General features: G+C 36.9%; 51 protein-coding genes and 1 tRNA gene (2 of these 52 only partly in view). 14 read left to right on the top strand and 38 right to left on the bottom strand.

Annotated features, from left to right (window positions below; genetic code table 11):
- Window positions 1-1,359 carry the 5' portion of an LTA synthase family protein gene (locus ACTJJF_RS09875; RefSeq protein ID WP_440699542.1) on the bottom strand. The gene continues 570 nt to the left of window position 1, outside the view, so only the first 1,359 of its 1,929 coding nucleotides appear in the window; its start codon is at window positions 1,357-1,359; its stop codon lies off the left edge, out of view.
- Window positions 1,360-1,447: 88 nt separating this feature from the next.
- Between ACTJJF_RS09875 and ACTJJF_RS09870 the strand changes: the two genes are divergently transcribed.
- The 6 genes from ACTJJF_RS09870 (at window position 1,448) to ACTJJF_RS09845 (ending at window position 5,093) form a co-directional block, all read left to right on the top strand.
- Window positions 1,448-2,161, top strand: coding sequence for a CDP-alcohol phosphatidyltransferase family protein (locus ACTJJF_RS09870; protein ID WP_312304507.1), 714 nt, complete (start codon window positions 1,448-1,450; stop codon window positions 2,159-2,161).
- A 71-nt stretch (window positions 2,162-2,232) separates the two neighbouring features.
- Window positions 2,233-2,997, top strand: a complete 765-nt coding sequence (locus ACTJJF_RS09865) for a 3'-5' exonuclease (protein ID WP_312304509.1) — start codon at window positions 2,233-2,235, stop codon at window positions 2,995-2,997.
- Window positions 2,998-2,999: 2 nt separating this feature from the next.
- Window positions 3,000-3,398, top strand: coding sequence for a putative signal transducing protein (locus ACTJJF_RS09860; protein ID WP_440699541.1), 399 nt, complete (start codon window positions 3,000-3,002; stop codon window positions 3,396-3,398).
- Between the two features lie 8 nt (window positions 3,399-3,406).
- On the top strand, window positions 3,407-3,979 hold the full coding sequence (locus tag ACTJJF_RS09855; protein WP_440699540.1) for a hypothetical protein: 573 nt from the start codon (window positions 3,407-3,409) through the stop codon (window positions 3,977-3,979).
- 11 nt (window positions 3,980-3,990) lie between these two features.
- Complete coding sequence (locus ACTJJF_RS09850; protein ID WP_440699539.1) at window positions 3,991-4,596, top strand: fumarylacetoacetate hydrolase family protein; 606 nt, start codon at window positions 3,991-3,993, stop codon at window positions 4,594-4,596.
- A gap of 59 nt (window positions 4,597-4,655) precedes the next feature.
- Window positions 4,656-5,093 carry a universal stress protein gene (locus ACTJJF_RS09845; protein WP_312304514.1) on the top strand — a complete coding sequence of 146 codons (438 nt, stop codon included), beginning with the start codon at window positions 4,656-4,658 and terminating at the stop codon, window positions 5,091-5,093.
- Window positions 5,094-5,175: 82 nt separating this feature from the next.
- On the opposite strand, the gene ACTJJF_RS09840 is transcribed toward ACTJJF_RS09845, so the two are convergent.
- Window positions 5,176-5,409 (bottom strand): DUF6341 family protein, encoded by a 234-nt coding sequence (locus tag ACTJJF_RS09840; RefSeq protein WP_002976854.1) that lies wholly within the window; start codon window positions 5,407-5,409, stop codon window positions 5,176-5,178.
- A gap of 42 nt (window positions 5,410-5,451) precedes the next feature.
- Between ACTJJF_RS09840 and ACTJJF_RS09835 the strand changes: the two genes are divergently transcribed.
- The 3 genes from ACTJJF_RS09835 (at window position 5,452) to ACTJJF_RS09825 (ending at window position 8,320) form a co-directional block, all read left to right on the top strand.
- The gene (locus tag ACTJJF_RS09835) at window positions 5,452-6,357 is read left to right on the top strand and encodes a DUF6427 family protein (protein ID WP_312304516.1); all 906 of its coding nucleotides are present in this window, start codon (window positions 5,452-5,454) and stop codon (window positions 6,355-6,357) included.
- Window positions 6,358-6,363: 6 nt separating this feature from the next.
- The gene (locus ACTJJF_RS09830) at window positions 6,364-6,948 is read left to right on the top strand and encodes a DUF3109 family protein (RefSeq protein WP_312304519.1); all 585 of its coding nucleotides are present in this window, start codon (window positions 6,364-6,366) and stop codon (window positions 6,946-6,948) included.
- 76 nt (window positions 6,949-7,024) lie between these two features.
- A complete protein-coding gene (locus ACTJJF_RS09825; RefSeq protein ID WP_440699538.1) occupies window positions 7,025-8,320 on the top strand; it encodes a hypothetical protein in 1,296 nt (431 codons plus the stop codon).
- A gap of 51 nt (window positions 8,321-8,371) precedes the next feature.
- Here ACTJJF_RS09825 and ACTJJF_RS09820 read toward each other — a convergent pair whose 3' ends face one another.
- The 14 genes from ACTJJF_RS09820 to ACTJJF_RS09755 all read right to left on the bottom strand — a co-directional run bounded on the left by ACTJJF_RS09820 (window position 8,372) and on the right by ACTJJF_RS09755 (window position 25,630).
- Window positions 8,372-11,230, bottom strand: coding sequence for a M16 family metallopeptidase (locus tag ACTJJF_RS09820; protein ID WP_440699537.1), 2,859 nt, complete (start codon window positions 11,228-11,230; stop codon window positions 8,372-8,374).
- A 153-nt stretch (window positions 11,231-11,383) separates the two neighbouring features.
- Window positions 11,384-12,070, bottom strand: coding sequence for a hypothetical protein (locus ACTJJF_RS09815; RefSeq protein WP_440699536.1), 687 nt, complete (start codon window positions 12,068-12,070; stop codon window positions 11,384-11,386).
- A 212-nt stretch (window positions 12,071-12,282) separates the two neighbouring features.
- On the bottom strand, window positions 12,283-13,617 hold the full coding sequence (locus tag ACTJJF_RS09810) for a trigger factor (RefSeq protein ID WP_312304530.1): 1,335 nt from the start codon (window positions 13,615-13,617) through the stop codon (window positions 12,283-12,285).
- 176 nt (window positions 13,618-13,793) lie between these two features.
- Window positions 13,794-14,348 carry a hypothetical protein gene (locus tag ACTJJF_RS09805; RefSeq protein ID WP_440699535.1) on the bottom strand — a complete coding sequence of 185 codons (555 nt, stop codon included), beginning with the start codon at window positions 14,346-14,348 and terminating at the stop codon, window positions 13,794-13,796.
- Between the two features lie 26 nt (window positions 14,349-14,374).
- Window positions 14,375-16,762, bottom strand: coding sequence for a TonB-dependent receptor (locus tag ACTJJF_RS09800; RefSeq protein ID WP_440699534.1), 2,388 nt, complete (start codon window positions 16,760-16,762; stop codon window positions 14,375-14,377).
- Window positions 16,763-17,040: 278 nt separating this feature from the next.
- On the bottom strand, window positions 17,041-17,397 hold the full coding sequence (locus ACTJJF_RS09795) for a hypothetical protein (protein ID WP_276163218.1): 357 nt from the start codon (window positions 17,395-17,397) through the stop codon (window positions 17,041-17,043).
- A gap of 163 nt (window positions 17,398-17,560) precedes the next feature.
- Window positions 17,561-19,489, bottom strand: coding sequence for an ABC-F family ATP-binding cassette domain-containing protein (locus ACTJJF_RS09790; protein ID WP_440699533.1), 1,929 nt, complete (start codon window positions 19,487-19,489; stop codon window positions 17,561-17,563).
- A gap of 136 nt (window positions 19,490-19,625) precedes the next feature.
- Window positions 19,626-20,357, bottom strand: coding sequence for a hypothetical protein (locus tag ACTJJF_RS09785; RefSeq protein ID WP_440699532.1), 732 nt, complete (start codon window positions 20,355-20,357; stop codon window positions 19,626-19,628).
- 240 nt (window positions 20,358-20,597) lie between these two features.
- Window positions 20,598-21,947 (bottom strand): phospholipase effector Tle1 domain-containing protein, encoded by a 1,350-nt coding sequence (locus ACTJJF_RS09780; RefSeq protein WP_440699531.1) that lies wholly within the window; start codon window positions 21,945-21,947, stop codon window positions 20,598-20,600.
- A 148-nt stretch (window positions 21,948-22,095) separates the two neighbouring features.
- On the bottom strand, window positions 22,096-22,773 hold the full coding sequence (locus tag ACTJJF_RS09775) for a response regulator transcription factor (protein ID WP_440699530.1): 678 nt from the start codon (window positions 22,771-22,773) through the stop codon (window positions 22,096-22,098).
- The gene (locus tag ACTJJF_RS09770; protein ID WP_440699529.1) at window positions 22,742-23,461 is read right to left on the bottom strand and encodes a sensor histidine kinase; all 720 of its coding nucleotides are present in this window, start codon (window positions 23,459-23,461) and stop codon (window positions 22,742-22,744) included. Before ACTJJF_RS09770 ends, ACTJJF_RS09775 begins: the two co-directional genes overlap by 32 nt.
- Window positions 23,462-23,523: 62 nt before the next feature.
- On the bottom strand, window positions 23,524-24,147 hold the full coding sequence (locus ACTJJF_RS09765) for a hypothetical protein (protein WP_440699528.1): 624 nt from the start codon (window positions 24,145-24,147) through the stop codon (window positions 23,524-23,526).
- A 17-nt stretch (window positions 24,148-24,164) separates the two neighbouring features.
- Window positions 24,165-24,944 (bottom strand): hypothetical protein, encoded by a 780-nt coding sequence (locus ACTJJF_RS09760; RefSeq protein ID WP_312298243.1) that lies wholly within the window; start codon window positions 24,942-24,944, stop codon window positions 24,165-24,167.
- A 65-nt stretch (window positions 24,945-25,009) separates the two neighbouring features.
- Window positions 25,010-25,630: a DUF5715 family protein gene (locus ACTJJF_RS09755; protein ID WP_312298245.1), complete on the bottom strand. Its 621-nt coding sequence runs from the start codon at window positions 25,628-25,630 to the stop codon at window positions 25,010-25,012.
- A 219-nt stretch (window positions 25,631-25,849) separates the two neighbouring features.
- On the opposite strand from ACTJJF_RS09755, the gene aqpZ reads away from it, so the two are divergent.
- The gene (gene aqpZ / locus ACTJJF_RS09750; protein WP_312298690.1) at window positions 25,850-26,566 is read left to right on the top strand and encodes an aquaporin Z; all 717 of its coding nucleotides are present in this window, start codon (window positions 25,850-25,852) and stop codon (window positions 26,564-26,566) included.
- Between the two features lie 183 nt (window positions 26,567-26,749).
- Here the strand turns inward: aqpZ and ACTJJF_RS09745 are convergent, their stop codons facing one another.
- From ACTJJF_RS09745 to aceB, 11 genes are all read right to left on the bottom strand, one after another.
- Window positions 26,750-27,295 (bottom strand): hypothetical protein, encoded by a 546-nt coding sequence (locus ACTJJF_RS09745; RefSeq protein WP_312298247.1) that lies wholly within the window; start codon window positions 27,293-27,295, stop codon window positions 26,750-26,752.
- A 73-nt stretch (window positions 27,296-27,368) separates the two neighbouring features.
- On the bottom strand, window positions 27,369-28,361 hold the full coding sequence (locus ACTJJF_RS09740; RefSeq protein ID WP_440699527.1) for a LuxE/PaaK family acyltransferase: 993 nt from the start codon (window positions 28,359-28,361) through the stop codon (window positions 27,369-27,371).
- A 194-nt stretch (window positions 28,362-28,555) separates the two neighbouring features.
- Window positions 28,556-29,326, bottom strand: a complete 771-nt coding sequence (locus ACTJJF_RS09735) for a UDP-2,3-diacylglucosamine diphosphatase (RefSeq protein WP_312298249.1) — start codon at window positions 29,324-29,326, stop codon at window positions 28,556-28,558.
- A 24-nt stretch (window positions 29,327-29,350) separates the two neighbouring features.
- Complete coding sequence (locus ACTJJF_RS09730) at window positions 29,351-29,794, bottom strand: 6-pyruvoyl trahydropterin synthase family protein (RefSeq protein WP_312298251.1); 444 nt, start codon at window positions 29,792-29,794, stop codon at window positions 29,351-29,353.
- A 220-nt stretch (window positions 29,795-30,014) separates the two neighbouring features.
- Complete coding sequence (locus tag ACTJJF_RS09725) at window positions 30,015-31,460, bottom strand: serine hydrolase (protein ID WP_440699526.1); 1,446 nt, start codon at window positions 31,458-31,460, stop codon at window positions 30,015-30,017.
- Between the two features lie 82 nt (window positions 31,461-31,542).
- Entirely contained in the window at window positions 31,543-32,211 is a 669-nt protein-coding gene (locus ACTJJF_RS09720) for a DUF6624 domain-containing protein (RefSeq protein WP_440699525.1), read from the bottom strand.
- Between the two features lie 202 nt (window positions 32,212-32,413).
- Window positions 32,414-33,580, bottom strand: a complete 1,167-nt coding sequence (locus tag ACTJJF_RS09715; RefSeq protein WP_440699524.1) for a hypothetical protein — start codon at window positions 33,578-33,580, stop codon at window positions 32,414-32,416.
- 203 nt (window positions 33,581-33,783) lie between these two features.
- Complete coding sequence (locus ACTJJF_RS09710; RefSeq protein ID WP_440699523.1) at window positions 33,784-34,041, bottom strand: acyl-CoA thioesterase; 258 nt, start codon at window positions 34,039-34,041, stop codon at window positions 33,784-33,786.
- 125 nt (window positions 34,042-34,166) lie between these two features.
- Entirely contained in the window at window positions 34,167-34,724 is a 558-nt protein-coding gene (locus ACTJJF_RS09705) for an OmpH family outer membrane protein (RefSeq protein WP_312298259.1), read from the bottom strand.
- A gap of 165 nt (window positions 34,725-34,889) precedes the next feature.
- Window positions 34,890-36,170, bottom strand: coding sequence for an isocitrate lyase (gene aceA, locus ACTJJF_RS09700; protein ID WP_440699522.1), 1,281 nt, complete (start codon window positions 36,168-36,170; stop codon window positions 34,890-34,892).
- Between the two features lie 97 nt (window positions 36,171-36,267).
- Window positions 36,268-37,842 carry a malate synthase A gene (gene aceB, locus ACTJJF_RS09695; protein WP_440699521.1) on the bottom strand — a complete coding sequence of 525 codons (1,575 nt, stop codon included), beginning with the start codon at window positions 37,840-37,842 and terminating at the stop codon, window positions 36,268-36,270.
- Between the two features lie 126 nt (window positions 37,843-37,968).
- Here aceB and ACTJJF_RS09690 point away from each other — a divergent pair, with 126 nt between their 5' ends.
- The 3 genes from ACTJJF_RS09690 (at window position 37,969) to ACTJJF_RS09680 (ending at window position 41,015) form a co-directional block, all read left to right on the top strand.
- Window positions 37,969-39,444, top strand: a complete 1,476-nt coding sequence (locus ACTJJF_RS09690) for a helix-turn-helix domain-containing protein (protein WP_440699520.1) — start codon at window positions 37,969-37,971, stop codon at window positions 39,442-39,444.
- 131 nt (window positions 39,445-39,575) lie between these two features.
- Entirely contained in the window at window positions 39,576-40,229 is a 654-nt protein-coding gene (locus tag ACTJJF_RS09685; protein WP_440699519.1) for a ComF family protein, read from the top strand.
- Window positions 40,230-40,328: 99 nt separating this feature from the next.
- Entirely contained in the window at window positions 40,329-41,015 is a 687-nt protein-coding gene (locus tag ACTJJF_RS09680; protein ID WP_440699518.1) for an alpha/beta fold hydrolase, read from the top strand.
- A gap of 1 nt (window position 41,016) precedes the next feature.
- Here the strand turns inward: ACTJJF_RS09680 and upp are convergent, their stop codons facing one another.
- Both upp and der read right to left on the bottom strand, forming a co-directional pair.
- On the bottom strand, window positions 41,017-41,667 hold the full coding sequence (gene upp / locus ACTJJF_RS09675) for a uracil phosphoribosyltransferase (protein WP_312298268.1): 651 nt from the start codon (window positions 41,665-41,667) through the stop codon (window positions 41,017-41,019).
- 156 nt (window positions 41,668-41,823) lie between these two features.
- Window positions 41,824-43,134, bottom strand: coding sequence for a ribosome biogenesis GTPase Der (gene der / locus ACTJJF_RS09670; RefSeq protein WP_065399114.1), 1,311 nt, complete (start codon window positions 43,132-43,134; stop codon window positions 41,824-41,826).
- Window positions 43,135-43,503: 369 nt separating this feature from the next.
- On the opposite strand from der, the gene ACTJJF_RS09665 reads away from it, so the two are divergent.
- A tRNA-Gln gene (locus ACTJJF_RS09665) sits at window positions 43,504-43,574 on the top strand.
- A 62-nt stretch (window positions 43,575-43,636) separates the two neighbouring features.
- Here ACTJJF_RS09665 and ACTJJF_RS09660 read toward each other — a convergent pair.
- The 9 genes from ACTJJF_RS09660 to ACTJJF_RS09620 form a co-directional block, all read right to left on the bottom strand.
- Complete coding sequence (locus ACTJJF_RS09660; protein WP_440699517.1) at window positions 43,637-45,391, bottom strand: hypothetical protein; 1,755 nt, start codon at window positions 45,389-45,391, stop codon at window positions 43,637-43,639.
- Window positions 45,392-45,401: 10 nt separating this feature from the next.
- The gene (locus ACTJJF_RS09655; RefSeq protein ID WP_440699516.1) at window positions 45,402-46,754 is read right to left on the bottom strand and encodes a PKD domain-containing protein; all 1,353 of its coding nucleotides are present in this window, start codon (window positions 46,752-46,754) and stop codon (window positions 45,402-45,404) included.
- A 28-nt stretch (window positions 46,755-46,782) separates the two neighbouring features.
- A complete protein-coding gene (locus tag ACTJJF_RS09650; RefSeq protein WP_440699515.1) occupies window positions 46,783-50,010 on the bottom strand; it encodes a SprB repeat-containing protein in 3,228 nt (1,075 codons plus the stop codon).
- An 11-nt stretch (window positions 50,011-50,021) separates the two neighbouring features.
- Window positions 50,022-52,121, bottom strand: coding sequence for a hypothetical protein (locus ACTJJF_RS09645; protein ID WP_440699514.1), 2,100 nt, complete (start codon window positions 52,119-52,121; stop codon window positions 50,022-50,024).
- 150 nt (window positions 52,122-52,271) lie between these two features.
- Entirely contained in the window at window positions 52,272-52,679 is a 408-nt protein-coding gene (locus ACTJJF_RS09640; RefSeq protein WP_312298275.1) for a hypothetical protein, read from the bottom strand.
- A gap of 241 nt (window positions 52,680-52,920) precedes the next feature.
- Window positions 52,921-53,400, bottom strand: a complete 480-nt coding sequence (locus ACTJJF_RS09635; RefSeq protein ID WP_312298276.1) for a pentapeptide repeat-containing protein — start codon at window positions 53,398-53,400, stop codon at window positions 52,921-52,923.
- 458 nt (window positions 53,401-53,858) lie between these two features.
- A complete protein-coding gene (locus tag ACTJJF_RS09630; RefSeq protein ID WP_312298278.1) occupies window positions 53,859-54,197 on the bottom strand; it encodes a hypothetical protein in 339 nt (112 codons plus the stop codon).
- Window positions 54,198-54,402: 205 nt separating this feature from the next.
- The gene (locus ACTJJF_RS09625) at window positions 54,403-54,921 is read right to left on the bottom strand and encodes a hypothetical protein (protein WP_312298279.1); all 519 of its coding nucleotides are present in this window, start codon (window positions 54,919-54,921) and stop codon (window positions 54,403-54,405) included.
- 1 nt (window position 54,922) lies between these two features.
- A protein-coding gene (locus tag ACTJJF_RS09620) for a hypothetical protein (RefSeq protein WP_440699513.1) crosses the window boundary here: on the bottom strand, window positions 54,923-57,671 show its 3' portion. 1,931 nt of this gene lie beyond the right edge of the window; the window shows 2,749 of its 4,680 coding nt (coding positions 1,932-4,680); its start codon lies off the right edge, out of view — the gene reads right to left on this strand; its stop codon occupies window positions 54,923-54,925.

The following is a 57,671-nucleotide window of genomic DNA, read 5'->3' as shown; positions in this document are numbered from 1 at the left end:
AAACTTCCCGTTATATTTTGCAGGAATTTTAAAGGGATGATGTGATGAAGCGGTAAACACCGTCGTCATAAAAGGCTGCTTCTTCCCTACATTTTTTGCGAAATACTGGAGAAACGGCTCATCCCAGATTGCCCACATTCCGTCAAAATCTTCGTCATGATTGTATTCTGTTTTCCCGAAATAATGTTTAAATCCAAGGATATTACCAAACCCAAGGAATCCCATAGAACCGTTGGGAGCCCCATGATAAAAAGAAGTATCATAACCAAGGTCGTTACAAACCGAAACAATAGACTGAATTTTCTGGTTGGAATACGGAGATCCGGTAAATGCATCCGTAAGGCTCGGAATTCCGGCCAGTACGCTGCTCATTCCATGAATTGACTGTCTTCCGTTGGCAAAAGTATTGGGAAAAATAAGACTCTGGCCTGCTAAACTGTCTATAAATGGTGTATAGGAAACATAATCTTTAATATTTTTATCCTTATTGAAAGCTCCGGAATATTCTCTTCCGAAAGATTCTACGATGAAAATAACAATATTCGGGCGGTTTTCCACTTTACGGTCATATACTTTATAAGGCTGTACATTTTCTGTGATATACTTTTCATCTACAAAATGAACTTCCTTAAAATTATTGGTATTTAAAGTACGGAAAAAGGAAAAAGTACTGTTCAGCACGATATTTCCCTGCAACGGATTGGTTACAAAACGGGTGGCATCTACCATATTGATAGGTCTTGTACTGTGTTTAAAATCGCCACGGATCCCACCTACAACCAATACCGTCGTAATGCATAAAGTAAGTACGGAGTATAGAAAATAAGGAAGCAGGTTCACAGGTTTTTCTTCTCTTATTTTAACTTTTTTGTACAGGAAAACCCATACTATCATCAACACCACATACCAGATCAGAACAAAAGGATGCTGTCCTATTGAGATCATCAGGGTCTGGGAAACATTGGATTCATGCTCTGCTACCTGAAATACAGCCGACGTAAGCCTGGCCTGGGAGAATTTATAATAGATAAAATCTCCGAAATTCATGGCATATGTCAATCCGTTGGTCATGAAATATACCCAGAAAAGAATCTTTTGATATCCTTTTTTTGTATTAATAACCAATGGGACAAGACTTAGCAGTATAAACAGTGAATTCACATACAGAATCGCCGTTGTATCGAAAGCCGTACCGTGATAAGCCAGCTTTACATATTCTGAAACAGAGTCAACTTTTATCAGGTCCTTATTGAAATACCAGAATAAAAGCCTTGCTATCTGATAAAAAACATATGCCAGAAAGATCCTGTACAGCAATGCCAGAACTTCCTGTTTTCTAAATCCTTTTAAAAATTTCATGCGGCAAATTTACATCAAAATCACTTTAATATATTTTTTAGTTGGATTATTTCGAGTTAGAATTTTTAAAAACTGTAATTTTGTGGTTATGGATTTTATAAAGAATAATCTGGCCAATGCCCTGACCCTGGCTAATTTATTTGCAGGCTGCGTGGGTGCCATACATCTTATTTCAGGAGACTATCAGACTACGGCAATCTGCCTTATTCTCTCTTCAATTTTTGATTTTTTTGACGGTTTTGTAGCCAGAGCTGTAAAATCAAATTCCAATCTTGGGCTCCAGTTGGATTCTCTTGCAGATATGGTGAGCTTTGGATTGATTCCGGGACTTACGATGTATAAAGCACTTGAACCATTCGGAACTGAGCTTCTGGGCCTTCACCTGCCATTTGAGATCAAATATTTCGGTTTGCTGGTAACGATATTTTCCTGCCTGAGGCTTGCTATTTTTAACCTGGATGAAGAGCAGCGTTATTATTTTAAAGGTCTGAATACCCCTACCAATACCGTTTTACTGTTCGGTTTATATTATGCTTTTAAAGAAACCGGAACCTTCAGCTTTTTGTTTAGCAACGAGCTTCTGCTGGTGATCCTTACCGCACTTACTTCATGGCTTCTGATCAGCCCTATTAAAATGATGGCAATGAAGTTTAAATCCAAACAATTAAAAGACAACTATCCAAAAGTAGTTCTATTAGTGGGAGGTATCGCTATTCTTGCCATATTCCAGATTGTAGGAATTCCGATGCTTGTTATTTATTATCTATTGGTATCGCTTATTTTCCAGGGGCAACTGAAATAAAGGTCCAACAATTTCAAAAAGCAAACAGCTTATTTTCAAATTAACACATTATCAAATTATTACCGATCAACATGAATTTAAAACTCCATAAACCACTTTGTATTTTTGACCTTGAAACAACAGGAACGAACATCGGAAAAGACAGAATCGTCGAAATCTGTATCTTAAAAGTAAATCCTGATGCTTCCAGAGAAAGCAAAACATGGCGTGTAAACCCGGAAATGCCGATCCCGAAAGAAAGCAGTGAAATTCACGGAATCTATGATGAGGATGTAAAGGATGCTCCTACTTTCAAAGAGATTGCTCCCAAAGTAATGGAAATGATCTCAGGTACTGATCTGGGAGGTTTTAATTCCAATAGATTCGATGTTCCTCTTTTAGCTGAAGAATTGCTAAGAGTAGGCATGGATTTTGACCTCAGCAAGTTTAAACTGGTAGATGCGCAGACGATTTTCCATAAAAAAGAACCCAGAAACTTAGGAGCTGCTTACCAGTTTTATTGTGGAAAAACATTGGAAAATGCACACTCTGCGGAAGCGGATGTGATGGCAACATTTGAAGTACTGGACGCACAGGTTGGAAAATATGACGATATCCCGAATGAAATTGCTCCGTTAAGTGAATTTACCTTTCATAATAAGCATGCAGATCTTGCAGGATTTATCGGATATAACGAAAAACTCGAAGAAGTTTTCAATTTCGGAAAGTATAAAGGACAGTGTGTAAAGGTAATATTTCAGAAAGATCTGGGGTATTTCGGATGGCTTCAGAATGCTGATTTCCCTTTGTATACTAAGAAAGTATTTACAAAAATTCAACTGTCAAGCAGGTTTTAAATATGTCTGAGCTGGTTCGTTTTAAATTTTACGAAACTGCCCTTGAAGCGAACAGGGACAAACAGATATTGGCGGAAAACGGTATCAACAGTTTTATTGCCAATGAGCAGTTGATTCAGTCGGACTGGCTGTTGTCACAGGCTGTAGGAGGAATTCAGCTTCAGGTCTTTGATGAAGATCTGGAAAAAGCCCAACAGGTTCTTCAGGCCTATAACGAGAATGAACAATATGCACTGGAAGTGGAACATACTATTGAAGATTCGGAGTTTGATTTTGTTTGTCCGAAGTGTGGTTCCAATCACATTTACAGAGATGACAGGGCAACCAGTTTCTTCGGTATCTCATTTCTGACGAGCCATAAGTTCATCTGCTATTATTGTGGGAATGAATTCATGCATTAAAAGTAAATATGGTCGGAAAATTAAAAAAGGCAGGAAGAATTGTGCTCATCGTTGTTTTAGGATTTCTTGTTTTCACGGCAGGTAAATTCTTTCTGGTATGGGACAGTGTGGAAGTTGATCCTAGTTTAAGTCAAAAGCCTCTTTTTAAAACATTTGATAAGCAAAAGCAGGCAACCTTATGGGGCGAAGACAGTGAAGAGGATATCAAAACCAATGATTTTAAAACCAAATCAGACACCATTACCCCTGAATATTACAGGTGTTATATCAATAAGGAACCGATACTGAAAGTCACATTTTCCGTTGGAGATGGCTTCAGTGGAGGCGGTTATCAAATAGATATTTTACAGAACAGATATAAGATTTCTCCTTATTCTTATACTGACAACATCAGACCGTTTGACTTTCTGGATACAGGAGAAAGCTATAAAATCCTGGAAAGTAAGCTTACTCTTGATAAAGAAACGTATAAAAAAGGAGACCGTATTTTTGGTTATTGTGAACTTAAGGTTCAGCGGGGATATGGCCCTCAAAAATATATAGACGAAGGAAAAGGATATTTTAAAGGTATAGTCAATTAATCAATAAAGTTATGAAGATCATTTGCATAGGAAGAAATTATAGTGAGCACGCAAAAGAATTAGGAAACGAAGTTCCTGAGAACCCTGTTATTTTTATGAAACCTGATACAGCGGTTTTAAAGGGAAATGATTTTTATATTCCTGAGTTTTCAAATGACATCCACTATGAACTTGAGGTGGTGCTGAAAATTTCAAAAGGAGGAAAATATATACAGAAGGAAACGGCACATAAGCATTATGAAGAAATTGGCCTGGGAATAGATTTTACAGCAAGAGACCTTCAGACAGCGCTGAAATCAAAAGGACTGCCATGGGAACTGGCCAAAGGTTTTGACGGATCTGCCGTGGTAAGCAGCTTCTTTAAGAAAGAAAATTTCAGACTTGATAATCTCTCATTTTCCTTGTTAAAAAATAAAGAACAGGTTCAGAATGGCAATACGAAAGATATGTTGTTTCATTTTGACGATATCATTGCTTTTGCTTCCCAGTATTTTACATTAAGGGTAGGTGATCTTATTTTTACGGGTACCCCAAAAGGAGTTGGAAAGGTAGACGAAAATGATATTCTTGAGGCTTACCTTGAAGAAGAAAAAATCCTTGACATCCGAATATTATAAGTATTTAACATAAAAGTCTCGCAGATTTTTCCTATCTTTAGGATACAAAATGAAAGGTTATGATAAATATTGTATTACCCGTAGATTTTGGGGACAAGACGGACCAATTGGTGGACGGTGCCATAAAATTTGCAAAACAGCTTAACGGAAGAATTTACCTGATCCATGTAGCCCCTTCAGATATTGGCTTTGCCATTGGTGATATGGGATTTCAGTATTTTCCGGAAGTGGAAGCCAATGAAATCAGGGAAGAACTGGTTCAGCTTAATAAAATTGAGCAGAGGATCATTGCCCATGATATTGATTGTGAGCACCTTTTAAAACAGGGAATTGCCAAAGATATCATTCTTGAGTATGCTGCAGCAAAAAATGCAGACTATATTGTGATGGGCTCACACGGCAGAAGCGGAATTTATGATGTATTTGTAGGAAGCCTTACCAAAGGAATTACAAAAAGTTCTAAAATTCCTGTGCTTGTACTTCCCATCCACGACTAAACAAAGAAAATTTTAATCGTTAGTAATAAAAAAACCGATCAAATAAATTATTTGATCGGTTTTTTACTATATAACCAATTAATTAACCTTCTTTTTTGTAGATATTCGGATCATAGTAAGGATGCTTACCTTCCGTTGGAGAATAATAGTCTTTATCTTTGTCACCACCAAGGGTTACAACCAGTACATAGCACCAATAAGTGAATAGTACACAGCAAACTATAAACAGAATCCAGTTTAAAACATTACCGAAAGCATCAAAGAAACCGAAAGACCATTTGAAAACTTTGCTTAAGAATAGAAAGAAAGACGTCATTATTTTCCTTTTTTAAATTAACTTTGTACAAATTTATAAAAAATGTTTAAATTACTTTCAAAAGAAAGCAATATTTTTTCAATTCCTGTTTATATTGGTTTTCTTCTTTTAGTAGTCATAATATTTAACATACTGAATTTCAACACTTACGAAGCTATTATTGCCGGAATTACTTTTCTGGGAATTGCTTTGGGATATTTTTGTTTTCACAGTATTGCTCTTAATTATCAGACCCACCTGCCTTTATTTTTATATACCTTTTTTATTTTCGGATTATACCCGGGAAGTTTGGATATAGGAATAGCGGTTTCACTGCTTACCAACTCATTTTTGATCCTTCTTCTGACGAGTGCAGACGAGGATATCAGAAAAAAGTCCTATGTATTGGTAGGAGCCATTGTAGCGTTGAATTTTATCTTCCTTCCTACAACATGGCCTATGGCCGTTTTTGTGATCATTCACGTGATTGCTACTTCGGCGAGAATAACGCTGAATCTCTTCAGGTTCCTGCTGGGAATTGTCCTGATTTCACTCAGTTATTTCTCTGTCATGTATTTTGTACAGTTCACTTCATGGAATATCGATTATTTTCCTTTTGGAAAGATGAAGCCGGTAACGGATTATACCGATCTGTTTCCTTTGATTCCTGTAGTACTGATGCTGGTATATGCCGTATATGACCATTTTCAAAATTATAATAAGAAAAGCCCTATCAGCAGATATAAATATACTTTCCTGCTGGTATTTTCCCTGGCACAGCTTATTACGATCATTCTGTATATGAATATGAGCTATGAATATCTTTTGCTGCTGGCATTTCCTTCAAGCATTATTCTAAGCAGAATGTTGAGATTTTTACCGAAATACTGGATGCAGGAAGCCAGTTTATGGTTGATTATTATTAGTTTACTGACCTTTAAGGCAGGTACAGTTTTTGATTTATTTTAAAAAATTATGATTCAGATAGACGATAAATTGATTTCTGAGGAAATTTTTTCCGAAGAATTTGTTTGCAACCTTACGAAATGTAAAGGTGCATGTTGTGTGGAAGGTGACGTAGGGGCTCCTCTGGATAAGAGCGAGCTGGAAATATTGGACGGTATTTTTGACAAAATAAAACCTTACCTTACCCCGGAAGGTGTAAAAGCCCTTGAAGAACAGGGAACATGGACGACCGATCCACACGACGGAATGTATGTTACTCCTATGGTGGAGAACCGTGAATGCGCTTATGTAACGTTTGATGAAAAAGGAATTACCAAATGCGGTATTGAAAAAGCCTATGAAGATGGTGCCGTAGACTGGCAGAAACCTATCTCATGCCACCTCTACCCCATCCGTGTTACAGAATACTCAGCATTTACTGCATTGAATTATCATGAGTGGAATGTATGCAGTGACGCCTGTACTCTTGGAAAAGAACTTCAGGTTCCTGTTTATAAGTTCTTAAAAACTCCACTGATAAGGAAGTATGGTGAAGATTTCTATAACGTTCTGAGCGAAGCTGCAGATGAATGGAAAAAAGAATATGGTTCTTAACCTATAGGATTTTGAACTTTCAAGACAATAAACCGCATATATACAATGCGGTTTTTATTTTGGGTATATTTACCACATGAAAGAAGTATTATATTCAACGATAGCAGGGATAGCATTCACACTCATTATTGTGTTTTCCATGATTGGGGCTAATCTTTTTGCTAAAATTCTTCTTTTCTTTAAAAGAAAAAAGGTTGTCTTATCCGGTCAAAAAAAATTCTCCGGACCTTTGCATATATTTGATGAATCCATACAGTCGGAAGAGATCAAAGCTATCCTTCCTTCAGAGGTACTGAAAAAGTATTCTATTGTCTATGAGCATTCTTATAAAAGGTTTGAGGATTCTATTATTTTCAAATCTTCTAATGAAAAATGGGGAGCCCTGCAGTTTGATCCTTCAACAAAAAAATACCGGCTGATTGCTGAAGCTATTTATGATTCTACAGTTTTTTATCCGCAAAATCTGCTGTTTGAAGCAGTCTTTTTCAACAAATCTTTTTCCGGAAACACAACCCGTGTTTTTATTAATAATGAAGGCAGGATCATAAAAAAAATTACGAACTACGAGTATACCCGGTTTGATGTATTTGGGAACCTGATCACTTTCAAAAATCATAAATACGGTTTGCTTAATCAGCATTTTGAAGAGCAAATTCCTTGTAAATACTGGAGATTAACCGGTATAAAAAAAGATCTCTTTATTGTAACGGATAATGTAAAACAACAGTATTTACTCATTAATGAAAAAGAAGAAATATTGTATACAACTTCATTTCCCGGAAAAATTTTTGAAAGTGTCTGTAAAGAAAAACTAATCGTTCAGGAGAAAAACCTGTATTATTTATTCGATATCATTACCTATGAGAAAACTCAACTAAAATATGATCTCATATACCCGATCAGCAGGTTGTATGATTTCACGAAATGGCCGGTTACCCGATACGTTACGGTTACTCACCTTATTGATACTTCAGAAGACTATGATGAGTATGCAATAGAGCCCGATACTCTCATGACAAGGCAGGGAAAGTATGGAATAATCTATGGTGACGGTGAAGTCTGCATTCCGAATGTCTATGATAAGATGATTCAGATTCATGATGATCATTTTAAAGTGGCTTTGGGAGAATTCTCTTTTGAGATTGATGATGAAAAAGAAGAAATCATCTCAACGGGAGGGAAATGGGGTGTTGTGAACATTAAAAATGAGATTATTGTTCCTATTCAATACACCAATATTTATTTTCACAAATATCCTTTAGGCTATACAGCATATGAAGGGGGTATTTCAATAGGTTATCATGATTTCAATGAAGGGATCTATTGGGGAGTAAAAGACAGTAAGGCTGTTGAATTTGATTTTAAAGAATAAAAAAACCGCAGACTGATCTGCGGTTCTTTGTTATTGTAAATAGTGAAAAGTTTATTGTTTCACAGCAGCAGCTCCTTTAACTTCTGCTTTAGAATCTGCTTTTTTAGCATTTTCCCAACCGTCTTCCGGCATCAGCATAGCAACAATACGTCCTTTCGTCAGATATTTTTTAGCTACGTCCTGCAGATCTTTTACCGTAAGGGCTTTTACTTTATCCTGATAGTTCAGAATATCATATTTATCGCTTCCGTCCAATTGGTTTCTGGCGATACCACTCATCCAGAACATATTATCTTTAAGGTCCGTTTTGTTGTCATTGTATTCTGCTTCTTTATACTTATCAAGATCTTTTTGCTCAGGACCATTATCAATCAGTTTCTGAAGCTCTGCGACAGCACTTTTTGTAAGCTTTTCTGCATTTTCAGGACCACAAGGGAAGCTGATGCTGAAATTATAAGAACTGTAAGGAATTTTGTTCATTCCTCCTCTTGCTCCACCACCGTAGATACCGCTTTCATCTTCTCTGAGTTTTTCAATCACTTTGATGGTAGCCACTTCTCCGAGAGCAGATAATGCAAGTGCTTCTTTTTCGTTATAAGGAGCTTCTCCGGCATAAGAAATAGTTACCATACTCTTAGGATCTTTACCTTTCTTATACACCTTGGTATAATCTCCCGTCATCTGTCTGTATCCTGTGTCTTTGAAAGTAGCTGTTTTTCCTGATGAAGGAAGACTTGCAATATATTGTAATACCTGATCTTTAAATTTCGCTTCATCAATATTTCCTACAAAATAGAAATGGAAGTTTCCTGCATTGGCAAATTTCTCTTTATAAATGTCATATGCTTTTTTATAATCCGTATTTGCCCAATCTTTTTCCATCGGGAATAAGCCGATAAATCTAGGGTTCTTCTGGTTCATGAATTTTGCATGCTCATTAGAAAAGTAAGCCTGTGGATTAGACAACAGGTTGTTCAGCATTGCCGATTGTTTTTCCTTGAAAGCATTGAATGACGCCGGATTGTAATTCAGGTCTGTAAAGTAGGCATACATAAGCTCCATAGCTGTGCCCAGATCTTTCTGATTGGTTTTTCCTGAAATTCCTTCAAAATATGGCCCCACAGAAGGGTTTACATTGACCTGCTTACCTGCAAGATAATTGGTAAGATCAGCTTTGGAAACCCCTGCAACACCGGCTTCCGTTAATGCACTGAAAGCAAACTGTGTTTTATTGAAATCGGCATCAGGAATAATAGAATTTCCTCCTAAGCTTCTCGCTGTAAATACAATTTCATCATCTTTGAAATCTGTTTTCTTGAATGTTACTTTAGCACCGTTGTTGAGCGTCCAGGTTGTTGTTCCCAGCTTTGCATCATTTTCTGTTTTAGCAATTTTCCCTTCGGATTTGAAAGGTTTCACTAAATTTTTGATGGCAGCTTTTTCTTCGTAAGGTTTAAGATCAGCCATTTTCACAGCGTCAAACGTATTCACAACCATCGCTTCCGTTGGCATAGAAACATTATCTTTCTTAGGTCCTGTGATAACAATCACCCTGCTGTCATCTTTTACCATTTTTTTGATCACCTCATTGGTTTGGGCAAGGGTAACGGTTGGTAAGAAAGATTTAGCATCTTCATATTCCCAGGTAATTCCCGGGATTGGCTCCTGTTCCAGGAAGTTTCTTACATATTCGTCTACCAGCATATCACTTTCCGTCTTATCTCTGTTGTTGTAAGATCTTTCAAGATTAGAAAGGGTCTGTGCTTTTGCTCTGTCAAGTTCAGATTGGGTAAAGCCGAATCTTTTTGCTCTTTCCACTTCTTCCAGTAAAACTTTCAGTGCACTCAGCTGGTTCCCCTCTTTTACCATGGCAAATCCCTGGAAAGCTTCTTTGCTTCTTGCATAAGTTCCTCCGTGGTATACAGATCCGAAAGTAAAAGGAGGATTTGTTGAATTGATCAGCTCTTTCAGCCTGTTATTTAACATTGCTGTTGAAAGACTTTCTATCATGCTCTGATTATATTGCTCTATCGTCACATCCGGCTTATAGGCTTCAGCATCTTTCATGATAAACTGTACCATAGAGCTTGTAGCGTCAGGATCCGTTTCAATTGCTACCAGAGTTTCCTTATGGTTCGGAAGATCGAAGGATTTTCTTTCTCTTGGTTTGGATGGATTTTTATATTTGCTGAAGTTGTCTTTAATTTTCTTCTCAACTTCATCCACATTGATATCTCCTACTACTACAATCGCCATAAGATCCGGTCTGTACCAGTCCTGATGGAATTTTCTGATCACATCCGGCTTGAAGTTTTCCAGAACTTCTTTTTTACCGATCGGAAGTCTGTCTGCGTATTGGGATTTGTATAATAGTTTCGGAAGGTATTTATCCATCATTCTCTTATCCGGGCCAAGACCTAACCGCAGCTCTTCCAGAACTACTCCTCTTTCTTTATTGATCTGCTCGTCAGAAAGGGTAGCATTGAAGGCCCAGTCTTCCATTACTTTAAGCCCGGCATCCAGATTTCCCGGTTTATCCAAAGGAACAGGAAGCATGTAAACAGTTTCGTCAAAGCTTGTGTAGGCATTTAGGTGTTGCCCGAACTTGACACCGATAGACTGCAGAAAGTCTACTAATTTATTATCTGGAAAATTTTTGGTTCCGTTGAAATTCATGTGCTCCATAAAGTGAGCCAATCCTCTTTGGTTATCATCTTCGAGAATAGACCCGGCATTGATGGCCAGACGGAAATCGACTTTCTTCTCAGGTAATGTGTTTTTTTTGATATAGTACTTCATTCCGTTGGAAAGAGTACCTATTCTTACAGAAGCATCCACCGGGATATTCTGCCCAAAGGCATTTGAAGACATCAGAAAGATGACCGCAAATGAAGACAAGACTTTTTTCATGTTATTATATTTTTTTTACCCGCTAAAAGTATCAATTATTCACAAGCTGAAGAAATCATAAAATACATATTATAGTTAAATTTGAGTTAAAATTATTTATATACTAAAAAAACCGGGACAACCCCGGTTTTAATATCATTAAATAAACATTTTTTATTTAAAATCTGCATCCGTTACTCCGGAATTGATCACAACTTTAGTGGTTTTGATGTTCATTTTCTGGCCGCCTCCTTCTGCATCTACATCTGAAGCAAACTGCAATCCGTCTACCGTCATATAGCTTTTAATGGTTGCGCTTCCTTCTCCTGCTATGGTTTTATAAAGAAGTCCGGTTTTTGTATCAAAATAGAATTTTCCTTTATCAGAAGTCAGGACATTGTAATTTTTTCCGTCAAGTTTTTCAACGGTTGCAGCCTGAAAACTAGAAGGATCAAATGCCAGTGCATCTACAGGTTTTCCTTTTTTAAGTTCAGCAATTTTGTCTGCAGGAATTTCCTGTTTAGTTCCCATCTGATCAAAGTATCCTTTCTCACCGTCAAATAGCTGGATCATTTCTTTACCCATCAGTGACTGTACAGATTTAAATTTATTTCCTAATTTCTTAGTGGTTGATTTAATTTCCATTCCCTGTACAGTGATCGTGTTATCCATGACAACAGATTTTACAGCATCCAGTTTATCTTTTCCCCCTGAAGCCTTGAAATAATTATCAATAACTTCTTTAGGAGTAATCTTTGCAGTTGCAGCTTCTGTTTTAGCAGCTGCAGTTCCTTTTTTCTGGGCAGCAGCCGGTACTGAGAACAATACAGCGCAGAAAAACGGTATGATGATCTTTTTCATATATATAATAAGTTTAAAGGGTAAATATAGGAATATAATTATATATGATGAATGAGAAATAATAACAGATGAATGACAGGTCTATTTACAGGAAAAATCAGGTTGTATTTATTAACACTTTTTTAGATAATGAGCTGTTTCTAAAGGATGAGCTGAACATAAAAAAACCGCCAAAAAATTGACGGTTTTCAAATATTTATATCGGTGTATAATTATTTTTTAAGCTCTTCTAAAAATTCGTCGTGAGAAATTTTAGTTTCTTTTTTGCTTGCTTTTTCAAGAATTACATCTTTCAATTTAGCCATAGCAACTTCAGAAGAGATTTGTCTTACCTGCTCCTGATCTTTCAACATTTCAACAGCATATTTCTGGATCTCCTCATCTCCTAAGTGGTGGATTCCGTAGATTGCCAATTGATTTTTCACCAACTGCTCAGCCTGTGCTAAAACGTCAGCATAGTCAAGGTTGATTTCGTTATCAGTCATCAATTTACCTTCGATGATCTGGTATCTCAACTGGTTTTTCTCAGCTTCAAGGATTTCTTTAGCCTGCTCTTCAGACTGGATGTTCTGGTTAGAGAACATTAACCATTTTACTAAGAAAGTTTCAGGAAGTGCTACTTCTTCTTTTTCAGTAACCTGCTCCAATACTTTATTCACAAAGTGAACGTCAGCATTCTGCTGGAAATACTCGTCTAATTCAGTTTTTACTTTTTCTTTAAGCTCTTCTTCAGACTTGATGTTTCCTTCTCCGTATACTTTGTCGAATAACTCCTGGTTAAGCTCAGCTAAGTTTAATGAATAGAAGTCTTTTACTTTTACTTCAATTTCATTGTGGTGCAGGTGCTCCACTTCTTCCTTGCTGAATCCTAATTCTTTAGCTAATTCTTCATCACCTGCAAGAGTTTCTTTCGTTACTTTTACAGATCCGTCCATCTTAAGACCTTTTACCAATTTGAAAGCTTCTTTGTTTTCAGCTGTAATGGTAATATTCTTTGGATGGTGGTGGTGCTCACCTTCAGCATCTTCTTCTACAACCTGAGAAACCTCTAAAGCAATGTAAGAATCTTTAGTGATTTTATCCTGAGGAACCTGCTCAGCAAAACGCTTCTGCATGTTTTCAATGCTCTTTCCGATTTCTTTGTCAGAAGCTTCTACTTTATAGTGAGGCGCTTCATATTTAGCTAAGTCTATAGTGAATGCAGGCTCATATCCTACTTCGAAAGCAACTTCCAGCTGATCAGCATTGTAATCGAATTCGTTTACTGGCTGAGGAATAGGCTGACCAACTAATCTTAACTTGTTTTCGTTAACATAGTTGTTCAAAGCATCAGAAACCTGTCTGTTGATTTCTTCAAATGCAATACCTGCTTCATATTGTTTTTTAACCATACTCAAAGGCACTTTCCCTTTTCTGAATCCAGGAACTTGCGCATTTTTAGCATAATTAATCAATTGCTTCTCTACTTTTTCTTTGTAGTCAGATTTTTCCAATGTCACTGTAAGCAATGCACTTACATCATCATGGTTTTGTGCGGTAACCTTCATTATTGATTAAAATTTTAGGTTGCAAAAATATGAATTTTTTATGAGAATCACTCATTTAAAATCAACTTATAAAGCCAAATATTGTTAAATAAAAAAACCACTGACATAATCAGTGGTCTCCCAAATTAATATAATGATATGAAGTACTCTTTTTCAGAGTAGTCTGTTTGAATCTATTAATGAAAATCTATAAAGATATCTACATCACTTTCCCCTCCTACAGTGCTTCCAAGCTGATTATCTGCTGAAGGCGAGTTATCATTTACGGAAGTAGGCCCGTGTACCAGGGTGATATTGGCTTTCCCTGCTGCGGCTGTACTTACTGTCCATTCTGTTTTTAACCCAAGCTTTTTACCATCAGTTCTCACGATATCATCGGCAGCTCTTTTTACTCTGATATCTGCTCCTGAGAATTTATAGGTAACAAAGTGCATATCTTTTTCTTCTATAATTTCCTCGGCACTGTGATAATGATCGTCATGTTTGATCTGAAAATCTACATCTACCGCATAGGCTGCCCCCTGGGTCAGATGAAGATGATCCGCAGTCTGTCCGTTGATCACATTTACGGTCTGCTTTTCACCATTTGCTTTATTGGTTACCGTCACTACAACTTTACCAATTTCTTCGTGCTCATGGATATCCTCAGGAATATCATCGTTTCCGTTACGGCAGGAAAATAATAAAACAGCGGCAAATAATAAAAGTGATATGTTGAATAATTTTTTCATTGTAATTAAATTTTAAATAATAATTGTTAGAAGTTGTATTTAAGAGTTACCACGAAATTTCTTCCCGGCTCAGGCATATAATATCTCAGTCTGTTAAGATACTCCTTGTACTCTTTGTTAAAAATATTGTTGATTCTGAAATTCAGATTCATGTTTTTGAATAGATCTGCACCAATAGATGCGTGAAATATGGAAAATCCGGCAGGAGGAGTACTGTAATCAATTGTCTTGGTTACCAGCTGCCCGCTTTCATCAATAAACTGCACTGACTGGTCTCTCACAGGGAAACGGTTTTGTTTAAATCCGTTTTCGTTTTCCAGTCTGATGTAGAAATTGGAAGGTCTGATCAGCTTCAGCTCCACTGAGTTTCTAAGACTCATAGGCATCATCAGGATAAGAGGTTCATTATTCGTCAGATCATCTCCTCTCAATGCACTGAAACCGGTTGTCCATTTCAGGTTATCCAGAATATTCAGCTGTGCATCAGCATCAATCCCGTACATTCTGGCTTTCACCTGCTGATAAGCCCACACTGCAAAAGTTCCTCTGCTTGTAGTCTGGATTTCCACCGGTACCTGATTGATAAAACTGTCAGAGAATATGACATACGGATTGGCTTCCAGCTGAAGTCCTTTCAGAACATCGAAATGCCCTGTCAGTGAAAGATTCGCATTATAAACTTCTTCTTTTTTGATTCTCAGATCTCCTTTTTCAATAATCGCAGCAGAATGGTGAAGCCCGTCTGCAAACAATTCCGCAGGGTTCGGCGTTCTGCTCATTCTTGAAAAATTAAATTTAATATCAAAATCTTTAGAAGGCCTATAATCGAATCCAACGTTTGCCGAAAAATTATGATAATCAAACACAGGGCGGGATAAAACCCTGCTTCCGCTCTGTCTGATATAGAATTCCGGGAAAACATCAGCATATTTGTCATTCCATTCTTTGGCATCATAATATTTATAGGAATCATATCTGCTGAAATCATACCTCGCTCCTGCTTCTACATTGAAAGCTGAACTGAAACGGTATTTAAAGACAGAAAAAGCTCCTGCATCATAACGGTAATAATCAGGAATCAGACGTCTGACTTCTGTGGCCGGGTTAGGATAATTATCCTGAAACCCTGCAGAAATTCCGCTCTCCAGACTCCATTTCGAACGCTCTATAAGATGGGTAAGGCTTGCCGAGTGGGTGATCAGCCTTAAATCCATAGATGGAGTATCTTTCAATTCTCCTTTTCTGATGTCATATTCCTTACGTCTGTTTAACTGAAAACTATACTGGAAAGTAATTTTACCAAAATCGGCAAAGCGTTTATAAGCAGAAATTTTTGCAATATGATGTTCTACATTCTGTTTCGGATATCCGATGGTATAATTGAAGTCATCAAGGAAATAGGGCTGTCCTAAGGTCATTGCCTTATAGATATCATACCCGTTCCCCAGGTGTGCTCCTCGGTAAATTCCAAAATCCTGATTGATTCCACTGTAGGAAACATCAAACCCCTGCATAAAACCATGGTTTCCGAATGAAAAATTGAAAGAATTAATCTCTGCTCCGGTATTCTGAAGGGTATGATGAGGAATATAAATATCACCCAGCTTTTTATAGCTGCCTCCTGTCTTTACAAACCAGTCGTTCCCCCAGGATTTAAGGGCATTCGCTGAAAGCTCACCACCTCTTCCGTTGGAAATTCCTGAAAGTTTGATATTTCCCATCAGCGTATCCTTCTTTGGAGGCAGTGCAGGCTCCAGAAGAACAACCCCTGCTACTCCATCATTTCCATATTTCAATGCAGATGCCCCTTTGATGACATCGATATGTTCGAAATCATTCACATCCACATTGGGAGCATGCTCTGCCCCCCATTCCTGCTCTGCCATCTTCACCCCATTATTCATAATAGAAATACGGCTTCCATAAAGACCATGAATAACAGGCTTTGTAATATTATTTCCTGTCTTCAGCACTGCAACTCCTGAAATTTTAGAAAGAATATTTCCAAGGTTCTCCGTGGAATTTCTATCAATTTCAGCTTTATCCAGTGTCTTCATAGTCACGGAACCTTTATTTTTATGGCTTCCGTGCAGTGTAATGGTTTCTATGTCACCGCTATGATGCTCTAAAATGATGGTCATGTGAAGATCCTGATCAACCCCTATATTTTCAGTATAATCATTGCAATCAGGATGTCTGGCAATGAGTGTATACTTCCCTGCAGGGATTTTATCAAAGGAAAATTTACCTTTTTTATCTGTTTTTGCCGTAAACCCTCCGATTTTCACGACTGCGTTTTCCAACATGGTTTTATCGTGGAAATCCTGAACGGTTCCTTGTACAGTATACGTTTTCTGTGCACTCGTAAATACCGATCCGCAAAAGATCAGCAGCAGGCAATATATCAATTTCATTGTAAGTAGATTGATTGCGCACCCTTTTTATCAGGGTACATTTTTTCGTTAAAATTTGTTGGATGGGTTTAAATTCATTGCATGATGCAGATCATGCACAATATAAATCTCATAATGAACAGCCTTGGAAGTCACGTACGAAAAGCAGGTAAATGAGAATTTTTGATTAATAACTCATATACGAACTACAGCTGTTTTTTACAACAACTTTAAATAGTAAACTTTGAACATTAATGAGGCTCTGAGATACAGAGCTGTAAACCCAATAAGAATATTGATTAAGAAAGTGCGGGTGGTCCCCGAAGCTGAAAAGTGAATTTGGTCTGAGACCAGATTTTCTCCTGAATGGCGATGATCTGCTTTACTTCCTGAGTATAATGCTCAAAAGTAAAACTGAATTCTTCAGGAGCTAATGTATGTCCGGTAGCCAAAAAGTGGCATGCCAGACAGTCGCCGGCTTTCTCTTTAGCAGCGGCTTTCGTCATTGTATTCTCGGTTTTTTTAAGGTTGAATCCCTTAAAAGTTTCCACAGAATCATGATGGTGAAAGCTCTGAGAAAGCAGGGCGAGAAAATATACTCCAAACAATAGCTTGGAGATAAAACTCTTGAGGTTTCTGCTTTCTTTAAAAATCATAGGCCAAAATTATGAAAATATTTTAATTGAAAGGCTAAACTTTCATTAAATTACTTTATGATTGTAGATAATACGTCGGAATACTCAATCGTTATGTTACAAAAAAGCTTCATAAATTATGATTTATGAAGCTTTTGTGATTTATATTGCCGAATATTTCAGTTTAGTCAAGCTGGGTTCCAAGGTATTCCCATTCCTGTAAAGCATTATCCAGCTCTTCTTTCGCTTTATTATATTTTTCCAGCGTTTCATCAGAAGGGTTTTCTCTGGTAAAAGAGGCTTCCATTTCTTCTACTTTCGTTTCAAGTTCGGAAATCTTTTCTTCTACTTTTTTAATTTTGTTCTGAATATTCTTCTGTTCTTTGCTGATGATATTAGAAGTCTGGCTGCTGCTTACAACAGGTTTTTCTTCTTTTTTAGGTTCTGCTTTCACTTCTTCGTTGTGAAGTTTTGCTTTTTCAGCAGAGATCTCTCTGATGGTTTCTTTTTGTCTGTATTCAAGATATTCGTTGATGTCCCCTAGGAATTCTTTCATTTTCCCGTCACGGAACTCATAGATCTTATCACAAAGTCCCTGAAGAAATTCCCTGTCGTGAGAGATCACAATCAATGTTCCTTCAAAATTCTGTAATGCCAGCTTGATAATTTCCTTAGACTGAATATCAAGGTGGTTGGTAGGTTCGTCCATGATCAGTGTGTTGAAAGGACGAAGCAATAGTTTACAAAGTGCCAGACGGTTTCTTTCTCCTCCGGAAAGTACTTTTGTCTTTTTGGAAACGGCATCTCCCTGGAACAGGAAAGATCCCAGTAAGTCTCTTACTCTTGGTCTGGTTTCTTCTGTTGCAGCATCTTCCGCTTCTTCCAGCACCGTTTTATTAGGAGTAAGCACTTCTTCCTGATTCTGGGCAAAATATCCGATATTGACGTTGTGCCCGAGATTCCAGGTTCCTGAATAGTCTTTAATATCTCCGGCAAGAATTTTTGCCAGCGTTGTTTTACCCTGTCCGTTCTGTCCCAGCAATGCAATTCTGTCTCCTCTCTGAACGATAAAGTCTACATCATCAAAGATCTGCTTATTTCCATAAGCTTTCCCCAGATTTTCTGCTTCAAAGATCACTTTACCCGGTACCATAGACTGTACGAAACGGATGTTGAATTTGGAAACGTCCTCGTTATCCACTTCAATGCGCTCAATTTTATCCAGTTTTTTGATCAGTGACTGGGCAAAAGATGCTTTGGTAGCACTGGCACGGAACTTATTGATGTTGTCTTCCATCTGCTTGATCTCCGCATCCTGATTCTTTTTTGCCTGAATCAGTTTTTCACGGCGATCTTCCCTCATGATCAGATATTTGGAATAATTCGCTTTATAGTCGTCAACTTTTTTGTTATTGATATCAAAGGTTCTGTTACAAACCGCTGTCATGAACTGCTTATCGTGACTTACCAGAACGATGGCTCCCGGGTAGTCTTTCAGGAAGTTCTCCAGCCAGATGATAGATTCCATATCAAGGTGGTTGGTAGGCTCATCGAGAAGCATGATATCATTCTTCTGAAGAAGCAGCTTTGCCAATTCAATCCTCATTCTCCATCCTCCTGAAAATTCATCGGTGATTTTCTGAAAATCGTCTGCTTTAAATCCTAAACCGAACAATACTTTCTCCATATCTCCTTCAAGGTTGTAGGCATCATGGTTCATCAGAAGGTCGTTCAGCTCGGTCATTTTATTGATCAGATCCGTATAGGAATCGCTTTCATAATCGGTTCTTGTTGCCATCTGATGATTCACCTCTTCAAGCTCATTTTTCCATGCATTGATCTGCTCGAAAGCCTGCATGGTTTCATTCCAGACGGTTCTTCCTTTTACAAAGTCAAGATCCTGTTTCAGGAATCCAATAGTAACGCTTCCTTCTGTAATGACATCTCCTTCATAGAAGTTAATTTCTCCTGACAGCATTTTCAATAAAGTGGATTTCCCCGCTCCATTTTTACCTACCAGACCTACTTTATCATCCTTTTTGATGGTAAAATTTACATTTTGAAATAAATAATTTCCTGAATGATGTAATCCTAAACTTTGAACCGAAAGCATTTTTTTAATTAGTTATTAATAATGAGTATGAATTTTCGGCTGCAAAAATACGGAAAAAGAAATGAATACTCCAGAAATAAAAAAGCTGACCGAAACGGACAGCTTATGTAGCGACTGAATTTACAGTAAAAAATATTTATGAAATATTGAGAAGCTGTACCAATGATGCCCCTGAAGCCACAGGATCTACAGGTATTGTTCCAGGGACGTTTTGAATGCCATAATTTTCCGGAATCATTTCCAAATCATATCTCATATTCTGAGCGCTGAATGTAAAACTGCATCCGGGCCCAGTCATATTACCGGCCACTGTTCCCGAGGTCATATTGTTTTGAGATGCCAGTAAAACTATTTTTTCATTAGGCTTCATGCTTACAGATTCTTGTGGTGCACATATAAATGCACAGAAGGGCAAAAATTTTCCATTTACTTTTGCTGCAAGTCCTATGGTAACGGGTGGAGTACCTGCAGGTCTGTTATTTATGACATTAATCACGCCTTCCGGAGCACCTGAATTTCTATGAAATGTACCATCCGGATTGAATGTTAAGCCTGTCCCTAAAGGAGTTTCATCCGATATTGCCTGCATTAGAATTCTCGTATTGACATTAATATTTGTCTGATTAAAAACATATACTTTGTATTTGGGTTCATAGTCAATTTCCAATTCACCAAATATCTCGACATAAGATACAGAAAACCAGGTAGGAACTCCTGAAGAGACCTGATTAGGCCCTGTGGCTCCTTTATATGCCGTCAACTTATAATTATTGGCCTGCAGATACTGCAGGATTGCTTTTTGTTCAGCTGATGTAAAATCAAAGTTCATTGAAAATATTTCAATTTTTTGCATGAGTGTCTTTTCCATTGTTTTAATCTTTGGTGCTCCTACTCTTTTTAATATTGGGCTTTTCAGAATCCGCCGTTGTTCATATCGTATTTTGAATAAACAAGTCAAAGTAACGGGAAATAAAATCTGAAAACTACAGTATAAAATACCAAATATGCAATATAGTAGTTCTACGCAACCGGTAAAGTTGTCTTTAATAAAAAAAGAGGACACCTCTAAGATGCCCTCTAACCTAAATTTAAAACTCAAGTGCTTGCACTATTTATTCATTTCATTGAATCCTGCCTTTGCAGGAGTTTTTACAATGGATCGTATCCATATATCATTGTTCGGAACACTGGTTCCGTAGAGAAAGTCTGTTACAAAGTTATCCTCAGGCAGATGAAGCTCAGCAGAAAGCCTGATGTGGCTATTCTGATCTGAAGTACTGCTGGAAACATTCAAGCCGTTATTGATAAACTCAGCATTGACTTCCCATTCTGTTTTTTGCTCTGAACTATCATTATACAAACCAAAATTTACTGAAATATGGGTATAATCTGCCAGCCAGCTGAAATCATATACAGGTTTTCTGTCTGCCGAAAGGTCTTTCACATATTCATTCAGTTTTGCGGAAAAACGGTTTAATAAAATATGTCTGTTGTAATCTGTTCCAAAATAGATATCAGTATCTGTGCTAAAAACAGAAGCAACCTTATGAGTTTCTTCCATCATAAGTTTTCCATATACTTTTGACAGATCACTGTATACTTTATCCCGGCATACATAGGCCTGTGAAAAAATTCCTCTTTTCTCAATCTGATAGCCGGAAAGTAATGCATTCCAGATCTTATTTCCTTCTGTGTCTGTTTTTGCATTTCTGATATCGGAAATATAATCATGTAAATCATCTATATTGACGAAATCTGTAGAAATATAAACAGACTGCGGCCCTTCCAGATACCCTCCGCCTATATCTGCATGGGCGCCGGGAACAAAAATTTCTTTCCAGACTGATGAACAGGTTTCTGACTTCTGATCCCTCATTGTTTTTGAATCGTCAAAAAAACCGGTAAGTGGAAAAAAGAACCTGCATTCGTTTATGGCACAGATATGAAGGGCATTTTCTATAAGGACAGGTAAACTTAGATCATATTGATTAAAAGGTTTCGACTCCACCGTATCGAAAGCTCCTAAAAATTTAATCTTACAGTTTTTAAAAGGATAACAGGATAAAAGCTGATGGCAAAAAGTCCTCGCCAGCATTCCTCCTCTTCCGAATCCGTAAATATAAAAATGATATTCCTTATCTTCCTCTGTAAGTATATTCTGTACAAAATCATCTGCTTTCTGAAGCTTATCATCAGCAGAATATCCTGATCCATAAGGCGGGTTGGCACATGTTGCCATGGCAAAATTACTGTCTTCGCTTCCCGTTACGGTTCCTATTCCCTCGATGTATATTTTATTATTCCCTTTGAATAAACTGTAGAGTTTATAAATATTGGTAAAGGCTCCGAAATAACTTTCATTATTATTCAACGGCTTATCTGGGGAAAGGGCATTTACTCCATTATTTCCTGTACCATCAAAGAAAATCCCGACGGAAATCACTCTGTTATCATTCATGTTTTTGTTTTGTTATGTTACAGATCTGATCTGCATATTGTTTCATCCAACATCTCCAAAAGAGACATTTCAAAATAACAGAAGAAAAATAATTTAATATAGAGTAAAAAGTACCAAATTAAAAATTCCGTATTTCTACGGAATCATATTATATTTTTTCAAGGGAATAGATATTGTGAACAATTGCATAAATAACGATTCCTACCGTATTTCTGGCACCGATCTTCTCAAGAATCCTCTGTCTGTGGCTTTCTACTGTTCTGGGACTGATGAAGAGCTTTTCTCCGATTTCATTGTTGGTAAATTCCTGACAGATCAGTTTTACCACATCTTTTTCTCTTTCAGACAATTCATCTTCTGTTTCAAAAAGGGAATTTTTCTTGGCCGTACTGTTCATATAGCTGAACAGCATCTGATGATCTTCAGCGGTAAAGTATACTCCGTTTTTATCCACCATCGTGATGGCATCGATAAATGTTTTTTTATTGGAGTTTTTAGGAAGGAATGCTGAAACGCCCAGCTTAACCATATACCCCAGAATGGAAGTTTTGTAATGGGAAGACAGAATGATAATTTTAAGTTCGGGATATTTTTCTTTGAGAATCTCCACCAGTTCAAAACCATTCATAGGCTTCATCTGAACATCCACAAGCGCAATATCAGGAAATTCTTTTTCTGAAAGCCGGCCTAAATTTTCTATAAAATCAGGCCCGTTATCTGCGGTAAGGCAGACGGATATATTCTTTTCATTAGACAGCAGCATTTTCACCCCTTCAAGGATCAGCTGTTCATCATCAATCAGGGCTATTTTGATTTGGGAACTCATGATGTTTTGGAATTTTAATAATTAGACGACTTCCTGTATGTAAAAAAGTTTTTTTCCATTTATGGGTAGCATTCATTGATTTGATCCGGGATTCAATATTTTTGATCCCCATTCCTTTTTTCACCTGCTCATAATCGAACCCTTGTCCGTTATCTGAAATAACAACCGCCAAATTTTCAGGATAATCTTTAAGGTAGATCCAAAGATCCGTTGCTGTTGAATGCCTGATGACATTGGTTGTAAACTCCTGAATAATCCTGTACAGCTGCACTTCCACAAAGAGATCTTTCTTTTGATATCCGGGCATTACCTGCAGGGAAATATTGATTTTGTGGGCAAGATTGGTAATCAGTTCCTCTACATACAGCACCAGCCCTACGGACTCCAGATTTACTGGATACAATGAATGGGAAATACTTCTGGCAGCATCAATCAGGGAAGACATCTGATTGTAAATATTATTTTTGATCAGCTCATCTCCCTGTGTATCGAGATTATTAAGCCAAAGAGATAAAATATTGAGGCGGTTTCCGATGTCATCATGGATCATGACCGCTATTTTTTTCCGCTCTTCTTCCTGAGCTTTAATGTTTTCCAGTACCAACTTTTTCTGATGAAGAACTTCCGCTTCATGCTGAACATTCTTTTCTTTGATAATCCTGGTTATAAAAGCTCTGTACGCAAGCAAAATAAAGGATACTATAATTGCTATGGTAACAATTATAAGGATCAGCAGGTTGATATTTAATGTTACTTCTTTAATCTGATAAAGGTATATAAAAATGAACAGTATAAAATGCCTGAAAGAATATTATTGGCGCTGAAAAGCGTGTAATAATCGTTTTCTGACAGATTGGCAATCTGATGCTGAATGATAAAAATAAATACTGAAACGGAATAATAGAAAAAGATGCAGGCATCTACCAAAAGAAACCGGCCCTGAACAGAAGCATTCTTTATTTCACGGATCAGCACATATCCGGAAAGGCAGATGATAATGATATTGGAGATCACTTTTACAACATCAGCATTAGGCGGCCAGTTGAAACCATATTTCAGGATCATAAATCCGGCTGCAGCTACCGCTACCAATCCCCGGATATAAGCGGGCCAGTCTAATTTTCTGATGAATAAACCGGTCAGCAGGAAAAATTCTCCGGCAATATAAACCGGATAAAGAAATGAAGTATCATTGAGCCTGAAAATATAAGGCAACACAAAGTTGATCAGTTCAATAGAAAAAAGAAAAGCAATACAATGAAAATACTGCTTTTCTTTATGATCTAACAGGCGATATTTAGCTGCTCCCAGCACTATAACTGATAGAAGCAGTCCGTAGTTCAGGAATAAAATTGCTTTATAGAGATCAGCCATTCCTTAATCTATCATTTTTAAAATTCGTTTCCTACCCCATCATCAGGAAGACGGCAGATAGGCGGACACGGTTTTGCCCAGTCATAAGTATTTGAAATTGTCTGAGCACCTCCTGTATTCTCAAGATTTTCATGGAAAGAGATAAAGATCAGCGTGGCAAGCATCTTTCCATAGATGTCATTATATTTTAATCCGAAAGAGCATACAATATCCGTTAATCCTTCATCTGAAAGGCAAAGATCTGCAGTAGGAACATAGAATTTTCTAAAAATTCCGGATCCTTTTTCAATTCCGCATTCTCTGTAAAACCAATCCATTCCTTCAAGCCTCCATTTATCAATGGCTTCCAATGCTTTGTCCTGCTCAAGAATAGGTTTGTCCGATACAGGGAAAGCCATATCTGCATCCCTTCCCATCGGCTCAAGGTTTTTGGAAAGAACAGCATTTTTAACAATAGTGTATTCTTTGATTTCCTGAAGCATCACATCTCTGGTAAGCTCAGAAAGGAAAGCAATCGGGTATTCTCCGGCTTCAATTCTTTTTCCAGAATCATCCATCGGATAGAGAATCAGAATAAGCTGGTCTTTGTATACTCCTACTCCGGCACAGAATTCAGGAGATTTACCTCCGATGTTTCTCATCCATTCAAGGCTGTCTTTAGAAAGATTAAAAACGTAATTGGTAACAACTCTTTTTTTTATTTCAGAAAAAGAAGATCGGCACTCTGTCCAATTTTGCATTGCGGATCTGCATTCTTCGGAAGAAAGCATTGAATTTTGAATGTCTACTATTATCATATAAGCATGGTTTTTAGTCGTATAAAAATATATAAACTAAACATGCTGTGCAAGTATGATTTTAATTAATAATTTCTCACTGTAATATGATAACAGCTCTGTTGCTTCTCTTTTATGTAATAAATTCGCCCGGCATTTGCATAATACTTTAAAACTTTCTCCAGCGCTATTTCCATTTTCGGATTGTACTTAAGAACGTTATTGAACCTGATGTATGAGATATCAAAAGAATTTCCGTAGTTGTGGGAACTGATCCCCAGTGAAGCGTTAGAATTCACTCTTCTCAGCCTGCACTGGTCTTCAAGAGTTCTTGTAATGGATGAAACGGTAAATGTACCTCCTTTGGTATCTTTGCTGAATTTAGCTGCCATCTTCTCCAGGGTTGTCTTTCCTTTTGAAACCATATATGCCCTGCTGTAATCAAGCCGCTGTACCTGATAACCTTTTCCTGTTTTTTTTATTTTATGAAACTTCCCTTTGCTGATGTATTTCTGTACTGTTTTGGAATCTTTCAGCAGCTGTATTCCGAAACCTTTTGAGGCATCAAGATGGGATTTGTAAAGCGGCGTTGGCTCCACTTTCAAAACAGTAGTGAGATCATAGCACGGAAAAGCTTTTTTTGCCGCCTGTGAATAATGTAAACTATAAATAAAAGGTACGAAGACCGCACAAAGAAACTTTCTCATTAACCATCCTTATTAAATTCCCAATGAAAGATAAACCATTTATTCTAATTTAAAAACAGCTCATAATCTCATCTGATTACAACCCAAACAAACATTAAACCAAATTGTTGAATTTATAATTTTTTGTTCTCTCATTTTTGAAATATTTTTTCAGTTTTAACTTTTTACTTTAAGATATAAACTTTACATTTGAGTTACATTTTAAAAATAAACAATATGATAAAAAAACTTTTTGCTGAATTTTTCGGCACATTTTGGCTTGTTTTCGGAGGTTGCGGAAGTGCTGTTTTTGCAGCCGGTGTTCCAGATATCGGCATCGGACTTTTAGGAGTTGCTTTGGCTTTTGGTCTTACTGTTCTTACCATGGCGTATGCGGTAGGACATATTTCCGGGGGACATTTCAATCCGGCAGTTTCTTTCGGACTTTTGGCCGGAGGAAGGTTTTCTGCAAAAGATCTTATCCCTTACATTGTAGCACAATGTCTTGGGGCTATTGTGGCAGCAGGATGTCTTTACACGATCCTAAACGGTGCCGGAGCCGTAGACTTCTCCCAACCGGGGGCTTTTGCCACTAACTTCTATGGCGAAGCAGTTTATAACGGAAAAGCATTCAGTATGGGAGCAGCATTCCTGGCTGAGTTTTTATTAACAGCATTTTTCCTTATTGTGATTATGGGAGCAACAGACAGATGGGCCAATGGTAAGTTTGCCGGAATTGCTATCGGTCTTGCCCTTACCCTGATTCACCTAATCTCTATTCCTATCACCAATACTTCCGTAAACCCTGCAAGATCTCTTTCTCAGGCTGTTTTCACAGGCGGGCTTGCCATGTCACAGCTTTGGCTGTTTTGGGTAGCTCCAATCCTGGGAGGAATTGTAGGAGGACTTATTTATAAGTTTTTACTTCAGAGAGATGCTGATGAAATCGTAGATTAATTTTAAAAATCATCTATACACAAAATCCTGTCAGCTGACAGGATTTTTTTTATTTAAGGATTATTTTTCAAAACGCAGAGTTTAAATAAAATAACGTCTCATTTTAGCTAAGCAAAGAAAGGCGATTTTGCCGCTGACGAAGCCTTATGAATATATTGTTTAGAAAAATTAATGAAACTAATTTTATTTTAATTTCTTGATATCAAAAGGATTTTTGAAAATAAGCTCTTCATGTTTTCCTTTGATCTCCATTTTGCGCTGAAGCAGGTTAAGTGCCATTTTCCTGATAAAAAGGTCTTTATCATTCAGTTTCCAGTAGGAATCTTCGTGAAGTTTTTTCGGCGGGCGGATCAGATAAAATTCGGTTTCCCAGGTATCCGCATTATGATAGAATTCAATAATTCCGCAATGGTCAGGAATGAGTACTGCGTCTACCATCCCCATTGGTAAAAGGAAGCTAAATGCATTGCAAACATAATCTCCACAGGAAATTTTATCATGCTTCAGAAACTTTTCACCGGTATCTTTATTGAGGTATGATTTTTTGAAATCGTTTTTAAAATCACTTTTCGAAAGTTTGATCTCAATTTCGTGGCTTGATCCATCCGAATCAACAATAAGGATATCCGCCTCCCAGTCTGCCTGGAAATAATTGGTCAAAACGAGCTCTTTTTCAAAATCGCAATGGGTATGAATATATGCGTGGACAAGTTCTTCTATCTTGATCATGAGTTGAATATATTAATAATGAAGGCAAAAGATAAAGAGATAAGTGACTTCAAATTCCTCAACACCCTGGTTCTTAGCTCACCAAAAGGCTACAGCCACGGATATCTGAATGATCTATTCGTCCTAATACCTGAAATTTGTCTCCCAGTATTTTACCCAGATCCTGAGTGGCAATAAAAGAGCAGGAATGGGTATTGGCAAGATCAATAATATTAATAGCTCCGGTTCGCCCCTCTTTTTCATAGGCTAACGGATCTTCTGCATTCCGGACCATGATTCTCATCCAGTTCGGGCATTCATATTCATTGTTTCCAAGGGAATAAGCCTGTGATAGCAACTCTGTCATAGAATATTCCGAATAGATCTTATCTGTCTGAAAGCCGTCCTGCAAAATTTTCAGCAGCTCATCTTTCGTCATTTCTTCTTTACGGCCTTTCATTCCTCCGGTTTCAATTACTACTAAATTTTCAAGGGAATTCAGAGGTTCTCCGCCTCGTTCAGAATGACAATAGTCCAGGAAATCCAGCAGGGCAAAAGAAACCCCAAAAAGAATAACTTTCCTGTCTTTTAACTGGTTTAAGAGACCAAACAGGTCTGCGTGATTATAAAGGAAATAGCCGTTTTCCGGTTTATCTGATTTCTTCATCAGGTAATCTACCATATGGATCAGAGAAGAATTCTGTCTTTCAAGGTAACTGGGCAGAAGTCCGAGGAAAACAAAGTCTTCCGGCTTTCCTATGAATTGTTCAAAACTTTTATAAATGCTATCTTCATACAGTTCCGGATCAGCAATAAAATGTTTCGAAAGATTCATCTGCGTTGTTCCTGAACTTTGAAAGAACAGGTCTGCGGTTACATTTTTGTCCAGGATCTGATGATTTTTAAACATTTCTATGGGCAAAAAAGGTATTTTATCTAACCGGCTGACCTCATTCGGATTCACTTTCAGAAAGTCAACAAACTTCCTGTATATCTCAACATTTTCATACTGATAACGAAATGTTGCCAATGCTGCATTCAGGAAGTCTTCCTCTGTCTGTATGTTGAATATATTTTTAAGTTTCATATCTTTTTTAATCCTTCTACCCGCTGATTATAAAGCTAATATAAGGATGAAACAATTTTATTTAATAATTTTTTAATACTAAGATCTTACTTTGGTAAACTTATTGCAAGTTCTACTATGGAATATGGATTAAAAACAAGAATGGATTTCGGTCCATTATAAAGATTACCTTTCTCAGGGTAGTCTTTTTTGTTTTATTTTTCAAAAGTTTTCAGCTCAAAATCTTTTTCAAAAACGCCGTAGGTAAAATAAGAAATCCAGTCTCCCAGATTAATGTATTTTGCCTTTTGTTCCAGATCCAGCACCATAGGAAGGTGCCTGTGTCCATAGATAAAATAGTCGATTTTCTGGGTTTTCAGCTTTTCTTTGGAGTAGATGATCAGGAACTCTTTATCTTCTCCCAGAAAGGCTTTATCCTCTTCTCCCGAGATCATTTTATTTTTCTGGGAAAGGTATAATGCTATTTTCATTGCAATGTCCGGATGCAGCCATTTGAAAAACCATTGTGCCACCGGATTGGTGAAGAGCTTTTTCATCCTCTTATAGCCTTTGTCACCAGGTCCCAGCCCGTCTCCGTGTGCCAGCAGAAATTGCTTCCCGCCCATTTCAAAGTATTGTTTCTGATAAAAAACCGTGCATCCGATTTCGTCTTCCAGATAATCTTTCATCCAGAGATCATGGTTACCTACAAAGAAGTAAATATGAACGCCTCTGTCTTTCAGCTCTGCAATTTTTCCGAGAACACGTACGTAGCCTTTAGGCACAACATGTTTCCATTCATGCCAGAAATCAAAGAGATCACCCATTAAAAACAAAACCTGGGCATCTTCCTTAATCTCATCCATCCAACGTATAAATTTCTCCTCACGTACTTTGCTTTCTCCCGGAGTGGGAGCACCAAAATGCTGATCAGAAGCGAAATATACTTTTTTTCCGGGTTCTAAATTGATTGTTGTTTTTAACACCGTCTGAGTTTTGTTGGATCATTATTAATTGTCTTCTGCAAACCATTCTCCATAAGAATTTTCAGTCTCATGAAGTTTAAGGTAAGCCAAAGAAATTCCTTCCGGAAGTCTTGATTTTATTTTGGAAGCAATAGCATACAGCATGTTTTCGCATGTGGGCTGAAAGCTGCAGTAGATTACTTTATGCCCCTTCTGTTCAAGGTCGTCCCCCAATTCTTTGTGTGGAGACAGCGCATTAACGAGCACTGCATGATCCCATACGTCTACGATTTCAGATTTTACGATACTTTTAATATCTCCGAAATCAACCACCATTCCATTTTTAGGATTTTCAATATCATTAATCGGTTTTCCCTTCACTGTTACAAACAGCTTATAGGAATGCCCATGCATATTTTTACATTTCCCGTCATAGTTGTAAAGCACGTGAGCGGTTTCGAATGTAAAAATTTTTGTAATACGTATCATACTCAATGAATAAGTTTAAAAAAATTACTGTTTTTCAAATTTCTCCCCATAAAAAACTACAGAGAATTAATCTCAGGGAATCAGCTCTATGAAAAACTGTAAAATCAATGTTCAAAGTTAAGATAAAAAGAGCAAGAAATAAAATGCTCCCAAAAGTTAGATTACTTTTTGGGAGCATTTTATGATTTTATTTTGCTTTATTAAGTTGAGACCAACAGGATTAATTACTGGTTGTAAATGTTAAATTTTTATCACGGTCTCCCTTGGCATTTAAAGCATTATAAGGTACGGAAAGCCATCCGGTTTTGTTCATTACAAATTTAAATTCATAGGTTTTTCCTTTTTCAAACTGTGATTGGGGAATTGTAATTTCAAAAGTATTATCTTTTTTCAGACTCATCTGATATGCTTTATCTTCAGGATTCCAGTTATTGAACGAACCTGCAACGGACATATTTTTAATATAATCTACTCTTTTGTTTGCTAAAAACCGATAAGAAAAAATGACGTTACCTTTTTCGATCCGGTATCCATACGTTTTCTTTTGAAGGTCCGGATGAATAAGAGGTTCGGATTTTGTATATTCTTCAGCAAGCATATAAGGATCCAGTAAACGCTTATCTATAATACCTGCAATCTGATTGATCATCGGAAAATAAACAGGAAATTCTTTATATCCGTTGTACATCAGCATAACAGCCATATTCTCTTCCGGGAAAATTTTATAGGCACTTACATTTCCACCGGAAAAGGAATAGCCTTTTATATTATTAAAGGTTGACATATCCCAGCCATGCGTGAAGGATGCACTTTTCTTCGTATATTCAAACGGTTTCCACATCAACTCCTGCGTGGCGGGCTTCAGAAAATCATTTTTACTGAGATGAATACTCCATTGTAAAAAAGCAGGTAATGTAATCGCCAGGCCATTCGCCGGATGAGCTCTTCTACCTTCCACAAATGTGGATTTATCATACTTATGGGTATCTTTGTTGTAGATATATTTTACGATCCGGTTAGGAATTTCTTCCTTAGAATCAGACGAAAAAACTACCTGACCTTTAGCATCTGAAAACTGATTTTTCAGGATATAATCTTCAAATTTTTCTCCTGTTATTTTTTCAATCAGCATGGCAATCAGCATATAATTTGTCTGGTTGTATCGATATTCGCTTCCTGTTTCAAAATCCATTTTTTCTTTTGACAGCCTGTTGATCACTTCAGCATTGGTGGCATTCAACGGAATATCTTCATAACGAATCCAGTCCGGAATTCCTGAAGAATGGCTTACAAGATGTTTTACCTGAACGTTCTGCCAGGCATCCGGTAAGTGGTCCAGATATTTTGAAATGTTGTCATCCAAAGATATTTTCCCCTGTTCAATAAGCTGAAAAAGGCCTATGTTTGACATCAGCTTTGTATTGGAATATACTCTGAACATGGATTGAGGGTTGACTTTTTTATCGCTTTCCAGAGTCTCCATCCCATAATATTTCTGGAAAGTTATTTTATTGTCTTTTACGATTCCTACGGCCATTCCGGGAATTTCGTTGACCTGGATCACCTTTTTTATATAAGCATCAATTGCTTTTGTCTGTTCTGCAGTCTGGCTGTACCCCAGAAAAGATAAGCCTGAAAATGCTATGATTAAAACGGATCGTATCATTGCCTGATTTTTATGGTTCTTTACTAAAGACAGCTACATATGCCAGATTATTACATCTTTCTTTGAAAAACTGATTTATCTTTTACTTATAAAGCTTTGGCTCCATGATTCCTCTTTTCTGAAATATCTTTTTATTCATTTCAAAATGCATGGTGGTCATCTGATTGTAATATTCTTTAAAAGAGGGTAAACCGTATTCTACCCGTAACTTATCCACATTCATACTGTCTGCCAATCCATTTTTAGGCACTGCCTGTTCCGCTTTATTATAAGTTACCTGAGTCCCGAATCTTTGCTTTTGACCTGAATTGATAGCAACCCTGTCTTCAAGCATCGCATATTCATTTTTATGGGCATTCTTCTTACCGACTTCTTTTTTCATGGCTTTAAGCATCGTTCTCTGAAATCCGACATCATCATCGGCATGCTGAATGGATATCCAGAATTTAGTAGCATTAGCTTCCCCAACCTGTTTAAAGCCAAGATAACCGTACTGCGCATACAGTCTTTTAATTCTACTTTGGTTGTCTTTTCCTACACTGTCCCTTTTGGTTTCAAATACTTTCCATGCGTTTTTTTCACCGTATTTCTCCATCATTTCTTTGGGTGGCAGGCTTGCATATTCCTGATCAATGTTTCTGATGTAGCTCAATTCAGAAATGATCTTTTCACGTTCAGAATCTGAGATCGGTTTGTATGAACTGCAACTTACAACCGTAAGTATTATTCCTGATAAGAATATTTTTTTCATAAAATTTCATTTATATTAAGCAATCATTATATGGCAAAGCATGATAAGAATTAAGTGGTGGACAAATTTGTCACAGTATTGGTATTTTTGATAAAGATCATTCCGTCGAAACACTCATGAATTCCATGAATTTCATATTCCCATTTTCGTCAGGGCCTTTCGATGGTGTTCCCAAGTTTTTTTTATAGCTGGGTCCTTATTATTATTTCAAGGTTACTTCAAACTTTCGGTTCACATTATATTTTCTGTCTTTGATGATAATTTCATAATTTCCTTTATCCAGGATCAGAAAGCGACTGTCTTTAGGCTCATTAAGTTCTATAATATCGGCAGGAATACCGTTCTGTTCAAATTCTCCTTTTCTGTATGCCATTACAAGGACAGGATATTCTGTTATTTCTGAAGCCGGAACTTTATAAAACTTTCTGTTCTCAGTAAGCATCCAGCCGGGTCTTCCTTTCTTATATTTTGTATTGGGATGAATGATCTTTATATCGGTAAACATCTTTTGGTCTTCCCCGTTATATACCGTTTGATCTTTATTTTTTAAAATAACAGGAACCGTATTATTCACCAGGCGTAGCAATGGCTCATTATATTTTGGAAGGCTTTTCTCTGAAAACTGAGTCTGGTCTATCGTAAGAGGATTTAAACCGGTAAGTTCCATAAGTCTTCCGGTCATCGTTTTCTCCCAGGATGTATGTACGCCTTTATAGGCATGCTGATAGCCGCAATAAATCAGGTATTTTCCTTCTTTATTCTGCTGCATAAAGTTATAGATATTTTTTGCCTCGCCTATTTCTCTTTCTTTTCCGTTTCCTTCAGCATCATAAGGAAAAAGTTTAAATCCAATCTTCAGGGCATGGTAAAGGAAATTTCCAAACTCAGGTTCCTGAGAATATATCCCGCTTTTAAGGTTGGCAAATTTTGTGGTATTTAAAGAATCGTTGGCCAGGGTCTCCACTCCAAGATATCTGTATCCTCTGTCATACAATCCCTGAAGCAGAGAAGATGCAAATGTTCTGTGGCTCGCATTATGGTGCGCTTCATTGATGATGATGATTTTTTCCTGAGATGCCCGGTTCAGAATGTAATCTTTTGCATTGACAGGGATTAATTTTGTGAGCTTCAGGCTATCTGCTGTACTGAGCCTTTGAGCTCTGCCAAAAACCATATCCCAACTTTCCAGAGCAGGCTTATATTTCCCGCTTATTGAATAGTAAGTGGCTCCCATCTGACCCCTCCAGGATGCTGATTGGGCAGAATCTTCCTGTATCTTTTTAATATCATCTGAAAACCGGTAAAAATCAGTCTGACCATAGCTCAAAATACTGAGGAATAATAATGCTATCAAATAATAGAATTTCATGGAATGTAGTTTTTAATGGACTAAAATAAAAAAATCAATTGAATGTCTGCCTATTGATTCCTGTTTTACAGTATTCAGGCCAGTTTTTCCAGCCAGTTGCCTTCCAGACGTTTGAGTTTTTTGGTTTCCGGATCAAATAAAATCCAAAGGGTACTGGAATCTACTACCAGCTCATCATTACAGTAAAATTCTACTTTCCTGGGCTATTTTGCACCTTCAGGAGGTATAGGATAGGTTCTCACGGTAATGATATCATTCAGATAAACCTGTTTTTTGTATTGTATATGATGATCCAGAAGCATCCAGGCATCGTCTGCATATGCTGTTTTATGTTTTAAAAGTTCCCAGTGTTCTACTGCTGCTTCCTCTACCCAATGTACGTACTGCACATTGTTGACATGATTATTTCCATCAATATGTTCTTCAGTTACCCTGATCTGTTTTTCATACATTAAATTCATTTCTCTGAAAGTTTAATCAAATGTATCATTTAAAAAATAAAACGTACTGCGTTATTTCCAAAATAGCAGATAAAAAAAACGGAATCAGGTTTTTTCTGATTCCGTTTATATTTGATATGAAATGATTACTTTTTGGAAGGTGCAGCAGAAGCTCCTAATTTGGTTTTCACCTGAGCTGTGATATCTTCACTTCCATCGGAAAACACAAGGTTATTTCCCTCCTGTGCCGAAGTATCAAAAACATAGCTTAAACTTCTTTCTTTAGCTACAGCAGCAATAGCCGCCTTTACTTTCTGCTGTAATGGTGTATACAGCTCTGTCTGTTTAGCACCAATATCTTTTGCAGCCTGCGCTCTTGTATCTTCAATTTTCTTACCAAGAGTCTGCAGTTCTGTCTGTGCTGCCATAAGCTCCTTAGTTACGGCTTCTTTATTAGCCTGGCTCAGTGTTTTTTCTTTATCCTGTGCTGCTTTCAGTTTTGTCTGGTATTCAGTGATCAGTTTTTCAACTTCTGTCTGCTTGGCTTTCGTCAGGTTATCAATAGTTGTAGTGGCTGTTTTTACTTCAGATAAACTAGCAAATACATCATCCGAGTTTACATTTCCAATTTTTTGTTGAGCATGAGCTGCATGAGCCGTTAGTGTTAATCCGGCTGTAATAAAAAATACTTTAATTAAATTCATTTTTAATATGGTTTTCAAAAACGCTTGTTTTTTTTGTTTTCAAATATAATACAAATTTCCATTCCTATTTAAAGTTGTCTGAATATCATCCGGTCTTATCACAATAAAACAAACCTTTCCCAAAAGCTGAGAAAGGTTTAACATCAAAAAATATGGAAAAAATGACTAATGGAACTGTGCTGTTTCTGTAGAATCTTTCATGGCTACCGTTGCTGAAGAGCCATTGGTGACAATATTCTGCACTTCATCAAAATATCCTGTTCCCACAAAAGACTGGTGCTTCACTGCTCTGAATCCTCTCTGCTGTAATGCAAATTCACGCTCCTGGAGTTCAGAATATCCTGCCATTCCTTTTTCTTTATACGCTAAAGCCAGTTCAAACATTGCTGTATTCAGTGCATGGAATCCTGCCAAGGTGATAAACTGGAACTTATACCCCATTTTAGCAAGCTCTTCACGGAATGTGGACATCTCTTCAACGCTTAATCTCGCCGCCCAGTTGAAAGACGGAGAACAGTTATAAGCCAGCATCTTTCTAGGGAATTTAGCATGAATACCTTCTGCAAATCTTCTTGCCTGTTCCAGATCCGGATTTGAGGTTTCCATCCAGATAAGGTCTGCATACGGTGCATAAGACAATCCTCTGTCTATTCCTTGTTCCACACCGTTTTTTACAACATAAAAGCCTTCGGAAGTTCTTTCACCGGTTACGAATTTTTTATCTCTGTCATCGATATCTGAAGTCAGCAGATCCGCTGCATCAGCATCTGTTCTTGCAATAATAATACTTGGCACTCCCAGTACATCTGCTGCCAGACGGGCTGCAATCAGTTTATTGACCGCTTCCTGGGTAGGCACCAATACTTTCCCTCCTAAATGTCCGCATTTTTTAGCAGAAGAAAGCTGGTCTTCAAAGTGTACGGCAGCAGCTCCTGCCTCTATCATCTGTTTCATCAGCTCGAAAGCATTCAGGTTTCCGCCAAAGCCAGCTTCAGCATCAGCAATGATGGGTACAAGATATTCTTTGTCTCCGGTTCCGCTTACTGACTGTACCTGATCTGCTCTCAATAAAGCATTATTGATTTTTTTTACCACAGAGGGCACTGAATTGGCTGGATATAAAGACTGGTCAGGATACATTTCTCCGGACAGATTAGCATCAGCCGCCACCTGCCAGCCTGAAAGATAAATTGCTTCCAATCCTGCATCTACTTCCTGTACAGCCTGGTTCCCTGTAAGAGCCCCAAGACCTGCCACATAATCCTGGTTATTCAGTTTATTCCAGAATTTCTTAGACATTTCTGTGGCAATGGTATAATCAATTGTATAAGAGCCACGAAGCTTTAATACTTCTTCTGCCGTATAAGGTCTTTTCACACCTTTCCAGCGAGGATTTGTAAGCCAATCCTGCTCTATAGCCTGGATTTGTTCTTGTCTTGTTTTCATAATATTTGGATTTTGTTAGATTAAAGATTGAGGAATTAATATATTGAATGTGGTGTTTCGTAATTATCACCACAACTCAAGTGTGATCTCTTTTAAACTAGATAAAAGGATACGCCTTCAATGTCAGGAACTCTTCAAAGTTTTCCGAGAAGATCAGTTCATTGAAAAGCTCTTTGGCCAGGTTGAATTTTCCGTTTTTAAAGCGTTGTTCACCCACGTATTTTTCAATATTGTCCATTTCTTCGGTTTCCCATTGAAGAATCATATTTCTTGTCAGTGTTCTGTCGTCACTCAGAATGGCTTCATTTTTCAGCCATTGCCAGATCTGTGTTCTTGAGATTTCGGCTGTAGCGGCATCTTCCATCAGATTATAAATGGCCGCAGCCCCTACTCCCATCAGCCAGCTTTCAATATAAAGGATTCCCACATTGATATTTTTCCGGATTCCTTTTTCTGTGATCTCACCTTTAGGGATTTCCAGCAACTCGTTTTCTGTAATGTGGTATTCCACCTTCCTGTCAATTTGGTTTTCGGAGGGCATATACTGATCGAAAATTTCTTTTGCTACTGAAACCAATGCCGGGTGGGCAACCCATGTCCCGTCATGGCCGTTTTTCACTTCTCTTTCTTTATCGGTTCTCACTTTTTCAAAAGCAATACGATTGGCTTCATCATCATCTTTTACCGGAATCTGGGCGGCCATACCACCAATAGCGTGAACGTTTCTCTTATGACATATTTCAATAACTCTTTTTGAATAAGCACTCATAAACGGAGAAGTCATAGTCACCTGATCTCTGTCCGGAACAATAAAATCCGGCAGGTTTCTGAATTTTTTGATATAGGAAAAAATATAATCCCATCTTCCGCAGTTCAGTCCTGCGCTATGGTCTTTTAATTCAAATAAAATTTCATCAATCTGAAATGAAGCGGTAATCGTTTCTATTAAAACTGTTGCTTTAATGGTTCCCTCAGGAATTCCCAGGTAATTCTGGGCAAAAACAAACACTTCATTCCACCAGCGGGCTTCTTTGTAATGTTCTAATTTGGGAAGATAAAAATAGGGACCACTTCCGTTTTCCAGAAGCTTATGAGCATTTCTGAAGAAATAAATCCCAAAATCAGTCAATGAACCGGATGTTTCTTCTCCATTGATCCCGATATGTTTTTCAGGTAAATGAAGTCCCCGCGGACGAACTAGCAGGACAGCCGTTTTTTCATTAAGGGTATAAGCCTTCCCTTTTTCGTTTACAAAGTCTATATTTCTGTTGATCGCATCTGAAAGATTAATTTGTCCGTGCATACAGTTGTCCCACTTAGGCGAGTTACTGTCTTCAAAATCTGCCATGAAAGTAAAGGCACCGGAATTCAGAGCATTAATGATCATTTTTCTGTCTACAGGTCCCGTAATCTCTACCCTTCTGTTTAATAAATCTTCAGGCAGCGGAGCGCACACCCAATCTGTATTTCTGATTTCTGCAGTCTCTTTCGGAAACTCAGGCAGAATTCCCTGATCAAATTTCTGCTGTGTTTTTTTCCTTTCTTCTAAGAGCTCCAGTCTTTTTTGATTAAAATTCTGATGAAGCGCTACAAGAAAATCGATCAAATCCGGAGTGAAAATTTCTTCAAACTGCTTCTGAGCCTTTATTTTTAATTGTGCCTTCGTTTCCATAACGTGTTGATTTTGTGATTTGATATTACAAACATAAATAAAAATTTTCACAAATAGCGAACGTTCGCTAAATTTATTTAAAAATTATTATGCGAATAATCGCATCTAAATATTTATATTTGAATCATGAATCCAGAAAGTGACTTTATCAAAACAGTTTTCGGACTGAAACTGAAGCAGCAGAGACGAAGGAAAAACTGGTCTTTGCAGGATCTTGCTGTAAAAACCGGATTATCAAAATCTTACCTCAACGAAATTGAGAACGGAAAAAAATATCCGAAACACGACAAGATCATTCAGCTTTCGGAGGCACTAAACTGTACGTTTGACGATCTGGTTTCTACAAAGCTTGACAAAAGCCTAGCGCCTTTCAATGAAATTCTGCAATCGGATTTTTTCAAAGAGGTCCCGCTGGAACTTTTCGGGATCAACAAAAATAATCTGATCAGCATCATCAGTGACGCTCCCAAAAAGGTAACCGCTTTTATCAATGCTTTGATTGAGATCTCTCAGAATTATAATCTGGGAAAGGAAAGGTTTTATTTCGCTGTTCTGCGTTCATTCCAGGAATTGTATGATAATTATTTTCCGGAAATTGAAGAAAAAGTAAGTCAGTTTATTCAGGAAAACCAGCTTCATATAGAGAGAAACCTGAAGTCTGATGTTCTGGAAAAGATCCTTACGGAAAAGTTCGGTTACACAATTCAGTCTGAGGATTTCGAAACATATGGAACCCTGGACAATCTCCGCTCACTGTTCATTCCGGAAAATAAATTACTGCTTCTGAACAGAAAGCTTGAAAAGGATCAGAAGACATTCATTTTAGCAAAAGAAATAGGTTTTAAGGTTTTAGATTTAAAGATCCGTCCCAATACCTATTCATGGCTTGATTTCGGAAGTTTTGAAGAAATTCTTAATAATTTTTATGCTTCATATTTTGCGGGAGCATTATTAATTTCGAAAGAACCTGTCATTGAGAAAACTTCAGCATTTTTCCGACAAAACAGTTGGGAACCTAAAGACTTTGAAGATCTTATCAACAGCTTTACCCATTCGCCGGAAACCTTTTATTACCGTTTAACCAATGTTCTCTCTGCCGAAATGGGAATCAAGGATCTGTTTTATCTATGCCTGGTAAAAAAGAAAGATTCGGATAAGATACAGATTTTAAAAGAGCTTCACCTGAACCATCAGCAGGCTCCTCATGCCAATGCTATGAATGAGCATTACTGCAGAAGATGGATCGCCGTGAAAAACCTTCATCATTTAAAAGAAAATGAAACCCTGACCGATGCACAGATTTCTCATTACAAAGATCAGGGAATAAGCTACCTGGTGATATCCACCTCTCAGAAGAATCCTTTTTCTGATGGAAGCAACAGAAGCTATTGCCTGGGCATTCTGCTGAATCCGCAAACCATAAAGAAAATCAGTTTCATCAAATCGTCTTCTTTAAAGACCATCAATGTAGGCGTTACCTGTGAATCCTGCAGCATTGCAGACTGCGAGGTAAGAGAAGCACCTCCGGTACGACTGGAAAAGGAACATTTCAATCTTAGTATGAAAAGTGCTATCGATAAGATAAGGAAGGATTTTGAGTGAGAGGGTTTTGTTGGGTTGAGAGTTTGAGGGAGTAAGCGTGAGATGATAAAAATGCAGTTTTTAAGATTAAAGGTGATGTTTTTTAATTGATCAGCTGAAAACTATTTCATAACTTAGTAAAAAACACATCAATGATATTAGACCTGCTTTTCCCCAACCGCTGCATTGAATGCAGCAGAATTATCGATCCTGACCTTCTGGTATGTGATCTCTGTTTCAGCCAGATTCATTTCACCCATTATGCCTATTCCGAACATAATCCGATTAAGGAAAGGTGCAGCTTGTTTTTTCCTGTTGAACATACTTTTGCTTTAATGCAGTTTGAAGAAGAGAGTCTGAGCCGGAAGATTATTCACGAACTGAAATACAGAAACAGAGAAATAACCGGGAAGATTTTGGCCGACTGGACCACTGAACGACTTGATTTTAAAAATGAAAAGCCCGATCTTATGGTAAGCATTCCGCTTCATCCTAAGAAGCTAAGGGAAAGAGGATACAATCAGCTTCATGTATTTACTGAGACCTTATCGGCATTTTATAAAATACCTTTTGATCATAAACTGCTCAGAAGAAATCATTACGCCAAAGCACAAGCTTTAAAAGATAAGAAACACAGACTGGAAACAGTCAACACATTTTCTGTGACCCAGCCTGTTACCGGGAAACATATCCTTCTGATTGACGATGTTTTCACCACAGGAAATACAATTTCTTCTGTTGCATGGGAAATTCTGAACACAGGAGATAATAAAGTGAGTGTGCTGGTGATGGCAATGGATGTGTAAAATTAAGTTTTTGTTTAATTCGTGAACATTTTCAGAATTCTTTTTCATCCCTTTCTCTTTTCAATTCTTTTTACTAATTTTCAGGAAAACTAATCCATAATGCCCAATCTGATCTTGTTACACGGAGCTTTAGGCCACAACGATATTTTCACTCCTTATGTGGAAGAATTATCCCGTTATTTTAGTATTCACACCCCTTTATTTTCCGGACACGGGGATACTGAGCTTCCTGAAAGCGGTATTACAATTGAAAAGTACACTCAGGAACTGGCTGTATACTGTGAAAAGCACAATCTGACTGATGTTTCTATTTTCGGACATAGTATGGGCGGATATGTTGCTCTTTGCTACGCAATGAAAGTTCCTGACAATGTAAAATCAGTCATTACCTTGGGTACAAAATTTGACTGGTCTGAAGAACAGGCAAGAAAAGAAGCTAAAATGCTAAATCCAGAGGTAATTACAGAAAAAGTTCCGCAATACGCTCAGCTTTTAGAATCTCAACACGGACCTCAATGGAAAGAACTTCTTCCGGCTATTGCTGAATTAATGATTGATCTGGGGAAAAACCCTCCTTTGAAAAATAACCTGGGTACGATTACAGTTCATGCTCAGATCATGGTAGGCGATAAAGATAATATGGTAAGCATTGAAGAGAGTTTACAGGTTTACAGAAGCCTTCCTGATGCAAAATTGGCCGTACTCCCGGATACCAAACATCCTATGGATAAAGTACGACCAAATTTATTATTGAATTTAATAAAAGATTTCTGGAATCTTTCTTAATTTATCGCTGAAGTTTTTCCCCGTAGCTTAAATCTCCGGCATCCCCCAAACCAGGAGTGATATATCCTTTTGAAGTTAAATGTTCATCTATAGCTCCTACCCAAATATGAGCATCAGGATATGCATTCTGAATGGTTTCTACTCCTTGTCTTGAGGCAATAGCAGCCACAATGTGAAGTTGTGTGGGGTTTCCGTTAGTAAGCAAATCCTTGATCGCTTCAATTAATGAAGCACCTGTTGCCAACATAGGATCTGCTACGATTAAAGGTCTTCCTTCAATGTTGGGACAAGTAAGGTAATCCTGTTTGATGGAAAAATAATCGTTTGCATCATGTTTTCTGTAAGCTGCTACAAAACCACAGTCTGCTCTGTCCAGATAATTCAAAATCCCTTCAAACAAAGGCACTCCGGCTCTTAATATGGTAGTAATCACCGGCTGAACTGCAATTTCTCTGCTTTTTATGGTATCTAACGGAGTCTGGATTTCAACTTCTCTCTGCTCTAAACCTTTACTGATTTCGAAGGCTGCAATTTCTCCAATTCTTTCCATATTTCTACGGAATCTCATACGGTCATGCTGAATTTCAATGTTTCGAAGTTCGTTAATCCACTCATTGACAAGAGAAAAGTTTTGAGATAATATAGTAAGCATGAAGATCTTAATTTTTAATTAGGTAAATCGACGTTTGATTCCTGCAAAATTACAACTAAAAAACGAATCTGCAGTTTGAGGCCGAATAGAATAAAGTAGGTCTATAAAAAATCTGGCAAGGGTTTTCCTCACCAGATTTCTTTATAATCATTGTTTTTATTTTTGTCTGAAATACACTTCGATCGGAACTCCGGTAAATCCGAATTCTTTTCTCAACTGGTTTTCAGTAAATCTCTTATACGGCTCCTTCACATACTGCGGAAGATTACAGAAGAATACAAACTGCGGCGACGGAGTAGGAAGCTGAACACAATATTTGATTTTGATATATTTTCCTTTAAGTGCCGGTGGCGGAGTTCTTTCGAAAATAGGAAGCATTACTTCGTTCAGTTTTGAAGTCTTGATTTTCTTTTTACGGTCTTCATACACCTCCATTGCTACTTCTACAGCTTTCAGAATTCTTTGCTTGGTCAAAGCAGAAACGAAAAGAATCGGAATATCCTGGAACTGGCCGATTTTATCTTTGATTGATTTTTCAAAATCACGCATTGTATTGGTCTGCTTATCTTCGATCAAATCCCATTTGTTGACAAGAATCACAATTCCTTTTCTGTTTTTCTGAGCCAATCCGAAAATATTCATATCCTGAGACTCCCATCCCTGCGTAGCATCTACCATGATGATGACCACATCAGAATATTCAATAGAACGGATAGAACGCATTACGGAATAGAATTCAAGGTCTTCATTTACTTTAGACTTTCTTCTCATTCCGGCTGTATCTACCAATACAAACTCATGACCGAATTTGTTGTATAGCGTCTGGATACTGTCTCTGGTAGTTCCTGCAATATCGGTTACAATATTTCTTTCAACGTCCAATAAAGCATTGGTCATTGTAGACTTTCCAACATTCGGGCGGCCTGCAATGGTGATCTTAGGCAATCCTTCGAAAGGATCTTTATATTCTGTAGTAGGAAAATCATTAACGATATCATCCAACAGATCTCCTGTTCCGGAACCTGTAGCTGAAGAAAGTGTATAATACTTATCGATACCTAACTGATAGAATTCTGTTGCCGGAAGTTCTTCTTTGGCAGAATCTACTTTATTGATAACAATATAGATCGGTTTATTGGATCTTCTCAGAAGTCTGTAAATTTCGTGATCAGTGTCGGTAAGTCCTTCCTCCACATTCATCATAAATATAATGGAAGTTGCTTCATCTACGGCTAGTTGTACCTGCTTACGGATTTCTTCTTCAAAGATATCATCTGTACCTACATCATACCCACCGGTATCAATAACGGTAAAGTCTACCCCATTCCAGTCGGATTTTCCGTAGTGACGGTCTCTAGTAACACCGGCTGTAGAATCTACAATAGCCTCTCTTCTTTCTAATAAACGGTTAAAAAGCGTGGATTTTCCTACGTTGGGACGTCCAACGATTGCGACAATATTTGACATAAAAAATGTTTAATAATCCTTTGCTGTGCTCAGGATATGTTATTAATGGGTTACTCCAACTTTTGGAGCCCAATTTTTTTTGCAAAGATAAGATTTTATAATTTAATAGTTAAGTAAGGAAGCTGAAAGAGGGATGCTAGAAGCTGCTATTCTGCCGGTAACTTATCTCAATATTTTCATTTAAATGGCTCAAATAATCCCTGATCAGGCTATTTTAATGTAAAAGCAAATATTTTTTAAAAAATTTATCCTAAAAATAATTATTTGGCTATCAATAAGTAAAGCTACCAAACTACTTATTATGTTAATGAATCTTTAATTTAGATTTTTATATTTAAAATAATTTATATAATTTCGCAGCATCAAAACAGACCCATGGTGTAGCGGTAACACTACTGATTTTGGTTCAGTCATCTGGGGTTCGAATCCCTGTGGGTCTACTTACACTAACAGCTAATTATTTGATTTGTAAATAATTAGCTGTTTTTTTATAATTCTATTTCTAGAAACTATAGTTATACCCTACCGTACAAGTCATCTCATGTAAGCTTGGGTTTTCAATAGCCTGATCGGTTTTTCTAAACATCTGAATAAAATTAAGATCAAAACTATGTCTCTTCCATGGAATATAATTCGCTCCCAGCCTGAAATTAGTCACATTTATATTTGCGGAAGAACTACCGGAATGGTTATATGATGCTCCCACACTGGTTTTCAGCTTATCTTCTTTAAGGAAGGCTTTAGTCACCGTTATTGCCGGTCCCCAAATACTTGATCTCTGAGAAGCAGCATATGTATGGGTGTAATTAAATGAAGTTGCAATATTCATCTTCTTTTCAGGAAATCCTAAGCTATAATTTACATTAGCATTGTGAAATCTGGATAAGCCACCTCTTCTTACGATTCCATTTTCTCTGTTTACCATATCATTCAGGGAATAGTTCAGATTAATATTCTGTACCTTATCTTTGGTACTGGAAATAACATAATTCACGTTGATACTGGTATTCTGTGAAATTTGCTTATAATCAATAGAATCTTTTGGCTGCTGGATCAACAGTGGATTGTTATTGATGTTGTTAAACTGATTCAACTGTTTGTTCGTAAACATGGTAAAGTTGGAGTAACTTGCTGTAATCATAAGTTTATCAGAAGCTTTCAGATTGGCATTAACAGCTCCTACCCAACGGCTGGTCTGTTTAAATTTCTGTCTGTCCAGATTATCACGCTGTCTTCCTATATTTCCAGCAATCGACAGCTTATCTTTCCATAGGGTGAAGGCAGTATTTAAAGTAATATTTTCAAGGTCATTATTGAAATAATAAGCTCCCAGCGTTCTGTATCCCGGATCAATTCTTTCATATCTGACCCCAATCATTCCTTTTTTAAGTTTCAGATTAACACCTCCATTATAAGCTGAATAATTCTGCATAGAAGAATTAAGAGAAAGGAATTTTGAAGCCACTCCTTTTTTTACGGCACCTTGGGAGGTAGCTCTCAGGTCTTCCACTAATGCTGTATTGGCATATTCTCCATAGACTTCCAGGTTCTTATCAATCATAAAACTTCCGGTCATGGATAAGACAAGGTTTTCCTGTGGAAGGACACCTTTGGCATCCGGAGCAACAGACAAAGAACCTAAATCATCTTTGGCATAAAACCCTACCAAACCAAGTTTATATCTTTCTTCTTCCCACCTGATATGGGCACCATATCCCATTCTTCGGTAGGCTGGAATTGTATTTGGATTTCCATCGTCTTCAACGGCTTTATTGAGTCTTCCTGTCATTACAGCAACTTTCAGGGGGATATTGGGAGTAAGCTCCAGGCCTGCTCCGGTAAACAACAATCCGTTAAAGGTATAGGGAGTGAAGGTCATATTGGCATCTCCAATATAAGCCTTTACCCATTTGTATTTGGGAGCAATGCTTAATCTGTTAAATTTGAATGGAACCTGATATCCCAGCTGGCTTCCCTGATTGGTAAAGCTGTAAGAAATAGGCATACTCCACCTGTAAAGTCCAAGATTAAGATTTCCATTTAAAAAATAGGTAAATGGAGCTCTGCCGCTGTAAACGTTTGAACTGTAGAACACAGAGTTTGCTGAAATTCCGCCACTGATTTTAAAAGGATTCTTCTTAAGCTCTTCTATCGTTCTTTTTCCAATGTTCTCTAAATCTACTTCCTGAGCCTTATTCAATGTAAAAATTGAGGTTAAAAGCAACAAAACAGTACTTTTTGTATAAATTCTATTCATATAAAAAGCTTTAAGGTTGTTTTTGTACTTTAATATCCACTATTATATAAGAATTCGGCCCATTGGTTACAAAATTCTTGATTTTGATGGCCCCTTTTCTTCCGTCAGCAGTCTGGAAAACAACTACCCTTGGTACTGTAGAATTGTTGAACGGAGCTTTTCCTGCATTGGTTTCTACAACATTGATGGAAGAGAAATCATTTCCGGAATCCAAAGCATCAAAACCTGACGGAGAAAGCTGTACACCTACAGACTCCTGCGAGTTGATCACTTTGGTATGAACAGCATTAGGAATGGCAATGAACCCTGTATTCTGAACCTCATCCGGTGCTACAAACTGGTTATACAGGAAGGTTGAATTCAGCCCAAAGAAGGCAAAATCTATTTTGGAACCATTGGTTGCGTTTACTTCTCCCTGCTTAATTACTTTTCCAAGTTCGGATGAGAAAAAACATCCAACAGCAGCGTGAGCGCTATTGATTCCCAATTGAATATCACTGAATGACAACAGGTTGGAATCCGGCAACACCGTTACCTGTTTCTGCAACGTTTTTGTCTCTTTATCATTGGTAGATTTTAAAATAATGGTGTAGATTCCTGCAGCGGGAAGTGTGATATCAGGACTCGCTGCTGTTGATGTGGCTGGAACTCCGCCAGAGACAATCCATTCATATGAGGCAGCATTGGTTGACAGATTATTAAGATGAAGTACTACAGGAGTTTGATAATCATTATCAATAGCATCCACAGACCAATTAAAATCAATCGTCATAGCAGGTTTTACGTTCACGGTCTTTTGTGTGGAATAGGTTTCCAGACCGTTGGAAACAGTAAGTTTAATCGCATGATCTCCCGGTGTTGTAAATACTGCACTTGGGTTTTCTTCATTGGAAGTGGATGGATTTCCACCTTCAAACTCCCAAAGATATTGGGTGGCTCCTAAAGATTTATTGACCATTTTTAGCGTAACCGGAGCAATATCACTGCCCTGCATCTGCCATTCAAAGTCTACATTTACCGCAGCATCTGCTTTTACTTCAACTTCTTTGGTATCTACATTGCCATCTTTATTCGAGACTTTCAGCTTGATTTTATAAATACCCGGGGCGGCATAAGTAATAGGCTGCGGACTTTTTTCAGTGGAACCGGTAACTGAAGCTCCTTCAAATGACCATTCATAGGTTTCAGCTCCTGTAGATCTGTTGGTAATTTCAACTTTTACAGGAACTGAAAAATCATTATTAATCACTTTTATACTAAAATCAGCCTTTACAGGTATACTTTCTTCTACAGCACATCCGTTGAACAGGAACGCAACTATACAAAGAAAGTACAGTATGTTTAAATTCTTGTAAGTTTTCATTGATTTATTTTTTTTCATCATGGTTATATTATTGTACAAGCATTCTCTTCACCAGGGCTTCATTTCTTGTTTCCAATATAACGAGGTATGTTCCTGCCGGAAGTGAAGTGCTGTAAGGAATCGTGAAGAATGTGGATGAAGGCATTTCAACTGCCGGGTACGCTTCATGGGAAACCATATCAACAATTCTTACTTTTACCGGTGCTCCTACATCAAGTCCTACCAGTATTTTGAATACACCTTTATTGGGATTGGGAAGAATCGTGAATTCTCTTACATTAGAAGCTTTTACCGGATTGGTATTGACTCCCGATGTATTTTCTTCAACAACTACTTTCTTATAAAATGTTTTTACACATTCTCCCTGCATGCCTTTAAGCCCAATTTCATAGGATCCTGTTTTGGAAAATTTCAGTTCTAAAAAGTCATCTGTTTTATTAAGAACCTGAATCTCCGGTGTATCAGGAATTACCCATGCAACTTTTTCGGGTTTCGTTGGAGAAGTATTAACAAGTACTACAGTGGATTCAACATAGGCATGAGTTGTCAGCATCAGCTGTGGATCCAGCACATCCATAGAATTTTTAATGACTACTTCATCTGTTGCCGTACACCCTTTGGAGTCTGTAATCAAAACTGTATAGGTACCCGCTTTGGATAAGGTAACGGATGAATTGGAAGAGATAATATTTCCTGTCTGATCTTTCCACTGATAGGTTGATCCAGCTTCATTGATATCAACATTATACGTTTGTGTATCTCCTAAACATAAAGTGATATCAGGCCCCAAATCTACTTTAAGCTGGGCAGGGTCTGTAAGGGTATAATTTCTGAAGATACTGCATCCATTGGCATCGGTAACAGTGACAGTATAAGTTCCTGCCATAATTCCGGTGTTATTTAATCCTGTTACTCCGTTTGACCAAACGATATTGTAAGGAGCCTTACCTCCTGTGATATTAATTTTAATCTCACCATTCGCAGCTCCAAAACAAATAGGATGATTTACTGACAGGTCTTCAATAAGCAATTCATCCGGCCCGATAATCTGAATACTGCCACTCGTTTTACAGTTTTTGGAATCATTCACCAGAACAAAATAGTTCCCTGCAGATAATCCTGTTACTGTAGGCGTAGTATCATTGGTATTCCATTGGTAAGAATATGCTCCGGTACCTCCTGTGGCGGTAACAGACACCTGGCCACTGCTCTGGTTGTAGCATGCAATCGTACTTGCTGATAAGGTAATTGCCAGCTGTGCAGGAAATACAAATGTAAATTGGGCATCTGTAGTATTGTTATTGGCATCTTTTACAAGGACTTTATAAGTACCGATTGTAAGATTTGCCAATGTAGATTGCGTAGCACCCCCAATATTCTGGAAAACACCACCATTCTGAATCTGCCACTGGTAGGTATACGCACCTACTCCTCCTGTTACTAAAGCTTTTAAAATACCATCTTCAGCCTCATCCGGAATCCCGTTGCCATTAAGGTCTGCTTTATATTGATAATCGTTGGCTATATTACAGGATATCTGCTTTTGAATTTCAATATTGGAAATTAATGGCAAAGGCTGATCTACGATAAATTCCTGAGAAATAATTCCACAATTCCCCAGCTGGCTGGATGCACTTGAATAGTTTTTATCTTTTAGGGTTAAATAATATTTCCCGGCAGGAAGCCCGTCAAGTTTAATCGTAAAAGGATTGTTTGTGGCATCTGTTGTAATTCCTGTAGTAATCACGGTTCCGTTAGCTGTATCTTTTCGCCATTCAAAGTCATAGGAACCGTTGGTATTGGGAGTTCCGCCAATAACTCTCACAGAAATATAGCCATTGCTTAGTCCATATCCTGTTGGCTGTGAAATTTCCGTTTCAGATGCGGGAATAGCTATTGCAGCAGCAGGTTGGGTAATGGTTATTGTAATTTCTTTTTCATTGCCACCCTCTTTCGCTACACAGAGATTGGAATCTCTTACTTTTATTTTATAGACTCCTGCCGCCAGATTTTGTATTTGTGTATTGGCACCGTTACTAAAGGCTGTCCAGTCAAGATAAGGCTGATTATCTTTGGTTACTGTATATTGAAACTGATTTTGCCCGCCACCGGCTGTTAATGCAATAATCCCGTCATTTCCCTGAAAACAGTATACATTGGTTTGGGAAGCCATTGAGAAGGTAACCGGAGTAGGCTTTACAATTTCAAAACTAATGGTATGATCCGGGCCATCTGTATAAGTGGCATTGGATCCATAGGTTCCCAATAGGTCAAGTTTGTATTTTCCTGGCGCAAGATTCTGAACACTATATGATGTATTAGCCTGAAGCTGGCTGGTAATATCCTGATTTAAAACGGCAGCCCCTGTATCTGTATTTACCAATGATATTTTCAGTGTTTCACCGGATGCCAATAGTCTGTCAAAATTTAAAGTAACACTTCCATCTGTTGAATCGAAACATTTAGCAGGAGACACCACACTTGAAAAAATATGAGGGGCAGATTTATAATAAGAAAATGCTATAATATTAGAAGTGGCAGGAGCACTGGTACAGTTTTCCATATTGACACGGATGTAAATGGTTTTACCAAAATCGTTATCTGTAAGAAAATCTTTTCCTTTTAAATGAAGCACCGGCACGTGGTTAAACTGTGCTGGAAAAGGAGTGAAATTATTGATATCTCCTACTGAAAACTCCCAGTTATAGTATTGATTATCTATGTTATCAGGCAAAGTAATGGTTAAAAACTCCTCTCCTGAAATATTGACATTATTTCCTGTAGGAGTATTCAAGGTAACAAATGGAACAGACTTTATGGTAACATTACCAGGAAAATGACGTTCAATCTGTTCAAACTCTGAAAAATCGTAATACCTGTTCATGCATTCTGAAACCGGGGGATTTCCTTCATTCTCATAGGATGAACAGCTTAAATTACCTCTTCTGTTAGTTGTATGGATACTCAGTCTTGTTATTCTGTTGTGTTTGGTATAAAAAATATTATCATATTGTATGGAGGCATTATAAAATGTTTCCCCTCGATTCCCATAGGAACCAAATATATTCTGATTAGTCCCATTCTGATAAAATGTTGTAATCCACTGCAATCCTCTGAATGTACCGCAGCTTTCTGATCCCGCAAGGCCTACCCAGCCATTTAAGGATAGTTTGTATTTAGCATCTCCTGAAATGCTGGATTGAGCGAAAACAAGGGCATTCACCATGATTAATAGTGAAAATAAAATTCTTCTCATTTATCTTGTGTTTAATATTCGATAGTTATTTTTTCAGTTTTGGCAACATGGTTGTCCTTCATCATCGGTTTCAAATAGTAGGTATAGGTATTTCCTACCTGGATGGATCTGTCTTCCAGAAAGTTCTGGTTTCCTGTTAATGTTCCCCAAAGACTTGGTTTTTCTGTTCCTTTCTGACGGTAGACTATAATTTCTCCTACTCCATTTCCATCAATCTTCCAGCTCAGTTCAATCTGTGCTCTACTTTTGCTGGCTGAACCGGAAAGGTTGGTAAGGATGGATTGTGGTTCAAAGCTGTTGCTTCTGAGGGTCATTTCCTGAGATTTATCTGACTTTAGCCGGCTTTTGTCTATGGCAAGCATGTAATACGTGTACTGCTTATTCACTTCTACATCTTTATCTGTGTAGATATAATCCGGTTTGATTTCTTTGGTTTCATAGATCAACTTCCAGCTTTTATCTTCTGAATCTTTAGCCTGACGGTATAGCTGATGAGAAGCAACATCATCACTATGGCTCTTCAGCCAGTGCAATGTTATTCTACCATCATCTTCCAGTTTATATTCTGTGAATACAGGAGCCTGTGGTCTCACCTTATCCGGTTTTTCAAGTTCCAGAATAATGGATGGTTTGGATTGATTCTTACGACGATCTGTAGCCGTGATATAATAATAAACCTTAGCGTTCAGATTCTCCAGTACAACTTTATCTTCAAACTTATTTTGAGTAATTGCCTGCGGGGTAAGCCTTACCAATTCATCTCCTTTTTGAATTCCTCTGAAAACATGATAGCCTTCAAGGTCTTTTTCCGTATTGGCTTTCCACTCCAGATGAGCGACTCCCAGAGAATCTATTTTACCTTTAAAATCGGCTGGTGTTTCCGGAGGTGTTATATCATTGGGTTGTGCAAGAACTGAAAACGATTCACGTTTATCACCACCTTTTCCAACGGCTTGGATTTTATAATAATTGGATGGCGCAAGGCTTTTTGTTACCAAGTTTCTTTCAGTAACAGGAATTTTGTTCTTGATGGTTTTGTAGCTGTTCTGTGCATCGGTTTCGGAATGTAACAGTTCAAAGGAAGCAATATCTTTTTCTCCTTCTTTAGGGAATTCCCATTCTAAAACAATGCTTTCGTCTTCGCCAATGCTGAGTTCAGAAATCCTTGGAGTAGCTTCCATGCTTTTTTTACCTGCGCCGGAAACAATATCAGAATACGGCCCATATTCTCCAAAAATAGTTTTCCCACGGATTCTGTAACTGAATTTGGCATTATTCTGTTTCAGTGAGTCTACGAATACCATCCCTTGGGTTTGCCTGCCGTCATTATCATTCATATTCATCACCGGAAGATCTCCCAATTCTTTAAACGTACCTCCTTCCTGAGCTCTCTCCACGTAGTAAGCGGTATAAGTTTCACGAAGCTGCAGATATTCCCAGGACAGTGTTACCGTTTGGTCTCTAAATATTCCAATAAAATCCAATGGTTTAGGCAGTTCATTCGTAGCAGCGAGAGAAGCCAGAGCCTCTCCTTTTACAGAAATCACATTTATAGATTGGCCATCCTGTGCTGTACTTACCGTGTAAAGGTATCTTTCATTGGGTTTCACGTCAGTATCGGTATAGCCCCATCCGGCAAGTTTTGCTACTTCAAAATCCAGATCAGCCGCCATAAGGGCATAGGCAAAACGCTGTTCTATTTCTGCAGATTTATTGACAACACCTTCTAGCTTGCCCTGCTTTTCTCCCATTTCCACCTCAAAACTATCCCCGAAAAGAGACTGGGCAACAATAGCAGCATTGTCATTTTTTTCTACTATTTTCTTCCATTCATTTTCAGAAGCAGCTTTAAAAGTTCCAAGGTCTTTTTCTTCAGGTTTCGGAAGTACTTTTCCATTTCTGACCAGCACATACCTTTTTAAAGTAAAGCCTGTTTTATTGGCTCTTTGCCATGCCAAAGGTTCGTCTACGGCCCACCTTAGTGATATTTTGTCTTTTTTAGCATCTGCTTTAAGACGTATATGAGGGGTAACAGGTTTGTCAGTATCCTTTTGCTGTCCCCAGACAACACTGCATAGCAGCATTGTAAAAAGCAATAAATATTTTTTCAACGTAATTGTGTTTTTATGTTTATTATTTTGTCTTGGTTGTTAGTTTTTTGTTAGGTTCTGGAGATTTTTCATCTCTTCCATCCAATATGGTTCACCATATTCAACTGTTTCTTGGTTCTATTATTAAATATTGGTGCTTACAACATTCTATTATACTTTAACATAGCATAAGTTTTCTTTCAGTTTCTCTTCGGCATATCTTATATAATCATACTCTGTTAATCCAATCTCATATTTTTCCCATGGTGCTATCAGGTTTTCATTTTTTTTGATAAAAGAAGCAATGAGTTCTGAAATTGTTTTTCTACTAAATTCTTCTCCGGTATAATTTTCAAGTCTTTCAAATTCCTCATGATTATTAATTACATTGTATAGAGATAATAGTTGTTGCTTAAAATTATTTTCTCCAAAGAACATTATTGAATTCTCTAATTTGGAAACTGATTGTTTTTTAAAAATAAAAACCGGAGTATACATTTGATAAGGTTCTCCCCATTCAAACTTTTTTTCTTCAATCTTACAATTGGGTACTGTTTCTATATCTATATAATTCTCCATAATTAACTACTCCTGAGTCTATAATACATTATACAATCATAAAATTACAAAACCCATTATTCCTTCTTCTGAAATAAAATTAATTTTATTATTAATTATACCTAAATCTGAATAATACAAACAATCTTGTAAAATTAATTTGCTGTTATCTGTAAAAAAAGTATTAGTTCTTTTGATTCAAACTCTACATATATACTTGATATTGTTTTATTAATTAAAAAATCTATAGAATTATTTAGGGCTATTCCCATTTAACATTATATTCAATATTATCTACAAACGAATTTTGATTAACATTTTTACTTCGTATAAATTCAGTATCAAATATTTCGCAATAAGAAAAATCAACCGCAGAAAAGTCACAATTATAAAAAAGACAGTCCTCTACTACTATACCATTTAACATCGATTCGAAGAAGTTACAATTAATAAACTTGCAGCCCTTCATAGCTCCTTCAAACAAAACTTTAGATAAACTACAATTATAAAACAGACAATTCTCAAATTTAGAATTTTCCCTAAATGTATCTCCTATGTATGATTCTAAAAATACACAGCTATTTAATTCTATATTTGAACCAACAAAGCTTGTATGTTTCATGTTTTTCACAAAGACATCACTTATGTTTATATTGTCTTTAAACATTGGTATAATTGAATTTATGTTTTTCCCTTTCTCAGAATTATCTTCAATAATTTTGAGGAATTCTTTTTCTGTCATATTTATTGTGTATTTAACCTCTATATTCTACTCAATTGTTGAGAATTTTTAATACTTTCTAAATTAATGAACTTCTTCGCTGGCAAAATGCCTTTAACTTTCTTATGTTTTATTTTTATAAAAAAATTATTTATTTATAAGATAATTCTGTTTCTTTTGAAGTAGATCAATCATGATATATAAGTCAATTTCTTTATATTCCAAATCATTTGAACATTCTAATAATATTCCCATTAAAAGAATGAAATTAAAATTTCTTGGCTTCCTCAACTTCATTTATTAAATATTTTTCAACAAAAAGCATTGCTTTCAATCTAGTAGTTCTTGAATTAACATTATTTCATTTTCATCTGCAATATTTGAAGATCCTTCTCTATCAATTAATATATAATCATCTTTAATATATAAATATTCGATATTTCTTCTAAAAAATTCATAGTTCAATTATTTTATATTTATTAATAATTTTTAATAGAATTTATTAAAATGTTTTGAAGGTCTAATATTGAACTTTTATATACTTGAATTATATTTTCATTCAAACGATCTTCATATATCTCATCAAATTTTTCAATCAACATATTCACTAGAGACGACAAAAGCAATACATCTGATAGTATTTTTTTTCTATAATCTAATGTCCATGTATAATAAAATATTGCTTCATCTATTTCTGCCTGTAATATTTCATAGTCTTCTTGACTACCTTTGATAATATTAGATATATCTTCAAAAAATGCTTCTGAAATAGCTTTTTTTGGTCCCCAAACTATATTATTTTTTAGTACTATTCCCATGTTTATTCTAATTTGAAGATTCTATTTAATTGGTTGAAAAGTTAGCTTGAAGAAATTAATTTATCGATAAAGTCTACGATATGTATATGTTTTATAAGATATCTCAATTGATGCAGTTCTACTCATTTTCCAATCCATAACTACAGTTGTCTAATTTTATACAGTAACATTTAAAATATTACTAATAAGTTTTATTTCAATAGCTTTATCCATTATTACTCAACAATTCATATTTCCTGGCAACAAACTTTCTTAATTCAATTATATCATTTTTATATTCTAAATTATAATTTGATAGTATTTCATCTATTATATTCATTAGTAGATTGTAATTAGATATCCTTATTATTTTAGGATCTTTATATTCATTGATATAATATTTCTCTACAAACAACATTGCCTTAAATCTTTTACTTATGGAATCATTAAGGCCCTCTAAGAAGTTAATTTTACTCTCTATTTCATTTATAAGCGAATGAATATTTATGATTAGATTTTCCAATTCAAAGTTTTCCCCGAATTCTTCACTACTTCCAACTATTTTGGTTAATTTTAGTTTAAAATGTTGTCTAATATCCTGTTTTTCTTCAAAGCTTTTCAAATACCATTTTTTTTCGTGAAGTAAATGATTAAGACATATTAATTCATTTGGATTTCCATTTTCTATTTTTTGATATTCGTGATAATGTTTATACAATTCGTATATTTCGTCTAATGTATCCATATTATTGTTCTGTAATTTCATAGATTAAAACTGTAGAATTTCCTTCTTTAGGAGTTATTGATTCTAACTTATATTTTGCATTTGATCTTAATAAAATTTCTTGTTCCTTAGGATTAATCACTCTAATATCTGTCCCTGATTTAGAATTAATTTTCCACATAATGTCGCCTTTACCACCATACATAAACATACCAGCCTCAGATTCTGAAACAGAACTTGAAGTAAATCTTCCATTAAAATTAAAATCTTGTCCAACACTTAAAGATTTTGCAAAATCAGATTCGGCTTTTCCTGCTCCTCTAAAGACAGTACCATTATATTTTGGTAATTTAGATTGTGCAGATTCCATTAATTTTTTCATTTCATTATACTCTGCTGTCATAGGTATTTCTCCTGCTAATGCTTTATTAAAATCACTATAATAATTATCCTGTATAAATAATTTTAAAGACGCTTCTTCAGCAACTGTCACACCATCCCCAAATTTCCTTATATGAGAACCATTTTCTAAAGGTTCATAAATCTGTTTAAATTTAGGATTTTTTAATAATTCATTAAAACTCTCAGCAATATTACCAGCTTCCTTTTTAATAAACTTCTCTCCCGTATCTTCAATTCCATCCTTTAATCCATCTGCACCTTTTTTGAAGAAGCCAGCACCCATTGCCATAGAAACTACGGTAACACCATCTTTACCCATTTCATGGTAAGTGATGTGTCCCGGGCTGTTTGTATAAGCATTCCACTTATTTTTAAGAGCTCCGGTAGCGGCCGTTTTAATACTTTCTAAATTAATATTTTTTACCGTTTTCCAAAGTCCTTCTCTTACTTCCTGTTTGGTAGAGACATCATACCCCAGTTTTATCAATTGAGGATAATCACTTATTTCTCCAATAACACCATCACCAACTCCTGCAAATGTAGGAGGAATATGGATATTTGCTTCGTTATAGTTTTTATCCTTATTCCAATAGTTTTCTGGCATTGCAGCATTTTCCCAAACACTTTCTCCAAGATCTCCGATGGTATTCAGCCAGGCTCTTCCGTTCATTTTTCTAACCCAAAACTCTCCGCCGTCTTCTGTTTGTTTTTTCTCCTCAGCAGATTCATTTCCATCGAGGCCACCAAGTTCTTGCAACTTCTCATTCATTAGAGCTTCTACTTGTTGCTCTATGGCTCTTTGCTGTTCTTTAGTTTTGGAATTTCCTTGAGATTTTAATTTAAACTCAGTGCTTAATTTTCCATCCTTGTTTTTGAATATTTTTATTTCATATTTCCCTTGTGGATCATTAATTGTTTGATAAAGATCTCCTTTATTTTGTACCTGTTGCTGACAACCAGTAGATGTAATGGTTTCCACTAAAGTGTTTGACATAGGAGAAGACATGTCCTGTATATCACCTTTAAAATACTTATCAGTAGCTAATTGACTGTTGTTGATGTCAAGTTCTCCTTTGTATATTCTATATTCGGATTTATTATTTTCCAGATTTATCCATTGTACAAAATAAACAGGATATTTTCCGGCTCCATTATTCTTAAAGTTGGGATCAGCATATAAAATTCTGTTACCAGCATTATCTTTTACCCAGTCATTTTTATCTTTTGTAACCTTATAGAATCCTTCAAAAGTTTTCTGATTAAGATGATATTGAGTCATATTATCCCAATAAAATCCATCCGGAGTCTTAAAACCATGCAATACATTATTTTGATAACTTTGAGGTGGACTACAATAAAATGATAATTCTGTTCCTTTACCAAGCTTTATAAGCTTATTAGATGGTGTCATAAAATAACCATCTTCTTTCAAAATAAATGTCTTATCTACACTTTCTCCCGCACTCTGCCCTTGGAACGCATATAATTTAAACGCCGGATCATTGATCTGTTTCCAATCCAGATGAGACAATTCTTCACCGGCAGCATAATCCATCAATAGATTAGTGCCTTTTTCAGTGGTTCCCAATGCTTTCCACGGATGTTCCAGCTTAAATACTCCATGTCCCAGTTCGTGGGATCCAGTTTTGGCAGGTGCATTTCCATACACATAACCAAACTGTCCATTCAGACGCATATAGCCGTTCTGCCCGGTCGAAGATTTTTTGTCTGTTACAAACAGGACGTATCTTGCATCCGTACCTTTATAAAGAGCATTGATCTGCTGCTGCTGAGGGCTATATGTACTCATCAGATCAGAATCTTCACTGTTAATGGTATCACCGCTTACAATAGAGCTGATATTTAGAACAGGTTCTTCCTTAACATTGAATTTTACTCCAATTTTATTGTAAATCTGATTCAGCTTAGCACTTTGTGCCTGTAAATTAGACTGTGACACCGCATCCAACGGAACCAAACTCACGTTAATATCTTCAGGACTCAGGTGTACAAGGCGGAAACTTCCGATTACTTTCTGTTTTGAGCCTGTTTCTTTAGGCATCAGCACCGCAATCACCTCTTCTTCTGCGTAATCAAATGTACCCGGAAGTTTCAGTTGATAGTTTCTTTCCGTATCGGTTTTACTAAGTTCTGTAACTTCAATAGCTTTTCCTGTGCCCAACGTTTTAAAGATGATTTTCCCATCTTTAAGTGAAGGATCAGAGATATTCACTCTGGCATCAAACAGTTCTGTCTGTTTGTTAACCGTAGCTTTATAAGGAACATAGACTGTATTGTTGTCTGCATCTTTTACAGATGGATATTTAGATGTTGGAAGCTTGGTTTTCTCCGGTGTATCGTAGGCAAAT

The organism is Chryseobacterium sp. 22458, assembly GCF_052044975.1.
GTDB lineage: Bacteria > Bacteroidota > Bacteroidia > Flavobacteriales > Weeksellaceae > Chryseobacterium.
The sequence above is the reverse complement of the archived record's forward strand: the minus strand, read 5'-3'. Positions and strand labels throughout refer to the sequence as shown.

Coding starts and splice junctions, on each gene's coding strand:
- ACTJJF_RS09630 (WP_312298278.1), bottom strand. CDS start 54,197: ATGGGAATAGTACTAAAAAATAATATAGTTTGGGGACCAAAAAAAGCT.
- upp (WP_312298268.1), bottom strand. CDS start 41,667: ATGCTTACTATATTATCTCAAAACTTTTCTCTTGTCAATGAGTGGATT.
- ACTJJF_RS09715 (WP_440699524.1), bottom strand. CDS start 33,580: ATGAAATTCTATTATTTGATAGCATTATTATTCCTCAGTATTTTGAGC.
- ACTJJF_RS09805 (WP_440699535.1), bottom strand. CDS start 14,348: ATGAAAAAATTATTCAACATATCACTTTTATTATTTGCCGCTGTTTTA.
- ACTJJF_RS09765 (WP_440699528.1), bottom strand. CDS start 24,147: ATGGCTGATCTCTATAAAGCAATTTTATTCCTGAACTACGGACTGCTT.
- ACTJJF_RS09775 (WP_440699530.1), bottom strand. CDS start 22,773: ATGAGTTCCCAAATCAAAATAGCCCTGATTGATGATGAACAGCTGATC.
- aceB (WP_440699521.1), bottom strand. CDS start 37,842: ATGGAAACGAAGGCACAATTAAAAATAAAGGCTCAGAAGCAGTTTGAA.
- ACTJJF_RS09705 (WP_312298259.1), bottom strand. CDS start 34,724: ATGAATTTAATTAAAGTATTTTTTATTACAGCCGGATTAACACTAACG.
- ACTJJF_RS09860 (WP_440699541.1), top strand. CDS start 3,000: ATGTCTGAGCTGGTTCGTTTTAAATTTTACGAAACTGCCCTTGAAGCG.
- ACTJJF_RS09635 (WP_312298276.1), bottom strand. CDS start 53,400: ATGACAGAAAAAGAATTCCTCAAAATTATTGAAGATAATTCTGAGAAA.
- ACTJJF_RS09810 (WP_312304530.1), bottom strand. CDS start 13,617: ATGAAGGTTACCGCACAAAACCATGATGATGTAAGTGCATTGCTTACA.
- ACTJJF_RS09725 (WP_440699526.1), bottom strand. CDS start 31,460: ATGATACGATCCGTTTTAATCATAGCATTTTCAGGCTTATCTTTTCTG.
- ACTJJF_RS09730 (WP_312298251.1), bottom strand. CDS start 29,794: ATGATACGTATTACAAAAATTTTTACATTCGAAACCGCTCACGTGCTT.
- ACTJJF_RS09815 (WP_440699536.1), bottom strand. CDS start 12,070: ATGAAAAAGATCATCATACCGTTTTTCTGCGCTGTATTGTTCTCAGTA.
- ACTJJF_RS09855 (WP_440699540.1), top strand. CDS start 3,407: ATGGTCGGAAAATTAAAAAAGGCAGGAAGAATTGTGCTCATCGTTGTT.
- ACTJJF_RS09650 (WP_440699515.1), bottom strand. CDS start 50,010: ATGAGAAGAATTTTATTTTCACTATTAATCATGGTGAATGCCCTTGTT.
- ACTJJF_RS09845 (WP_312304514.1), top strand. CDS start 4,656: ATGATAAATATTGTATTACCCGTAGATTTTGGGGACAAGACGGACCAA.
- ACTJJF_RS09785 (WP_440699532.1), bottom strand. CDS start 20,357: ATGGAAAAGACACTCATGCAAAAAATTGAAATATTTTCAATGAACTTT.
- ACTJJF_RS09760 (WP_312298243.1), bottom strand. CDS start 24,944: ATGATAATAGTAGACATTCAAAATTCAATGCTTTCTTCCGAAGAATGC.
- ACTJJF_RS09660 (WP_440699517.1), bottom strand. CDS start 45,391: ATGAATAGAATTTATACAAAAAGTACTGTTTTGTTGCTTTTAACCTCA.
- ACTJJF_RS09870 (WP_312304507.1), top strand. CDS start 1,448: ATGGATTTTATAAAGAATAATCTGGCCAATGCCCTGACCCTGGCTAAT.
- ACTJJF_RS09795 (WP_276163218.1), bottom strand. CDS start 17,397: ATGATTTTTAAAGAAAGCAGAAACCTCAAGAGTTTTATCTCCAAGCTA.
- aceA (WP_440699522.1), bottom strand. CDS start 36,170: ATGAAAACAAGACAAGAACAAATCCAGGCTATAGAGCAGGATTGGCTT.
- ACTJJF_RS09710 (WP_440699523.1), bottom strand. CDS start 34,041: ATGAATTTAATGTATGAAAAACAGATCAGGGTAACTGAAGAACATATT.
- ACTJJF_RS09690 (WP_440699520.1), top strand. CDS start 37,969: ATGAATCCAGAAAGTGACTTTATCAAAACAGTTTTCGGACTGAAACTG.
- ACTJJF_RS09625 (WP_312298279.1), bottom strand. CDS start 54,921: ATGGATACATTAGACGAAATATACGAATTGTATAAACATTATCACGAA.
- ACTJJF_RS09680 (WP_440699518.1), top strand. CDS start 40,329: ATGCCCAATCTGATCTTGTTACACGGAGCTTTAGGCCACAACGATATT.
- ACTJJF_RS09800 (WP_440699534.1), bottom strand. CDS start 16,762: ATGAAATTGATATATTGCCTGCTGCTGATCTTTTGCGGATCGGTATTT.
- ACTJJF_RS09685 (WP_440699519.1), top strand. CDS start 39,576: ATGATATTAGACCTGCTTTTCCCCAACCGCTGCATTGAATGCAGCAGA.
- ACTJJF_RS09780 (WP_440699531.1), bottom strand. CDS start 21,947: ATGAATGATAACAGAGTGATTTCCGTCGGGATTTTCTTTGATGGTACA.
- ACTJJF_RS09825 (WP_440699538.1), top strand. CDS start 7,025: ATGAAAGAAGTATTATATTCAACGATAGCAGGGATAGCATTCACACTC.
- der (WP_065399114.1), bottom strand. CDS start 43,134: ATGTCAAATATTGTCGCAATCGTTGGACGTCCCAACGTAGGAAAATCC.
- ACTJJF_RS09850 (WP_440699539.1), top strand. CDS start 3,991: ATGAAGATCATTTGCATAGGAAGAAATTATAGTGAGCACGCAAAAGAA.
- ACTJJF_RS09655 (WP_440699516.1), bottom strand. CDS start 46,754: ATGAAAACTTACAAGAATTTAAACATACTGTACTTTCTTTGTATAGTT.
- ACTJJF_RS09720 (WP_440699525.1), bottom strand. CDS start 32,211: ATGAAAAAAATATTCTTATCAGGAATAATACTTACGGTTGTAAGTTGC.
- ACTJJF_RS09830 (WP_312304519.1), top strand. CDS start 6,364: ATGATTCAGATAGACGATAAATTGATTTCTGAGGAAATTTTTTCCGAA.
- ACTJJF_RS09790 (WP_440699533.1), bottom strand. CDS start 19,489: ATGCTTTCGGTTCAAAGTTTAGGATTACATCATTCAGGAAATTATTTA.
- ACTJJF_RS09865 (WP_312304509.1), top strand. CDS start 2,233: ATGAATTTAAAACTCCATAAACCACTTTGTATTTTTGACCTTGAAACA.
- ACTJJF_RS09755 (WP_312298245.1), bottom strand. CDS start 25,630: ATGAGAAAGTTTCTTTGTGCGGTCTTCGTACCTTTTATTTATAGTTTA.
- ACTJJF_RS09745 (WP_312298247.1), bottom strand. CDS start 27,295: ATGATCAAGATAGAAGAACTTGTCCACGCATATATTCATACCCATTGC.
- ACTJJF_RS09740 (WP_440699527.1), bottom strand. CDS start 28,361: ATGAAACTTAAAAATATATTCAACATACAGACAGAGGAAGACTTCCTG.
- ACTJJF_RS09820 (WP_440699537.1), bottom strand. CDS start 11,230: ATGAAAAAAGTCTTGTCTTCATTTGCGGTCATCTTTCTGATGTCTTCA.
- ACTJJF_RS09840 (WP_002976854.1), bottom strand. CDS start 5,409: ATGACGTCTTTCTTTCTATTCTTAAGCAAAGTTTTCAAATGGTCTTTC.
- ACTJJF_RS09835 (WP_312304516.1), top strand. CDS start 5,452: ATGTTTAAATTACTTTCAAAAGAAAGCAATATTTTTTCAATTCCTGTT.
- ACTJJF_RS09640 (WP_312298275.1), bottom strand. CDS start 52,679: ATGGAGAATTATATAGATATAGAAACAGTACCCAATTGTAAGATTGAA.